The 57,671-nt window shown below is 61.5% G+C and carries 49 protein-coding genes (1 of these 49 cut by a window edge); 23 read left to right on the forward strand and 26 right to left on the reverse strand.

All coding sequences use genetic code 11. The features are described 5' to 3' along the window. Positions 1-638 carry the final stretch of a dihydrolipoyl dehydrogenase gene (gene lpdA / locus CKW29_RS02125; RefSeq protein WP_095147833.1) on the forward strand. The gene continues 745 nt to the left of window position 1, outside the view, so only the last 638 of its 1,383 coding nucleotides appear in the window; its start codon lies beyond the left edge, outside the window; it ends in the stop codon at positions 636-638. Positions 639-854: 216 nt separating this feature from the next. Beyond that, positions 855-1,874: a branched-chain amino acid aminotransferase gene (locus CKW29_RS02130; protein WP_095144426.1), complete on the forward strand. Its 1,020-nt coding sequence runs from the start codon at positions 855-857 to the stop codon at positions 1,872-1,874. A 71-nt stretch (positions 1,875-1,945) separates the two neighbouring features. Here CKW29_RS02130 and CKW29_RS02135 read toward each other — a convergent pair whose 3' ends face one another. Then, positions 1,946-2,833: a LysR substrate-binding domain-containing protein gene (locus CKW29_RS02135; RefSeq protein WP_095144427.1), complete on the reverse strand. Its 888-nt coding sequence runs from the start codon at positions 2,831-2,833 to the stop codon at positions 1,946-1,948. Between the two features lie 105 nt (positions 2,834-2,938). Between CKW29_RS02135 and CKW29_RS02140 the strand changes: the two genes are divergently transcribed. Further along, positions 2,939-3,547 (forward strand): LysE family translocator, encoded by a 609-nt coding sequence (locus CKW29_RS02140; RefSeq protein ID WP_095144428.1) that lies wholly within the window; start codon positions 2,939-2,941, stop codon positions 3,545-3,547. On the opposite strand, the gene CKW29_RS02145 is transcribed toward CKW29_RS02140, so the two are convergent. Then, a complete protein-coding gene (locus tag CKW29_RS02145; RefSeq protein ID WP_095144429.1) occupies positions 3,544-4,317 on the reverse strand; it encodes a helix-turn-helix transcriptional regulator in 774 nt (257 codons plus the stop codon). The two genes, CKW29_RS02140 and CKW29_RS02145, sit on opposite strands and share 4 nt — an antisense overlap. 80 nt (positions 4,318-4,397) lie before the next feature. Here CKW29_RS02145 and CKW29_RS02150 point away from each other — a divergent pair, with 80 nt between their 5' ends. After that, on the forward strand, positions 4,398-5,516 hold the full coding sequence (locus CKW29_RS02150; protein ID WP_095144430.1) for a cytochrome P450: 1,119 nt from the start codon (positions 4,398-4,400) through the stop codon (positions 5,514-5,516). A 21-nt stretch (positions 5,517-5,537) separates the two neighbouring features. Here CKW29_RS02150 and CKW29_RS02155 read toward each other — a convergent pair whose 3' ends face one another. Continuing rightward, complete coding sequence (locus CKW29_RS02155; protein ID WP_095144431.1) at positions 5,538-5,876, reverse strand: FKBP-type peptidyl-prolyl cis-trans isomerase; 339 nt, start codon at positions 5,874-5,876, stop codon at positions 5,538-5,540. A gap of 122 nt (positions 5,877-5,998) precedes the next feature. Continuing rightward, positions 5,999-7,129 (reverse strand): sensor domain-containing diguanylate cyclase, encoded by a 1,131-nt coding sequence (locus tag CKW29_RS02160; RefSeq protein WP_095147834.1) that lies wholly within the window; start codon positions 7,127-7,129, stop codon positions 5,999-6,001. Between the two features lie 210 nt (positions 7,130-7,339). Between CKW29_RS02160 and CKW29_RS02165 the strand changes: the two genes are divergently transcribed. Both CKW29_RS02165 and CKW29_RS02170 read left to right on the forward strand, forming a co-directional pair. Next, a complete protein-coding gene (locus CKW29_RS02165) occupies positions 7,340-9,148 on the forward strand; it encodes a monovalent cation:proton antiporter-2 (CPA2) family protein (RefSeq protein WP_095147835.1) in 1,809 nt (602 codons plus the stop codon). Between the two features lie 18 nt (positions 9,149-9,166). Further along, entirely contained in the window at positions 9,167-10,261 is a 1,095-nt protein-coding gene (locus tag CKW29_RS02170; protein ID WP_095147836.1) for a DNA alkylation repair protein, read from the forward strand. A 34-nt stretch (positions 10,262-10,295) separates the two neighbouring features. Here CKW29_RS02170 and CKW29_RS02175 read toward each other — a convergent pair whose 3' ends face one another. Beyond that, a complete protein-coding gene (locus CKW29_RS02175) occupies positions 10,296-11,192 on the reverse strand; it encodes a LysR family transcriptional regulator (protein ID WP_095147837.1) in 897 nt (298 codons plus the stop codon). A 134-nt stretch (positions 11,193-11,326) separates the two neighbouring features. Here CKW29_RS02175 and CKW29_RS02180 point away from each other — a divergent pair, with 134 nt between their 5' ends. Together CKW29_RS02180 and CKW29_RS02185 are read left to right on the forward strand one after the other, a co-directional pair. Next, entirely contained in the window at positions 11,327-12,973 is a 1,647-nt protein-coding gene (locus tag CKW29_RS02180) for a GMC family oxidoreductase (protein WP_095144436.1), read from the forward strand. 97 nt (positions 12,974-13,070) lie between these two features. After that, positions 13,071-14,693, forward strand: coding sequence for an MFS transporter (locus CKW29_RS02185; RefSeq protein ID WP_095147838.1), 1,623 nt, complete (start codon positions 13,071-13,073; stop codon positions 14,691-14,693). Between the two features lie 85 nt (positions 14,694-14,778). On the opposite strand, the gene CKW29_RS02190 is transcribed toward CKW29_RS02185, so the two are convergent. Continuing rightward, positions 14,779-16,218 (reverse strand): serralysin family metalloprotease, encoded by a 1,440-nt coding sequence (locus tag CKW29_RS02190; protein ID WP_095144438.1) that lies wholly within the window; start codon positions 16,216-16,218, stop codon positions 14,779-14,781. 265 nt (positions 16,219-16,483) lie between these two features. On the opposite strand from CKW29_RS02190, the gene CKW29_RS02195 reads away from it, so the two are divergent. The 5 genes from CKW29_RS02195 (at position 16,484) to CKW29_RS02215 (ending at position 21,722) form a co-directional block, all read left to right on the forward strand. Beyond that, positions 16,484-16,702 (forward strand): DUF4287 domain-containing protein, encoded by a 219-nt coding sequence (locus CKW29_RS02195; protein ID WP_095079128.1) that lies wholly within the window; start codon positions 16,484-16,486, stop codon positions 16,700-16,702. Positions 16,703-17,112: 410 nt separating this feature from the next. Next, entirely contained in the window at positions 17,113-17,403 is a 291-nt protein-coding gene (locus CKW29_RS02200; protein WP_095144439.1) for a hypothetical protein, read from the forward strand. 285 nt (positions 17,404-17,688) lie between these two features. Next, a complete protein-coding gene (mgtA, locus tag CKW29_RS02205) occupies positions 17,689-20,409 on the forward strand; it encodes a magnesium-translocating P-type ATPase (RefSeq protein ID WP_095144440.1) in 2,721 nt (906 codons plus the stop codon). Positions 20,410-20,506: 97 nt separating this feature from the next. Continuing rightward, positions 20,507-20,860 carry a DUF2493 domain-containing protein gene (locus CKW29_RS02210; protein WP_095144441.1) on the forward strand — a complete coding sequence of 118 codons (354 nt, stop codon included), beginning with the start codon at positions 20,507-20,509 and terminating at the stop codon, positions 20,858-20,860. Positions 20,861-20,942: 82 nt separating this feature from the next. Further along, positions 20,943-21,722, forward strand: a complete 780-nt coding sequence (locus tag CKW29_RS02215) for a hypothetical protein (RefSeq protein ID WP_095147926.1) — start codon at positions 20,943-20,945, stop codon at positions 21,720-21,722. Between the two features lie 16 nt (positions 21,723-21,738). Here the strand turns inward: CKW29_RS02215 and CKW29_RS02220 are convergent, their stop codons facing one another. The 3 genes from CKW29_RS02220 to CKW29_RS02230 are packed head-to-tail and all read right to left on the reverse strand — an operon-like array spanning position 21,739 to position 27,723. Beyond that, positions 21,739-22,779 (reverse strand): MBL fold metallo-hydrolase, encoded by a 1,041-nt coding sequence (locus CKW29_RS02220; protein ID WP_095147839.1) that lies wholly within the window; start codon positions 22,777-22,779, stop codon positions 21,739-21,741. A gap of 19 nt (positions 22,780-22,798) precedes the next feature. Further along, on the reverse strand, positions 22,799-24,301 hold the full coding sequence (locus tag CKW29_RS02225) for a DUF2235 domain-containing protein (protein ID WP_095147840.1): 1,503 nt from the start codon (positions 24,299-24,301) through the stop codon (positions 22,799-22,801). 41 nt (positions 24,302-24,342) lie between these two features. After that, a complete protein-coding gene (locus CKW29_RS02230; protein WP_371850782.1) occupies positions 24,343-27,723 on the reverse strand; it encodes a hypothetical protein in 3,381 nt (1,126 codons plus the stop codon). A 902-nt stretch (positions 27,724-28,625) separates the two neighbouring features. Between CKW29_RS02230 and CKW29_RS02235 the strand changes: the two genes are divergently transcribed. Both CKW29_RS02235 and CKW29_RS02240 read left to right on the forward strand, forming a co-directional pair. Next, positions 28,626-28,823: a hypothetical protein gene (locus CKW29_RS02235; protein ID WP_095144445.1), complete on the forward strand. Its 198-nt coding sequence runs from the start codon at positions 28,626-28,628 to the stop codon at positions 28,821-28,823. 24 nt (positions 28,824-28,847) lie between these two features. Next, the gene (locus CKW29_RS02240; protein WP_095144446.1) at positions 28,848-29,267 is read left to right on the forward strand and encodes a hypothetical protein; all 420 of its coding nucleotides are present in this window, start codon (positions 28,848-28,850) and stop codon (positions 29,265-29,267) included. Positions 29,268-29,272: 5 nt separating this feature from the next. Here CKW29_RS02240 and CKW29_RS02245 read toward each other — a convergent pair whose 3' ends face one another. Genes CKW29_RS02245 through CKW29_RS25385 form a run of 3 tightly spaced genes read right to left on the reverse strand, consistent with a single transcriptional unit; the run spans position 29,273 to position 31,680 of the window. After that, the gene (locus CKW29_RS02245; protein ID WP_095144447.1) at positions 29,273-30,682 is read right to left on the reverse strand and encodes a heavy metal sensor histidine kinase; all 1,410 of its coding nucleotides are present in this window, start codon (positions 30,680-30,682) and stop codon (positions 29,273-29,275) included. Beyond that, positions 30,679-31,353, reverse strand: coding sequence for a heavy metal response regulator transcription factor (locus CKW29_RS02250; RefSeq protein ID WP_095144448.1), 675 nt, complete (start codon positions 31,351-31,353; stop codon positions 30,679-30,681). Before CKW29_RS02250 ends, CKW29_RS02245 begins: the two co-directional genes overlap by 4 nt. A 45-nt stretch (positions 31,354-31,398) precedes the next feature. Further along, positions 31,399-31,680, reverse strand: coding sequence for a hypothetical protein (locus CKW29_RS25385; protein ID WP_141234439.1), 282 nt, complete (start codon positions 31,678-31,680; stop codon positions 31,399-31,401). A gap of 228 nt (positions 31,681-31,908) precedes the next feature. Between CKW29_RS25385 and CKW29_RS02255 the strand changes: the two genes are divergently transcribed. The 4 genes from CKW29_RS02255 (at position 31,909) to CKW29_RS02270 (ending at position 38,058) form a co-directional block, all read left to right on the forward strand. Then, positions 31,909-33,105, forward strand: coding sequence for a TolC family protein (locus CKW29_RS02255; RefSeq protein ID WP_141234441.1), 1,197 nt, complete (start codon positions 31,909-31,911; stop codon positions 33,103-33,105). A 77-nt stretch (positions 33,106-33,182) separates the two neighbouring features. Next, positions 33,183-34,379, forward strand: coding sequence for an efflux RND transporter periplasmic adaptor subunit (locus CKW29_RS02260; RefSeq protein WP_095144449.1), 1,197 nt, complete (start codon positions 33,183-33,185; stop codon positions 34,377-34,379). A gap of 26 nt (positions 34,380-34,405) precedes the next feature. Continuing rightward, the gene (locus CKW29_RS02265) at positions 34,406-37,576 is read left to right on the forward strand and encodes a CusA/CzcA family heavy metal efflux RND transporter (protein ID WP_095147842.1); all 3,171 of its coding nucleotides are present in this window, start codon (positions 34,406-34,408) and stop codon (positions 37,574-37,576) included. Positions 37,577-37,725: 149 nt separating this feature from the next. Further along, on the forward strand, positions 37,726-38,058 hold the full coding sequence (locus CKW29_RS02270) for a DUF2790 domain-containing protein (RefSeq protein ID WP_095144451.1): 333 nt from the start codon (positions 37,726-37,728) through the stop codon (positions 38,056-38,058). A gap of 263 nt (positions 38,059-38,321) precedes the next feature. Here the strand turns inward: CKW29_RS02270 and CKW29_RS02275 are convergent, their stop codons facing one another. Both CKW29_RS02275 and CKW29_RS02280 read right to left on the reverse strand, forming a co-directional pair. Next, on the reverse strand, positions 38,322-38,537 hold the full coding sequence (locus CKW29_RS02275) for a hypothetical protein (RefSeq protein ID WP_095144452.1): 216 nt from the start codon (positions 38,535-38,537) through the stop codon (positions 38,322-38,324). 148 nt (positions 38,538-38,685) lie between these two features. Further along, positions 38,686-40,011 carry an OprD family porin gene (locus CKW29_RS02280; RefSeq protein ID WP_095144453.1) on the reverse strand — a complete coding sequence of 442 codons (1,326 nt, stop codon included), beginning with the start codon at positions 40,009-40,011 and terminating at the stop codon, positions 38,686-38,688. Between the two features lie 280 nt (positions 40,012-40,291). Between CKW29_RS02280 and CKW29_RS02285 the strand changes: the two genes are divergently transcribed. Beyond that, positions 40,292-42,238, forward strand: a complete 1,947-nt coding sequence (locus CKW29_RS02285) for a DNA topoisomerase III (protein ID WP_095147843.1) — start codon at positions 40,292-40,294, stop codon at positions 42,236-42,238. 57 nt (positions 42,239-42,295) lie between these two features. Here the strand turns inward: CKW29_RS02285 and pepN are convergent, their stop codons facing one another. Genes pepN through CKW29_RS02315 form a run of 6 tightly spaced genes read right to left on the reverse strand, consistent with a single transcriptional unit; the run spans position 42,296 to position 48,840 of the window. Further along, on the reverse strand, positions 42,296-44,965 hold the full coding sequence (gene pepN / locus CKW29_RS02290) for an aminopeptidase N (RefSeq protein WP_095144455.1): 2,670 nt from the start codon (positions 44,963-44,965) through the stop codon (positions 42,296-42,298). 26 nt (positions 44,966-44,991) lie between these two features. Then, on the reverse strand, positions 44,992-45,822 hold the full coding sequence (locus CKW29_RS02295) for a DUF2797 domain-containing protein (protein ID WP_095144456.1): 831 nt from the start codon (positions 45,820-45,822) through the stop codon (positions 44,992-44,994). Next, positions 45,819-46,079, reverse strand: coding sequence for a YeaC family protein (locus CKW29_RS02300; RefSeq protein ID WP_095147844.1), 261 nt, complete (start codon positions 46,077-46,079; stop codon positions 45,819-45,821). Before CKW29_RS02300 ends, CKW29_RS02295 begins: the two co-directional genes overlap by 4 nt. 33 nt (positions 46,080-46,112) lie before the next feature. After that, entirely contained in the window at positions 46,113-46,982 is an 870-nt protein-coding gene (locus CKW29_RS02305; protein ID WP_095147845.1) for a rhomboid family intramembrane serine protease, read from the reverse strand. Next, complete coding sequence (locus CKW29_RS02310; protein ID WP_095147846.1) at positions 46,979-47,950, reverse strand: metallophosphoesterase; 972 nt, start codon at positions 47,948-47,950, stop codon at positions 46,979-46,981. Before CKW29_RS02310 ends, CKW29_RS02305 begins: the two co-directional genes overlap by 4 nt. After that, positions 47,950-48,840 (reverse strand): NAD(+) kinase, encoded by an 891-nt coding sequence (locus CKW29_RS02315; protein ID WP_095144459.1) that lies wholly within the window; start codon positions 48,838-48,840, stop codon positions 47,950-47,952. The genes CKW29_RS02310 and CKW29_RS02315 overlap by 1 nt, the downstream gene beginning before the upstream one ends. Before the next feature lie 113 nt (positions 48,841-48,953). Here CKW29_RS02315 and CKW29_RS02320 point away from each other — a divergent pair, with 113 nt between their 5' ends. After that, entirely contained in the window at positions 48,954-49,904 is a 951-nt protein-coding gene (locus CKW29_RS02320) for a DUF1853 family protein (protein WP_095147847.1), read from the forward strand. Positions 49,905-49,920: 16 nt separating this feature from the next. Here CKW29_RS02320 and CKW29_RS02325 read toward each other — a convergent pair whose 3' ends face one another. From CKW29_RS02325 to CKW29_RS02335, 3 genes are all read right to left on the reverse strand, one after another. Beyond that, the gene (locus CKW29_RS02325) at positions 49,921-51,204 is read right to left on the reverse strand and encodes an arsenic transporter (protein WP_095147848.1); all 1,284 of its coding nucleotides are present in this window, start codon (positions 51,202-51,204) and stop codon (positions 49,921-49,923) included. Positions 51,205-51,249: 45 nt separating this feature from the next. Then, positions 51,250-51,597 (reverse strand): metalloregulator ArsR/SmtB family transcription factor, encoded by a 348-nt coding sequence (locus CKW29_RS02330; protein ID WP_095144462.1) that lies wholly within the window; start codon positions 51,595-51,597, stop codon positions 51,250-51,252. 125 nt (positions 51,598-51,722) lie between these two features. Next, on the reverse strand, positions 51,723-52,280 hold the full coding sequence (locus CKW29_RS02335; RefSeq protein WP_095077126.1) for an NADPH-dependent FMN reductase: 558 nt from the start codon (positions 52,278-52,280) through the stop codon (positions 51,723-51,725). Positions 52,281-52,464: 184 nt separating this feature from the next. Here CKW29_RS02335 and CKW29_RS02340 point away from each other — a divergent pair, with 184 nt between their 5' ends. Continuing rightward, entirely contained in the window at positions 52,465-52,701 is a 237-nt protein-coding gene (locus CKW29_RS02340; RefSeq protein ID WP_095077127.1) for a hypothetical protein, read from the forward strand. Between the two features lie 88 nt (positions 52,702-52,789). Then, the gene (locus CKW29_RS02345; protein ID WP_095147849.1) at positions 52,790-53,683 is read left to right on the forward strand and encodes a LysR substrate-binding domain-containing protein; all 894 of its coding nucleotides are present in this window, start codon (positions 52,790-52,792) and stop codon (positions 53,681-53,683) included. Here CKW29_RS02345 and CKW29_RS02350 read toward each other — a convergent pair. From CKW29_RS02350 to dnaQ, 3 genes are all read right to left on the reverse strand, one after another. Next, positions 53,649-54,263 carry a GNAT family N-acetyltransferase gene (locus CKW29_RS02350; RefSeq protein ID WP_095144464.1) on the reverse strand — a complete coding sequence of 205 codons (615 nt, stop codon included), beginning with the start codon at positions 54,261-54,263 and terminating at the stop codon, positions 53,649-53,651. The two genes, CKW29_RS02345 and CKW29_RS02350, sit on opposite strands and share 35 nt — an antisense overlap. A 14-nt stretch (positions 54,264-54,277) precedes the next feature. Beyond that, on the reverse strand, positions 54,278-56,533 hold the full coding sequence (locus CKW29_RS02355) for an Orn/Lys/Arg decarboxylase N-terminal domain-containing protein (RefSeq protein ID WP_095147850.1): 2,256 nt from the start codon (positions 56,531-56,533) through the stop codon (positions 54,278-54,280). Positions 56,534-56,813: 280 nt separating this feature from the next. Beyond that, complete coding sequence (gene dnaQ, locus CKW29_RS02360; protein ID WP_095147851.1) at positions 56,814-57,572, reverse strand: DNA polymerase III subunit epsilon; 759 nt, start codon at positions 57,570-57,572, stop codon at positions 56,814-56,816. Between the last annotated feature and the right edge of the window lie 99 nt (positions 57,573-57,671).

A 57,671-nucleotide genomic window follows, 5' to 3' on the forward strand; every position in this document is an offset into this window, starting at 1 on the left:
ACCCGAATGGCGACACCCTGAGCCTGGAAACCGATCAGGTGCTGGTGGCCGTGGGCCGTAAACCGAATACTCAGGGTTGGAACCTTGAAGCGCTGAACCTGGACATGAATGGTTCGTCGATCAAGATCGACAACCGCTGCCAGACCAGCATGCGCAACGTCTACGCCATCGGCGACCTGAGCGGCGAGCCGATGCTGGCCCACCGTGCCATGGCGCAAGGTGAAATGGTCGCCGAACTGATTTCGGGCAAACAGCGCGAGTTCAACCCTGCCGCCATCGCCGCCGTGTGCTTTACCGACCCGGAACTGGTGGTGGTCGGCAAGACCCCGGACGAAGCCAAGGCCTCAGGCCTGGACTGCATCGTGTCGAACTTCCCGTTCGCGGCCAACGGCCGAGCGATGACCCTGGAATCGAAAAGCGGCTTCGTGCGGGTGGTGGCGCGACGTGACAATCATCTGATTGTTGGCTGGCAAGCCGTGGGCGTCGGCGTGTCCGAGCTGTCCACCGCATTCGGCCAGTCCCTGGAAATGGGCGCGCGCCTGGAAGACATCGCCGGCACCATCCACGCGCATCCGACCCTGGGTGAAGCGGTGCAGGAAGCGGCGCTGCGTGCCTTGGGGCATGCGCTGCACCTGTAACCGTGCATCCCCTGTGGCGAGGGAGCTTGCTCCCTCGCCACAAAGGGGTAAAAAGAGCGATATCGGCAGGGATTGAGTGAGCAAGCGACGACTTTTGCCAATCCCTCCATCGTCCGGGCTGCGAAACCACCCCGGAATGAAGTATTGTTGTGCCCATCCAGTAAAACGCCAGAAGCCTTGAACCGTTCAGGCGATTGTTAAGTGATAGAGGGTGTCATGGGTAACGAGAGCATCAATTGGGACAAGCTGGGCTTTGACTACATCAAGACAGACAAGCGTTATCTGTCGCACTGGCGTAATGGCGAGTGGGACGCAGGCACCCTGACCGAAGATAACGTGCTGCACATCAGCGAAGGCTCGACCGCCCTGCACTACGGTCAGCAATGCTTCGAAGGCCTGAAGGCCTATCGCTGCAAGGACGGCTCGATCAACCTGTTCCGTCCGGACCAGAATGCCCTGCGCATGCAGCGCAGCTGCGCCCGCCTGCTGATGCCACAGGTAGACACCGAGCAGTTCGTCGAGGCCTGCAAGGCCGTGGTCCGCGCCAACGAGCGCTTCATTCCGCCGTACGGCACCGGCGGCGCGCTGTACCTGCGTCCGTTCGTGATCGGCGTGGGTGACAACATCGGCGTGCGCACCGCCCCCGAGTTCATCTTCTCGATCTTCTGCATCCCGGTCGGCGCCTACTTCAAGGGTGGCCTGACCCCGCATAACTTCCTGATCTCCAGCTATGACCGTGCTGCCCCACAGGGCACCGGCGCGGCCAAGGTCGGTGGCAACTACGCCGCCAGCCTGATGCCTGGCTCCCAGGCCAAGAAGGCGCACTACGCCGACTGCATCTACCTGGACCCGATGACTCACTCGAAAATCGAAGAAGTCGGCTCCGCCAACTTCTTTGGTATCACCCACGACGACACCTTCGTCACGCCGAAATCCCCATCGGTGCTGCCGGGTATCACCCGTCTGTCGCTGATCGAGCTGGCCAAGACCCGCCTGGGCCTGGAAGTGGTCGAAGGCGACGTGTTCATCGACAAGCTGTCGGACTTCAAGGAAGCCGGTGCCTGCGGTACTGCTGCCGTGATCACGCCAATCGGCGGGATCAGCTACAACGACCACCTGCACGTGTTCCACAGCGAAACCGAAGTCGGCCCGATCACCCAGAAGCTCTACAAAGAGCTGACCGGCGTGCAAACCGGCGACATCGAAGCGCCAGCGGGCTGGATCGTCAAGGTCTGATCAACGCCCCCCGGCACTGAAAAGCCCACCCTTCGCGAAAGCGTCGGGTGGGTTTTTTTATGCAGCGGCACCTACAGTGCCATGCCGCCCTGGGCCAGCAACCACTCCACAAAGACCCGCGTGTGCGCGCTGGCGTGCGGCGCAACCCCGTAGTAATAACGCGGCAACGGCATGCGCAGCCCGGGCAGCGGGCAGACCAGGCGTCCGCTCGACAGGTGGGTGCCCAGCAGGGACGTCGGGCACAAGGCAATGCCCTGCCCCGCCACGACGGCGTCAAGCACCAGGTGCATGTGATCGAACTGCCGGGTCAACTGGGTGGCTGCCGGTGGCTGACCAACATGCAGGGCCCAATGGTGCCAGTCTTCGCGGCGCGCCTTGGCGATCAGCAGCGTGTGCCGACCCAAGGCGTCGAGGTCATCCAGCGCCAGGCGCGCCAGCAGCGAGGGCGCGGCAACCAGCACCAACTCATCGGCAAACAGGCTGTGCGCCTCGATACTCGGCGCCCAGTCATCACGACCGCGACGAATGACAATGTCGAACCCGTCGCGCGCAGGGTCAGGTGCCTGGGTCTGGGTCATGACCTGCAGTGTGATCTGCGGATGTTGCGCGGTGAAATCCGCAAGCCGGGGTGCCAGCCACAGCATGGCGAAGGACGGACGGACGTTGATCTTCACCGTCGGCTGCGCGGCCTGCTGTTTCAGCGTGGCGGCGGCCTCGGCAATCTGCACCAGCCCGGCGCTGACCTGCTCATAGAAGCGCTGGCCGGCCGGGGTCAGCAGCGATTGGCGGATACGCCGCTCGAACAGCAGCACGCCCAGGTGCTCTTCAAGCCGTTTGATATGCCGGCTGACAGCGCTGTGGCTGACATGCAGTTCCTCGGCAGCCAGGCTGAAACTCTGGTGGCGAGCCGCAACGACAAAGGCGCGGACAGCGTTCAGGGGAGGGAGTGAATTTATCATGGGTCTAATTTTGTCACATATGCGCTGCATTTAAAGCGTTTGTCATGCCCTCGTCACCACGCCAATCTGCCGGCACACAGCCAGCGCCCCCCGTCGGAGCAAGACATGAACAGCTACGGACTCTTTTTACTTTTCGCCACCCTGACCATTTTGAGCCCCGGGCCTGGTGTGATCCTGACGCTGTCCAACGCCCTGCGCCACGGCTGGGCCGGCGCACTGCCCGGGATTCTGGGGATCGCCTCGGGGGCGTTTGTGGTCGCGGCCATCAGTGCCACCAGCGTCGGCCTGATACTCGCCACCTCGGCTCACGCCTTCACCGCATTGAAATACGCAGGCGCCGCCTACCTGCTGTACCTGGGCTACAAAAGCTGGCGCTCGGACCGTTTCAGCGCACTGTTGGAAACACCCGCCGCAAGCCCCGGCTATCGCTTCATCGAAGCGGCCTCGATCCAGTTGTTGAACCCCAAGGCGGTGTTTTTCTTCCTGGCGGTGTTTCCGCAGTTCATCGACACCTCCGCGCACTTCTACACCCAGTTCTTCAAGCTGGTCAGCTCCTACGCAGTGCTGGTGATCCTGGTCCATGGCAGCTATGCGCTGCTCGCCAATGCCGCCAAGGGCTGGTTGTCGAGCCCGAAGGGTTCCTGGCTGGCGGCAAAAGTCTCGGGCGTGACCTTTGCCGGCTTCGGCGTACTGATGGCCTCGGCCAGCCGTTAAGGCGCAGGGCTGGCGATCGTTCGGCGTCTGGTGTGGGAGGACGTGTGGGGGGCTGTCGGTAACTGGACCGGCAGTTTGATCGCGAACCGGCGGCTGATTTCCTTGCGCCCCGTCGCTGTCAACGCCAGCGCCCGGCTGTCCAGGTCCTGAGTGACCCATTTGCGCTTGATCGCGATCGTCAGCAAGGCCGCCCCCAATGCGCCGCCCAGATGGGGGCGACGCATGCTCCAGTCCAGGCACGGACAGGCAAAACGCCGGCGCAATGTGCTCAAGTCCTTGACCTCGGCCCCCAGCCCTTCAAACAACGCCTCGCCGCTGTCGCTCAACCGATACGCCTGCTGATCGGTCACCAACAACCACCCGGCCTCGAACATCCGGTCGTGCAGCAAGACCGCCAGCGTACCCGCCATGTGGTCGTAGCAGGTCCGGGCGAATTGCAGGCGATCCGGGGTGCGCGGGGTGAAGGTTGGCGTTGCGTTCTGGCCGATCACCATCAGCGCTTCCAGTGCCTGGGCGACGCGCTGGTCCGCAAGACTGTAGTAACGATGGCGACCCTGGACGTGCAGACGCACCAACGCCAGTTCCTTGAGCCTGGTCAGGTGGGCGCTGGCCGTGGACGCGCTGACCTGGGCAATGCTCGCCAGCTCAGTGCTGGTGCGGGCGTGGCCGTCCATCAACGAGCACAGGATTTTTGTCCTGGCAGGCTCGGCAATCGCGGCGGCGACCTGCGAGACGCCGACGTCATGTTGCTCTGTGTTCGATACGCTCATATTTCGCTCCCGGACGAATCGTCGCCCTGTCGAACCGCAGAGAATAGCAACACTTTCCACGACGAATAAGGCAGCGCTTCATGGACCCGATCACCGCCGCGACCCACGCCGCCCCCTACCCTTACTACGCCAGCCTTCGGGCTGCCGGCGGCTTGTCCTTCGATCCAGGCCTGCGCCTGTGGGTGGCCAGCAGCGCCGAGGCCGTCGCGGCCGTACTGGCCCATCCCGATTGCAGGGTTCGTCCGGCCCACGAACCGGTGCCCAATGCCATCGCACAGGGCGCGGCGGGTAAAGTGTTCGGCCTGTTGATGCGGATGAACGACGGTGAACGCCAGCGTTGCCCTCGATCCGCCATTGCACCGGGGCTGGAGATCATCGACAGCGCCCGCGTCCGTGATCTGCTCCGCACCCGTTCGATCACTCCAACCGCTGACGGGCTGCACGAGGCCATGTTCACGGGCCCGGTGTGGGTGGTTGCCGCATTGCTCGGCTTCACGGCAAGCGAAGGCCGGATACTCAGCCAACTGACCGCCGATTTCGTCGCCTGCCTGTCGCCCCTGAGCACACCCGAACAACTGGACACGGCCCACCGGGCCGCCGAACACTTGAGCGATTACTTCAGCACACGCCTGAACGCCGATGACGGCCAAAGCCCTTTGCTGGAAGGTATTGCCCTGCGCCTGAGCGAGCGCGACACCCTGCTCGCCAACCTCATCGGCCTGTTCTCTCAAACCTATGAGGCCAGCGCCGGGTTGATCGGCAACGCGGTGCTGGCGCTGATTCGCAACCCGGCGCTTGAGCGTGAAATGCGGCGCGACCCCGGGCGAATCGACGATCTGTTGACGGAAGTCCAGCGCTTTGACCCGCCCGTACAGAACACTCGACGTTTTGTCGCAGCCCCGTGCGAGATCGAGGGCGTGAGCCTCAACCCCGGCGATACCCTTCTGGTGCTGCTGGCCTCGGCCAATCGCGACCCGCAACTCAACGACCAGCCGGACACCTTGATCCTTGAGCGCCCGCAGCGGCGCAGCTTCACCTTTGGCGCCGGCCACCACCAATGCCCGGGCCAACAATTGGCCTTGCACATCGCCAGCAGCACCGTCGGTGAGCTCCTGCGGCAGGATATTGCTCGGGACCGATTGACCTGGTCCTACCGCCCTTCACTGAACGGGCGTATCCCGTTGTTCAGTGAGCGCTAGCCGGCCCACTGATGACGGCCGTCAATCGTCGCGGGTCAACACTTCCAGCAACTCAATCTCGAACACCAGGTTCGAGTTGGCCGGGATGGCGCCCATCGTCCGTTCGCCATAGGCCAGGTGCGCCGGCACCAACAGTTTGCGCTTGCCGCCGACCTGCATGCCGATGATGCCCTGGTCCCAGCCCTTGATCACCCGGCCGGTACCGATCACGCACTGGAACGGCTTGCCGCGAGACCAGGAGGAATCGAATTCACTGCCATCCTCCAGGCAGCCACGGTATTGGGTGGTGATCAGGGCGCCTTTTACCGCGGCTTTGCCGGTACCCACTTCAAGGTCGATGACTTGTAATTCGTCGTTCATTACCGCTCTCGTCTGTTCGCTGGCCCGACCGGGCGTTGAGGGGCAGGGTTTTCCCAGAAAACTGGCCGGTTGGCAACCTCATGTACCCTTGCCCATCCGCAGCCGGTTGCCAGTATCGGGTGCTATGACTGTGCCAGCTTCACGGCTATGCCACCGTCGGGCGCAGTTCCTGTGGGCCAGCTTGCCGACTGCCGCCCCAGTCGGTACTGATTGTTGCCACTGCGCTTGGCTTCATACATCGCCAGATCGGCGATGTGTAGCAGCGTGTCCATGCTCGAGGCATGGTCGGGGAACACCGCGACCCCGAGGCTGGTGCCAATCTGTCGATGCGCCTTGCCGACGTTGATCGACGGGGAAAGCTCGCTGAAGATTTTCTGGCAGATACTGCGGGCCTCTTCCTCCAGGCTCTTGCCTTGAGGCAAGCCTTCGAGGATGACCACGAATTCATCGCCGCCGATCCGCGCGACGGTGTCACTGGCCCGCATGATATTTTTCAGGCGACTGGCCGTGGTCGCCAGCACCTGGTCACCGGCCGCGTGTCCGAAAGCGTCGTTGATCGCCTTGAACCCATTGAGGTCGACAAATACCAGCATCACCCGCGTGGCATTCAGGCGCGCCTGCTCCAGCGCACTGGCCAGGCGTTGCTCCAGTACCAGGCGGTTGGGCAGCCCCGTCAACCGGTCGAAGTGCGCCAGGCGTTGCAACTGGCTGGCACTGGCTTTTTCGTCGGTGATGTCACGCACCACCCCCATCATTTTCACAATGGACTGCTCCGGCGTCTTGACCACATTGCCGGTTTCCCGTAGCCAGTGGACGCTGCCGTCCGGCCAGACCACCCGGTACTCTTCGTCATGGTTTTCCCCCGTTGCCAGGCACCGTAACTCGCCGGCGCGTACCCGCTCCCGATCATCGGGGTGCACGCAGGAACAGAACAATTGATAGCTGGGCACTACCTCACCCACCTTGAAGCCAAACATGCCGTAGATGGCATCGGACCAATAGAGTTTTTCGGTGTCGACATCCCAGTCCCAAGTGCCGATGCGGGCGAAGTACTGGCTGCGCTTGAAGCGTTCGACGTCGTCCAGCTCCGTGGGCGCGGGCTCCTCCACCATGACGGGTCGCACGGGCAACCCTTCAGGCATGGCGCGGTAGTGCGCCGTGAGTTGACGCCAGCGGCGCTCACGAACGATCAGAACGGCGATCAAGACAACGATCACCCCTACGGCGCAGAGACCAAGCCACATCGGGATCATTGATAAGTTGCCGTCATAGCGATTGCGATCCTGACCAGTAGTGGCGGTTGGTTATGTTAATCCAGCCTCTCCATGGCGGTACACTCTGATGTTTGCCGGGCACTGCGCCTTATCCACGGATGCACCCGATGCGCCACACCCTTACACTGCGCGTCGAACATGACGGCGCTAGCGCCGTGCATTCAAATGTCGAGAATCCAGGAGTGATCCATGCCACATGAAGGCAACCTGCTGCAGGCCGCAGTCGTTTTTTTATTCGCGGCCGTGCTCACCGTGCCTCTGGCCAAGCGCCTGCAACTGGGAGCCGTGCTGGGCTACCTGCTGGCCGGGGTACTCATCGGGCCTGCCGTGCTGGGGTTGATCGACAACCCGCAAAGCGTCATGCACATTTCCGAACTCGGCGTCGTGCTTCTGCTGTTCATCATCGGCCTGGAACTGTCGCCACGACGGCTGTGGGTGATGCGCAAATCGGTGTTCGGCGTCGGTCTGGCGCAAGTGCTGCTGACCGGTTCAGTGATCGGGGTGCTGGCGTACTACACCTTTGGCCAGCCGCTCAACAGTGCCGTCGTGCTCGGCCTGGGGCTGGCGTTGTCGTCCACCGCCTTCGGCCTGCAAAGCCTGGCCGAGCGCAAGGAGTTGACCAGCCCCCACGGGCGGCTGGCGTTTGCCATCCTGCTGTTCCAGGACATCGCGGCGATCCCGCTGATCGCCATGGTCCCGCTGCTGGCCGGCGTCGACCACAGCACCAGCACGGCCGAGAACCTCGATCATGGCCTGCGGGTACTGGGCAGCATCGCCGTGGTGGTGGTCGGTGGCCGTTACCTGTTGCGCCCGGTGTTTCGCATCGTCGCCAAGGCCAACCTGCCGGAAGTCTCCACGGCCACCGCCTTGCTGGTGGTGATGGGTACCGCGTGGCTGATGGACGAAGTCGGCGTGTCGATGGCCCTCGGTGCGTTCCTCGCCGGCCTGCTGCTGGCGGACTCCGAATACCGGCATGAACTGGAAGCCCAGATCGAACCCTTCAAGGGCCTGCTGCTGGGGTTGTTTTTCATGAGCGTCGGCATGGGCGCCAACATCAGCCTGCTTTTCAGCGCCCCGGCGACCGTGCTGGGCCTGACCCTGTTGTTGATCGCCCTCAAGCTGCCACTGTTGTACCTGGTCGGGCGCATGGCCGGTGGCCTGAATCGGCTGAGTGCCGTGCGCCTGGGCATTGTGCTGGCCGCTGGTGGTGAGTTTGCGTTCGTGGTGTTCAAGATCGGACGCGACCACGGCCTGTTCGACACCCGGCTGTACGACATGCAAGTGTTGACCATCACCCTGTCCATGGCGCTGACGCCGCTGTTGCTGCTGATGTGCGCGCGCCTGGTGAAAAACCGGGTCGAGCCGGTCGCCGTGCCGCCGCACCTGCGGGAAATCGACTCCGATACCCCGCGCGTGGTGATCGCCGGCATGGGCCGCATGGGGCAGATCGTGGCGCGGATCCTGCGGGCACAAAAGATCAGTTTCGTGGCCCTCGACACCTCGGTGGAAACCATCGAGCTGTCCCGTAGCTTTGGCGGCGTGCCGGTGTTTTACGGCGACCCGATGCGCCCGGAGATCCTCAGCGCGGCCAAGGTCGGCCAGGCGGAATTCTTCGTGATCGCCACCAATGACCCGGAGACCAATATCAAGACCGCCGCCTTGGTGCGCAAACTCTATCCCCACGTCAAGATCATCGCCCGGGCCCGTAACCGCCAGCACGTGCACCGCCTGATGGACCTCGGCACCGAGGCCGTACGGGAAACCTACTACTCCAGCCTGGAAATGAGCCGCCGCACCCTGATGGGCCTGGGGCTTAGCCAAAGCCAGGCCGATGCGCGCATCGAACGCTTCAAGCACCACGACGAGCAAGTGCTCGAGACCCAGCATGCGATCTACGATGACGCCGTCAAAGTCATGCAGACCGCGCAACAGGCTCGTGCCGACCTGGCACGCCTGTTCGACGCCGACCAGATTGAAGAACAATCGGGCAAGGGTTGAACCGAGGAGGACCACAGGATGAGTGACGCTGCCCCCGCGCTGAAGGAAATCTTCAACGCCGAACGCTTCGAACATATCGCCACGCAACTGTGCGCGGTGTACCCGGCATTCGACGCCAGGGCGTTCCTGGCAATGACCAACGACGGCCTGAACGAGCTGTCGGTGATGCAACGCATGGCCCGGGTGGGCGACTGCCTGCACGCGGTGTTGCCACTGAACTACGAGCAGACCCTGGACATCCTGCATCCACTGGCACCGCGCCTGAACAGCAGTTTTGTCAGCATGTGCCTGCCACAGTATGTCGCCACCTACGGGATGCACACCTACGAGCCGTCAATGGCCGCGCTGAAGTACTTCACCCGCTTCGGCTCCTCGGAGTTCGCGATCCGGCATTTTCTGCGCAGCGATTTCGAACGCTCCATGGCGCTGATGCACGACTGGTCGCTGGATGCCAACGAACACGTACGCCGCCTGGCCAGCGAGGGTAGCCGCCCGCGCCTGCCCTGGTCGTTTCGCCTGGAACGGGTGCAGGCCGACCCGAGCCTGGCGGCGACGATCCTCGACAACCTCAAGGCCGACAGCAGCCTCTACGTCCGCAAATCGGTGGCCAATCACCTCAACGACATCACCAAGGACCATCCCGAGTGGGTGCTGGGCCTGATCGAAGGCTGGTCGCTGGAGGACCCGCGCACGGCATGGATCGCCAAACATGCCCTGCGCAGCCTGATCAAACAGGGCAACCGGCGGGCATTGGCGATCATCGGTGCCGGTGGCAGGCCTGAAGTGCGGATCATCGACCTGAAGGTCAACCCGTCGGTGATTGCCCTGGGGCAAACCATCACCCTGTCCTTTGCCATCACATCCACGACCGAGAGCAGCCAGCGCCTGGTGATCGACTACGCCATCGATTACGTCAAGGCCAATGGCAGCACCTCGACAAAGGTATTCAAGCTCAAGGTCCTGACGCTTCCCGGCAAGGCCACCGAGACCATCGCCCGTGCCCAGTCCATCAAGGCACTGACCACCCGGAAGCATTACCCGGGCCTGCATGCGGTGCATGTGCTGGTGAATGGCGAACGGCTGGCCAGCAGCGCGTTCGAACTGCTCCCTTGAAACACCCCGCCCTGCAGGCGCGAACATGCCGCGCCTACAGGGCGACGGGGCCCAGCAACAGCGCCTGCTCGCTGTCGCACAACTGCACCACGTAATCCCATAACACCCGCAACCGTACCGACTTGTGCAGCTCGCGGCGGGTGCTGATCCAGTAACTGCGCTGCAGACTTTCGGCGGGCAGCAGCGGCACCAGGCCCGGGTCGTTGCTGGCCATGTAGCACGGCAGGACCGCGATCCCCAGCCCCGCTCGCGCCGCCTGTTGCTGGGCAATCACGCTGGTGCTGTGGAACACCACCTGCGGACTGCGGCAGAAATTGTTGAGGAACATCAGTTCCTGGCTGAATAGCAGGTCGTCGACATAGCCGATCCAGGCATGCCGCGCCAGGTCTTCGCGACTGCGTAACGGTGGTGAGCGGTCCAGGTAGTCCTGGCTGGCGTACAGCGCCAGGCGGTAATCGGTCAGCTTGCGGGTCACCAGCATGTCGGCGGCCGGGCGCTCCAGGTGAATGCTGATCTCGGCCTCGCGGTTGAGGATGCTGACAAACCGTGGCACCGCCACCAGTTCCACCTCCAGCCCCGGATAACGATCGAACAGCCCTTTCATGCGGCTGGCGAGGAACATGATGCCCAGGCCCTCGGTCACACCGACGCGGATCTTGCCCAACGGCGCGGTGGACTGGGTGATCTCCTCCTGCGCCAGCAAGGCGACGTTCTCCATGGCCTCGGCGTGCTTGAGCAACGCTTCGCCGGCCGGGGTCAGCTCATAACCCTGGGCCTGCTGGACGAACAGCGCCGTCCCCAGGCTCTTTTCAATCGCCTCGATATGCCGGGCCACGGTGGCGTGGGTGGTTTTCAGGCGCCGCGCGGCGGTCAGCAACCGCCCGCTGCGTTGCAATTCGAGAAAAAACCGCAAGTCATTCCAGTCGAACATCTGCCATCCCTGAATCCATGCCTGTGGATCGCTGTTTAAAAACGCACAGCGGCTGAGCAAAAACTAACATTCTTTTACCGAAAACTAACAACTAGGATGGATCCCAATAAGAACAACACGCTGCGAGGTCATGGATGCAACCTGCCGTTGATGCATACGATTACATCGTGGTCGGCGCCGGGCCGGCCGGTTGCCTGCTGGCCAATCGCCTGAGCGCCAACCCGCAGCACCGGGTGTTGCTGCTCGAAGCGGGTGGGCGCGACAACTATCCGTGGATTCACATTCCCGTGGGTTACCTGTTCTGCATCGGCAACCCGCGTACCGACTGGTGCTACAAGACGCAAGCACAAGCCGGCCTGCAGGACCGCAGCCTGAGCTACCCGCGGGGCAAGGTGCTGGGGGGCAGTTCCTCGATCAACGGCATGATCTACATGCGTGGCCAGGCCACCGATTACGATGGCTGGGCCGCCGACGGCAACCCCGGCTGGAGCTGGAGCGACGTACTGCCGCTGTTCAAGCGCAGCGAAAACCACTTTGCCGGCGACTCGGACTTTCATGGCGCCGCCGGGGAATGGCGGGTCGAACGCCAGCGCCTGTCATGGCCGATTCTCGATGCCTTCCGCACGGCCGCCGAACAAAGCGGCATCGCCAACATCGATGACTTCAACCAGGGCGACAACGAAGGCTGCGGCTACTTTCAGGTCAACCAGAAAGCCGGGGTCCGCTGGAACGCGGCCAAGGCCTTTCTCAAACCCGTTGCCCAGCGCGCGAACCTCACTGTGCTGACCGGCGTCGAGGTCGACCGCGTGCTGCTGGAGAACGGCCGGGCCAGCACCGTCATGGCCCGCTGGCAGGGCCAGGCCACCTCATTCAGCGCCCGTCGGGAAATCATTCTCAGCGCCGGCTCCGTCGGCTCGCCGAGCATCCTGCAACGCTCCGGTATCGGCCCTGCCAGCTTGCTCAAGCGCCTGGGGATCGGCGTCGTTCATGAACTCAACGGCGTCGGCGGCAACCTGCAGGATCACTTGCAGCTGCGGTTGATCTACACACTGGAAAACGCCCGCACCCTGAACCAGATCGCCGGCAGTGTGTGGGGCAAAATGGGCATGGGCCTGCGCTACCTGTACAACCGCAGTGGTCCGCTGTCGATGGCCCCCAGCCAACTGGGCGCCTTTGCCCGCTCCGGGCCGGAGCAGACTTCGGCAAACCTCCAATACCACGTCCAGCCGTTGTCGCTGGAACGTTTCGGCGAGCCCTTGCACCCCTTCCCGGCATTCACCGCGTCGGTCTGCGACCTGCACCCGCACAGCCGTGGCCGAGTGGAGATCAGCTCTGCCGACCCGCAACACGCGCCCTTGATCCAGCCCAACTACCTGAGCCACCCCGAAGACTTGCGAGTGGCCGCCGATGCCATTCGCCTGACCCGGCGCATTGTCGCCGCACCGGCCCTGCAGCCATTCAAGCCGGTGGAATACCTGCCGGGCGCGGCCTTGCAGACAGAAGAGCAATTGCACGAAGCCGCCGCGCGGATCGGCACCACCATCTTCCACCCGGTCGGCACCTGCCGCATGGGCCACGACGCCGAAGCCGTGGTGGACGCCCAACTACGGGTGCACGGCATTCCCGGCCTGCGTATCGCCGATGCCTCGATCATGCCGCGCATCACCTCCGGCAATACCTGTTCACCCACGCTGATGATCGCCGAGAAAGCGGCGCAGCTGATTCTCGCCGCATCGACAAGGAGCACCGCACCGGACAAACACCTGACCGCACTGTCTTGAAACACCTGCTCGCTCGCCAATGGAATAGCGGCGCCCGCCCACAAGGCCGGCGCTGACAGTGGAACAACAATAAATAAACACTGTGAGGGAAACCGATATGTCAGAACAGGCTCAAGCTGTCGCCGGAACGCTCAGCGCCGGCACCAGCAAGGATACGCAGAAAGTCATTTTCGCCTCGTCCCTGGGGACGGTCTTCGAGTGGTACGACTTCTTCCTCTACGGCGCCCTCGCGGCGGTGATCAGCAAACAGTTCTTTGCCGGGGTCAACGACACCACGGCCTTTATCTTCGCCCTGATGGCCTTCGCCGCCGGTTTCATCGTGCGCCCCTTCGGCGCCCTGGTGTTCGGCCGCCTGGGAGACATGATCGGGCGCAAGTACACCTTCCTGGCGACCATCGTCCTGATGGGGATGGCGACCTTCTGCGTCGGCCTGCTGCCCAACTACGCCAGCATCGGGATTGCCGCGCCGATCATCCTGGTGGTGCTGCGCATGCTCCAGGGCCTGGCGCTGGGTGGCGAATACGGCGGGGCCGCGACCTACGTCGCCGAGCACGCGCCCATGGGCAAGCGCGGTTTCCACACCAGCTGGATTCAGTCCACCGCCACCCTCGGACTGCTGCTGTCGCTGCTGGTAGTACTCGGCTGCCGTTACTTCACCGGTGACCAGTTCGAAGTCTGGGGCTGGCGCATTCCGTTCCTGCTGTCGATCGTGCTGCTGGGTATTTCCACCTGGATCCGCCTGAGCCTGCACGAGTCGCCGGCGTTCCTGAAAATGAAGGAGGAAGGCAAGTCCTGCAAGGCACCGATCCGCGAATCCTTCGGCAACTGGGAAAACCTCAAGGTCGTCCTGATCGCCCTGTTCAGCATCAACGCCGGGCAAGCGGTGACCTTCTATGCCGCCCAGTTCTACGTGCTGTTCTTCCTCACCCAGTTCCTGAAAATGGACCCTGCCCTGGCCAATACCTTGCTGATCGTCAGCGTGGTGATCGGCGCGCCGTTCTTCGTGTTCTTCGGCTGGTTATCGGATCGGGTCGGCCGTAAGCCGATCCTGATGCTCGGCCTGCTACTGGCCACCGTGCTGTACTTCCCGATCTTCAAGACCCTGGCCCACTACGCCAACCCGGCGATCGACCGCGCCAGCCAGCAGGCACCGATCACCGTGCTGGCCGACCCGGCAACCTGCACCTTCCAGTTCGACCCGGTGGGCAAGGCACGCTTTGACAGCCCCTGCGACAAGGTCAAGACCTTTCTGGTCAAACAGGGCCTGCCCTACAACAGCGAAGCCGCACCGGCCGGCAGCAACGTGCAGGTGAGCATCGGCGAAGTGAAAATCGACGGTTACGACGAAGCCGCCCTGCGCGGTGCCGTGACCCTGGCCGGCTATCCACAGACGGCCGACACCCAGCTGATCAACAAACCGATGATCGTCGCCCTGATCGTGGCCCTGATCATCATCTCGGCCATGTGCTACGGGCCGCTGGCGGCGCTGATGGTCGAACTGTTCCCAACCCGCATCCGCTACACCTCGATGTCCCTGCCCTATCACATCGGCAATGGCTGGTTCGGCGGCTTCCTGCCGACCGTGTCGTTCGCACTGGTGGTGTACACCGGGGATATTTTCTACGGGCTGTGGTACCCGGTGCTGATTACCGGGGTCAGCCTGGTGGTGGGTCTGTTGTGCCTGCGTGAAACCAAGGATGTGGATCTGAACAAGAACTGACCCAATAAAAAAGGTCCGTCCACGTTGGCCATGGACGGACCTTCCTTTCAAGAGAGCGACGTCAGTCGCTCTCTTGCATTGAGGCTTACGCCACGATGTCCGTCATCGCGGCCTGGCCCACCGTACCCACGGCAAAGCCCGCCACACCCATGCCGTCAAGGTCGACATACAGACTCGTCTGGTTGGTTTCAGCGAAGTAAGTCAGGACCGCATCACCGGCATGGCCGGTGAAGCCGCTGACGAAGTTCAGCATTGCACCACCTGATGCGAACGGCGCGAGGCCCGACAGGTCGATCTTGTCCTGGCCGCTGGTGAAGTCCATGATCCAGTCCGGTGCACTGTAGTGAGTATCGCTGGCAGCACCAAACACAAAGGTGTCCGCCCCCGCGCCCCCCCACAAGGTATCGCCACCACCACCGCCGTAGAGAATGTCGTTACCGGCACCGCCTTCCAGCAGGTTGGCCACCGCGTTGCCGATCAACAGATCATTTCCTGAACCACCGATAGCGGCTTCCACTGTCACGCCATGGGCGATCGAAACGTTGCCCACCAGGCCACCAACATCGGAGAACGAGCCCTGGTTGAGGTTGATCTTCTGATTCTGGGTGAACCCGGAGAAGTCCAGTGTGTCGTTGCCACCGCCATCCCACACCGAGAACACCACTTTGGAGGCCGCCGACGTAGCGCTGTAGAAGTCGCGATCGGCGTTGGAATTAAAACCATACACGGTGTTATCGGCACGGGTATCCAGGTTGGCCCCGTAGAGCTTTTGCACGGCGACGATGTCATCCATCAACGGCGCCGAGGCATAGGCACCGCTGCCGTCCTTGCTGAAGTCCTGGTTGGTGTTGCTCTCGCTCCAGTAACTCATCAGGCTGTAGCCGCGTGTGTCTTGCGCGTAAGTGGCGTCGTTATAGGTCGGGTTACCGTTACCCGCGTTGTAGACGCCTGGATGGGACAGGCCCAGGCTGTGGCCGATTTCATGGGTCAGGGTCTGCCGGCCATAGTTGCCATGGTCCGGGGTTTTGTTGACCTGATACCGATCATTGATCAGGTACCACGACTGACCGTCGTAACTGCTGCCCGAAGGGAGATACGCGAAGGCAGCGCCACCCGTGCTGACGTTGTAGTTGCCGAAACTCAGGTGACCATCACCACTCGCTACACCTTGCGTGAACGTCACGTTGGCCACGTCCGACCAGGATTGCAGTGCGAGTACTGCCTGGGCTTTCTGCTGAGCGCTGAACTCGCTGAAATCCCCCAATCTCGAGTCGTAATTGGACGGCGCGGAGGTCATGAAACTGAAGCTCAGTTCGACCTTGCCATTACCGTCCTTGTCGTGCCAGGACATGTTTTTGCGCAGGATCGAATCGGCCGCCTGGTCGGCAGTGAACGACGGTTTCCCGTTGATCAGTTCCGAGCCGCCACGATCATACAAATGGCTGAAGGCATCGACCTGGCTGTAGGCCGAACTGACCTGGCCCGAGGTGGCCATCACTTTTTCTTTTGCTTTTGCCTGTGACATTGTTCACATCCTTGTTTCAAATAATCGATTCCGATAGACCACGGCGAGCCCTTCGCGAGATCGTCCTATCACTCGCCCTGCACTGCAGAAGGCGCAACAAAACTGACACAAATTGAAGCCGCATAGTATTGAATTTTTAGATAGCTCCTCAGATAGCGCCCTGGCGACTTGAGAGACGGATACAACCCGCTAACCTTTCCCGAGCGCCAGAGCCGTAGAACGCGTCCACGACTACCTCCATCGTGCAACCAGGAGCTGCCACGTCATGTCCTTCCAAGCCTATCTGGACAACATCCAGGCCAAGACCGGCAAATCGCCGGCCGACCTCAAACAATTGGCAAACGAAAAGGGCTTCGCCGAAGACGGCAAATTGAAAGCCGGTGTCAAGGCCGGCCAGATCATTGAATGGCTCAAATCCGACTTCGACCTGGGCCATGGACACTCCATGGCCATTTACGCGCTGCTCAAGGGTAAAGAGTCCTGACTGCCTAGGCAGACTGACAGAAGAAGCCACCCGAGCCCATGATAGTCCGCGATACTTTCATGGGCACCGGCTGGAACAACATCGTTATATATCGACTGTTCTTAATACCCCCCACTTGCACCTATCCAACTCTCACCTGTCTGACACCTGAATAATATGACTTCCAAGGTTGACTTCATTAAGTCGCCTGCGTAAATTGCGCGGGCCGGTTAATCCGGCCTTTTTTCAACTCACAAAAGAATCCAATGGACACAGTATCTAGATGCTGCCTGGCTGATGCGAATGCACAGAGCCGGGCACTTAACCCAAATATTGACGGGACTCGACACCTCGGTCGGGTAAGCTGCGCTAGAGCTTGATGCTCCGCCGTAACTTGCCTCCCCGGCGCCAGTCCGGTCGCGAGGCATGTTATGAACTTCACATCCACGGTAATGCCCGGTGTCCGCGCCTTCGCCAACGCGACGCGCGCCAAGCGCTGCCACGCGCAAGCAACCATGACCCGCGCCACCTTGTCCTCCCCTCCTTCGCGCATGCAGCATCATCTGCGTGCCCATTGGCGCGTCTGCCCCCTGAGCGGGCAACTCCAGCAACGCTGGCGCCTGGACGAAAGCCAGGAACCACCGAACCGGTGCTTCGCGCACCTGTTGCAGCAGATCGGCCTCGTACTCGGCCTGAACTTCGGCGTGCGCACTTTCAGTTGACCTGAAAGTTCTCTCGACTCTTTAACCGGCGTTTTCCTTATTCAGGAATTCGGCAACTTTCTGTTGCCTGCTTAAACATAAAAAACAGTGGACACCAGCATGGACGAAGCCAGTAGACGGTTCGCTGCATACCCGTTGTTGTTCGGTATGCAGCGAACGTTAAAGCACAAGAAACATAACTCCCTGAATCGATCGCTTATGGGCGGCTCGACATACTTTCGCTCGTCTTTCATTAGTTGAGTTGTCGGTGTGTCGTGCCGCAAGCCTGCGGCAGGAGCACACGCTATGACCACCGTAAAAACCCCGAAAAAAACCACCCAGGGCGCCACCGCCGACGACACCCGGCTGTCGATGCGCGCTGCCCGTGAAGCACAGAACGGCCTGGCGGTGACCTTCGCCAACGTCAAGACCACCCCCGCCGGCCTGACCGAACTCGACGCCGAAGGCCGGCTGCAACGCGAAGGCTTCAACGAGGTCGCCCACGACAAGCCGCCCCACGCCCTGGTGCAAGTGCTCAAGGCCTTCAACAACCCCTTCATCTACGTACTGATGACACTGACCCTCATCAGTTTCATCACCGACTTCTGGCTGCCCCTGCAGGAAGGCGAGGAAACCGACCTCACCGGGGTCATCATCGTCCTGGTCATGGTCCTGGCCAGCGGCCTGATGCGCTTCTGGCAGGAGTACCGCTCCGGCAAGTCCGCCGAGGCCCTCAAATCCATGGTGCGCACCACCGCCACCGTGCTGCGCCGCGAGCAGGTGGGCAGCAAGTCGGTGCTGCGCGAAGTGCCGATGCGTGAATTGGTAGCGGGCGACATCATCCAGTTGTCTGCCGGCGACATGATCCCAGCCGATGTCCGGCTGATCGAATCCCGGGACCTGTTCATCAGCCAGGCGGTCCTGACCGGTGAAGCCTTGCCGGTTGAAAAGTACGACACCCTGGGCAACGTCGCCCAGAAATCCGCTTCCGCCACCGCGGCCGCGGCCGACCAGGCCAACCTGCTGGACTTGCCCAACATCTGCTTCATGGGCACCAACGTGGTCAGCGGCACCGCCCGGGCGGTAGTCGTCGCCACGGGCCCGCGCACCTACTTCGGTTCGCTGGCCAAGGCCATCGTCGGCTCGCGGGTGCAAACCGCCTTCGACCGGGGGGTGAACAGCGTCAGCTGGCTGCTGATCCGCTTCATGCTGGTGATGGTGCCGGTGGTGCTGTTGATCAATGGCTTCACCAAGGGCGACTGGAGCGAAGCCTTCATGTTCGCCCTGGCGGTCGCCGTCGGACTGACCCCGGAAATGCTGCCAATGATCGTCAGCGCCAACCTGGCCAAGGGTGCGGTGGCGATGGCCAAGCGCAAGGTGGTGGTCAAGCGCCTCAATGCGATCCAGAACTTCGGTTCGATGGACGTACTGTGCACCGACAAGACCGGCACCCTGACCCAGGACAAGATCATCCTCGAGCATCACATCAACGTCGACGGACAGCGTGATGACTCGATCCTCGAACTGGCCTGGCTCAACAGCCATCACCAGAGCGGCATGAAAAACCTGATGGACCAGGCGGTGGTGCAGTTCGCCGAACGCAACCCGAAGTTCCAGCCGCCGTTCGCCTACAGCAAGGTCGATGAACTGCCGTTCGACTTCATTCGCCGGCGCCTGTCGATCATCGTCAAGGACAGCCGCGACGATCACCTGTTGATCTGCAAGGGCGCGGTCGAGGAGATGCTGAACATCGCCAGCCACATCCAGGAGGACGGCGTGGTCGTTCACCTGGACCCACAGCGACGCGTCGAGTTGCTGAACAAGGCTTGCGAATACAACGAAGACGGTTTCCGCGTACTGCTGCTGGCCACCCGCAAGATCCCCAAGGCCCAGAGTAAACACCAGTACACCACCAGCGATGAGCGGGAGTTGGTGATCCGTGGCTTCCTGACCTTCCTCGATCCGCCGAAGGAAACCGCCGGGCCGGCGATTGCCGCACTGCGTGACATGGGCGTAACCGTCAAGGTGCTGACCGGCGACAACGCCGTGGTGACCTGCAAGATCTGCCGCGAAGTCGGGCTGGAGCCCGGCACGCCCCTGCTTGGGCAGGACATCGAACGCATGGACGAAGCGACCCTCAAGCGCCGGGTCGAAGAGCGCACGGTATTCGCCAAACTCACGCCGTTGCAGAAATCCCGGGTGCTCAAGGCCTTGCAATCGAACGGTCACACCGTCGGTTTTCTCGGCGACGGGATCAACGACGCCCCGGCCCTGCGGGACGCCGACGTGGGGATCTCGGTCGACAGCGGCACCGACATCGCCAAGGAGTCGGCGGACATCATCCTGCTGGAAAAGAGCCTGATGGTGCTCGAAGAAGGCGTCCTCAAAGGCCGCGAGACCTTCGGCAACATCATGAAGTACCTGAACATGACCGCCAGCTCGAACTTCGGCAACGTGTTTTCGGTGCTGGTGGCCAGTGCCTTCATTCCGTTCCTGCCGATGCTGGCGATCCACCTGCTGCTGCAAAACCTGATGTACGACATCTCTCAGCTGGCACTGCCCTGGGACAAGATGGACAAGGAGTACCTGAGCAAACCGCGCAAGTGGGACGCCAAGAACATCGGGCGCTTCATGCTGTGGATCGGGCCGACCTCGTCGATCTTCGACATCACCACCTTTGCCCTGATGTGGTACGTGTTCGCCGCCAACAGCGTGGAAATGCAGACCCTGTTCCAGTCTGGCTGGTTCATCGAAGGGTTGCTCTCGCAAACCCTGGTGGTGCACATGCTGCGCACGCAAAAGATTCCGTTCTTCCAGAGCACCGCCGCGTTGCCGGTGATCCTGATGACCGGATTGGTGATGGTGCTGGGCATCTACATTCCGTTCTCGCCGCTGGGCACGCTGGTCGGCCTGCAACCGCTGCCATGGTCGTACTTCCCGTGGCTGGTGGGCACCCTGCTCAGCTACTGCGTGGTCGCGCAGTTGATGAAGACCCTGTACATCCGCCGCTTCAAGCAATGGTACTGAGTGCCTGAACCCCGCCACCGATACGTCATGGGCCGCCTCGCGGCCCATGACCCAGGGCACTTTCATGGAGCAACCACATGAAACAGGATCAAGCGCCATGCGTGTACTGATGTGCGCCGGGCGTCACTACGCCGATCGCCAAACCTGCCGCCAGGTCCTCAACGCCTTCCAGCGCCTGCACAAGATCAGCGTGCTGGTTCACGGTGGCCATCCGCTGCTGGGCGGCGAGGTCGAAGACTGGGCCCGGGAACAGGGCGTCGACATCGTGCGCTATCCCCCCAACTGGCAGTTGCACGGCAAGCAGGCCGAACGCCTGCGCAACACCTTCATGCTCAACGACAGCCGACCGGACACCGTCATCGCCCTACCCGGCGGTGAAGACACCCAGGCATTGCTGGCCCAGGCCAACGCAGCCGGCATTAAGACCCTGTCGATCAACGAACGGAGCTGACCCCGTTCACTCCCTGAATCAAGGAGGCACCCGCGCGCCCGCGCACTGCCTCCCTCCTCGAATGCATCACGCAGAGGTCAACATGCCAAAGCACCCTTCCCATCGCCGTACTCACTCATTCACCCACGATCTGCCGCCTGCCAAGCGCCGCATGCTGCGGCGCAATCTGATGTTCGTCGGTATGACCCTGACAGCCATTGCCGGCCTGTCACTGATTTCCAAAGCCAACGCCGCCGGCGGTGCCTACGTGGTCGACGACGGTGCCATCAATGCTCCCGGCGAATGCAACGTCGACCTGTGGAACCAAAGCGGCCGACACAACCATTCCACCCACAATCTGGTGCTGTCTCAGGCCTGCACCTTCAAGGGACTTCCCGGGATTCAACTGGGCGCCGCCATCGAGCACGGCCGTGACGATGGGGATGGCGAAACCCAAGTCAGCCCGCAACTCAAGGCGCAACTGCTCGACCGCGAAGACCTCGGACTGCAACTGGCCTTGGCCGCCAACGCCCACGTCGCCATCAACCGGGGGCACGCCTTCGACGGCGCCGACCTGAGCCTGCCCCTGACCTACACGCCGATCCAGACCCTGCGCCTGAACCTCAACGCCGGCTGGGCCCATGCCTATGACGAAGGTGAGCAGAACCACCGCTGGACCTGGGGCACAGGTGTGGAATACGACCTGGCCGACGCCCTGACCCTGATCGCCGAGCGCTTCGGCCAGAGGGGCGGCCAACAGGCGTGGCAGGCGGGGCCGCGGTTGCACATTGGCGAACGCCTGGATCTGGATTTAGTGGTCGGACGCGACCTGACCCAGGACCGCGATCAGTGGCTGACGACCGGGGTGACACTGAGGTTCTAGGCGCTCCTCCTTGCTTTTATTGCGCGGGAGGCAACGCAATAAAAGCAAAGGGGGCGGGCAGCAATACCGGCACGTCGGGGCCAACCGTCAATCGCACTATCCGCTCCATCGGCTTGCCGTTGAGCAACGGAATCATTGTCTGCCGCCGGCTGGCCGGGTCATTACCAAAGAAGTTCTCCCAGTGACCAAGCAGCACCATTCGAGGTTGGGTCAACTGCAACAGTCGCAACGGGTAACCATCCACTTCACTCCACGACCCCACGCAAAGAATCTCGACATCTATGCCCTTGCCGTCTGCTAACGCGGGTGGAAACCCGTAAGGCGCAGGGGCTGCAGAGTCTTGGTAGTGAAGGCGATAAACCGGTTTGCCGTGTTCGTCCAGCAGGTCGATCAACCAGGCCATCGACTGCCCCAGTCTCCAGTTCAACATAAAGGACGGGGTGCTGGTCAGGTCGTAGTCATAGCTGCCGGGGGCCACCAGATGACCGGCGACTTGTGGGGCGTGCCGATTCTCGATAGGCATGACCCGGATGTTTTTACCCAACGATGTGATCCACTCACCGGGGCGTGAAGACGCTCGCGGACCTTGAGCCGGATCGACCCTGGCCATCGCCCACTCGGCGCTGACCACCCTGGAGGCTGGCACCATCGCCCGCAACATATGCGCCACCGACCTCGACCCGTACACCTGAGCGTTGGGTGTGTAGTTTTGCATGACCCACGGCACATCCAGCAAATGGTCATAGTGCCCGTGCCCCACCAACACCATGCTGACGTTCTTGGCGGCTGGCATCAGGTGATCAATCCGCGCTTTGTCCGCCTCGACCCAGAGCGGCGGAATACCAGGTATCCCCAACCATGCAGGATTGCTGAAGGACGGCGCCATCAGCACCCCCTCCCCGCGCCAGTGCAACAACCAGCCACCGACGCCGAGAAACTGGATCTTCGGCTCGCTGATATCCGGCCCGCGCCAAACGGCAAGCCCCTGCTCTTGCGGGGTTTGGGTACAGGAACCGACTGTCACCAGCAACGCGAGCAACAGCAGCCCAGGTTTCATGACACACGCCTGACGACAATCACTGAACCGCACTCACCGGGAGCTTCTTCCCGGACTCGTCAGCACCGGCCGTCCTGAAGACATTCAAAGGCTCATGACCGATATTCACGGGTTGATAACGGCCACCAGGCTCACGCGCTTGATGGGGATCCTCCAGTTTGCCGATGTCCATCCGCTGGTAGACGCTGATATGAACACGATCCATTTCTACTGGCTTGCGACGAAATAACCCGGCATTTTTGTAGAGCCAGGAAAGTGCCGATGGGGCATCGAAGTACTCGTCATGCAGATGCGCGCCAATACACGCGGGAGGCCAGGGATCGTCAGGAAACAACTGCTCGCTCTTGAGCTTTTCCAGCATCCAGCGCAGAGGAATACTCTCAAGCCCGACGGCCCCTTCAGGGTTCTCGCCGTAGGGACTCTTTCCACAGCCCGCAAGGTTTTGCTTGTTCAGGTAACCGCCCCCGACATCCGCATGCACCCCGGCAAACCACACCTCCTCCAGTGTCTGACCCTGGGTTTGCGGGACGCCGAACCTGAGCAAGCGGAAGGCCTCTCGTTGCTCATCGAGGGACATGGCCTGATAACCGGCATCTGCATAAAGCTCCAGACGATGACCATCGGGATCTTCGTCCAACCCCCATCCCACCGCTGGCACCGTGTCGAATACTCCGATGACCTTCACCACCACTTGCTTTCCGGGAATTTCATTGCCGTCGGCGTCAATACCATAGGCATCAATACCGTGGGATTTACGATACGCGTGGAGCCTGGCTCTCAGATCCTGGTAGAACCTTGGGTTCCCAGTGTTCTTGACGTGATAGAGGTCATACATGTCCTTGACCACGTTGTGCATATGCCCAGCCCAGCCAAACAGTGGCGTAGCGTCCAACCCGTTTGCCTTGAGGGTATCGAACTTCGCCAGGCCGGCGAATTCAATAAAGCCGTTGAGCGAGCGAGCGGTAAACGCCCCTCGGCTGAAACCGAAGAGATAGATCTGATCCCCGGGCTGATAAGCCTCCACCAGGAATCGATAGGCTTGCCGAATGTTGATACTGACTCCATTGCCAAACGCCGCACCGCTGATGGGTGTCACAGGGCTGGTTCCCACCCCTTTGTCATAGTAGGCAATGACCGGTTCGCCGCCCTGCCCGGTATCGGCCAGTGAGCGAATCAGTGCCATGTTGTACATCTGCCAGATGTTGGTGCTGTCATCCTTGTCATTGGCCGTACCGTCGAGCAGCACCACCAGTTTTCTTGGTTTTCCATTGCTGTGGATGCAGTTGAGCAGGCTCCAGCGCGCTTGCACCTTGAAATAGCCATCATTCGCTGCATTGGGGTCGAGTTGGTCGATGCCTTGGCAATTCGCAGCCCAGGCCTTGCCAATCAGTATGTCGTCAAGCGAAGTTTTGGTGGCACTCACTCTCACCTTCTCGGTTCCCAGACCGCGATCACTCAAATACTGAGGTGGCGATGAACAAGCGGTGAGCAGTCCCATTATCAACAGCAGTGCGATACGCATTGTGAGCTCCTTTCAACCGTGAACCGACTGTGTGGATTCCGCTAAAACGCCTTATCAAGGGGGACCTTGGTCGAGGGCGGCAGCCAGACCTCGATGACACCTTTCTGGCCCTTCAGACCATCAGCCAAGGGCGCGATACCCCAGGATTTTGCTGCTTCGATGGAGATGAGTTTTTCGGCACAGCCCTTTGACGCTGCATTGTGGTAGATCACGATAGGGCTCGGGTAAGGGGTCGGCGCGCGCCGGTTTGCCCGTCGTGCGCTGTCCACCACATCCTCCACCGGTGGCACCGACGCACCGAAGCTTCGCCAAGGCCCACGCAGCGTCCTGGCGAAATCCCGAAGCTCAGGGCCATGGATTTGCAGGTAGACCGTCTGGCCCTTGCAAATATCTGTGGTGTCCTCGACCGGAGTGGCTTCAACCGATGCAGTATTGTGCTCCTGAATCGTGACCTCATCAGGCGCTGACGATTCCAGTTCCGGCATCGGTGCAGGTGCAGGTGCAGATGACGCCAGTTCAAATTCACCCTGATCAACATAGTCACGCGCAGGCGCCCAACAGTTCGCTGATATCAAGGTTGCAGACGAATAATCACGAATCCAGTACTGCGGCTCGCACTTGCCCCTTGGCTCATCTTGCAAGCACGCCGATAGCGAGAAGTCATCCAGCAGCACTGCGCAGGAGGGATGCGCAGATACTGACTGCCTGCACGCCTCCTTGGTTCGACTAACCATCAGTTTCATCAATGCAGAGTGCCGAAACGCGTCGAGGTTGTAGGCTGTACACGCCTTGTCACCAACGCGTAACAAGGCCGTCGCCATTTCTCCTAGCGGATCATTGCTCGAAGGGGCCGATTGCCTGCCGAGCGGCGGTAGCTTGCCAAAAATATCGGTAAGTTCCTTGAGTGCACCAGGCTCAATCTTCTGCTGGTCCACTCGGTGAGTGAGCTCGGAGTTGATCGCCTGCCAGCCAGCCAATCCGATAGAGGTAATGGCCCCCAGGCTGATGGATGCCGACACGGCACCTGTAGAAGCTATCCGCGATGAGAGTCGTTTTGAGGAAAAACGCAGCACCATGGCGCCGTCGCTTTCCTTGATCAGGATGGCGCCGTCGTCATTGACGAAATAGTTCTTGGCAAAGGCTCGCATATCCTGCAATTGCTCCAGATCGAGATTGCGTCCCAGGGTTTGCCCGAGCTGGAAATAACTCTCCCATTGCGCCTCACTGAAGGACTGATCCGTGGTCGGTTCTTGGGGGAACAGCGGGTTGTCGGATTTGAAGTTGACCAGATCAACCGGTGCACCGTTACTCATGTTTGGCTTGACGATAATCATGTAGCCGGAGCGCCCGGAGCGGCGATAATCGACTCGTGCCAAAGCCAGGCACGCCTCACTGTCCGGCGATGCCAGCTCATTGAGCGAGCCAAATACCGCAGGCAAATCCCGATCCGGCTGCCGGGGACGCAAAAAAGTTATCTCGGCCTGTAAATCGATACGCGCCTTGCGCACTAGATTTTCCAGATCACCGAAGGCGTAACGTGGATCGGCACCACAGTCAGCCACCACGATGACTTCGCATTCTTCACGTAACAACGCATAAGCCGCCGTGTTCTCGAAGTGCCCACCGTCACTGAGAAACCAGTCCTGACGACGATCACCATCGAAACGTCCACGCAACTCGCTCAACAGCTGGCCATACTTGCCAATTCGCTTTGCCGAAGGCTGGCCACCCATGCCATGACTGTCCCACCAGTAACCCAAACGGATGCCGGACATCATCAACAAGGCCGCGATACCGGAACGGGTCGACTTGCCGAGCCCGGGAGCAACGGCAGCACCGGAAATCGCTACCCACGCCCCCAGGCTCAAGGACTGTGCCTGGCTCCCTGGATGCCAGGTATCACTACCGTGTAACAGACAACCACCAGGGCCAACGGTCAGTAGCGAGCCTTTTCTGTCCTGATTGAACAGTCCCCCCATCGGGTCTTCGGTCTGGTTGACGCACACATTGATCAGGTGCACCGGTCCGCCGCCTTTATGGGGCTGATAGGCAACCATGGTCAAGTCATCGCCATCATCCACCTGCGTGACCCGCAACGGCAGTGTCTGGCTATTGGCAGGTGCGACACAGGACATGGGCGAAGGCGTTGCCGCTTGAAATCTGTTGGGGTTGGCGGCACCCAGATAGCTGCGGATCAAACGGGCACGATAAAATGAATAGAGTGAAGAGCGGTTGAGAAAGTCGCGGTTGGCTGCCGAAACCAACACCATCAACAGCGGGGGAATGGTCAGCCAGGCCAGGTATTGCCACGCAAACGAAAAATGCAACGCCCCCAGGGAAGAGTCAAACAGCACACTGGTGGTTGCCCGGTGCAATACGCTGATCCAGAACACCAGCAATGCACCTGCCAGGGCAACCCCCAACACATTGATCACCTCCATGACCACACGCCGGGTGCCCGGGACCAGACTTTTTGGCAGATCGGCAATCATCGGCATGGCGGCCCGCAACGCGATGGCGATCAGGGCGAGCATGCCTCCTAACTGGCCTTGCGATGTGGTGTTCGAGTTGGTCAGCGACCAGGCCAGATAATCGACCATGCCGAGCACAACGAATGCCAGGGCGACCTTCAATGCAACAGCCAGCGCTTGAGTCAGGCCATTGCGGGTGCGGTCCGGGTCTTTCTCGGACTTGATGCTCAGGCACATCGCAATGAGGATGCCCAGCACCCAGGCGACCATCAGTGCCAACGCCAAAACGACCAACCCACCGGGAAGCTCCAGAGTGCCCGTCCAAAGTGGTATGACGTTGCTCAGAAAATCCGTGGAATGACGCAGTAAAATCACGATACCCGCACTGGCCATCAGCGCCGTCAGCAAGCGCTGCGCACCTAAGCGCTGTCCTTTGCGAGTGGGCAGCGCCCAATACGTACAAGAAAGAATCGCACCGATCCAGGCGACGGGAACCAACCCTAGCCAAATTGTCGGCCAGTCGGAAAAAAAACCGATCAAACCCATGTCCAGCCATGGCATGGGAGCGCAACCGCCACCGGGTGCCAGGCAATCAACCCACTGCCAGACCGCCAGATCCAGGCTGACAAGAAAGCCGCCAAGGATGAAGGCAAGAAACGCAAGTTCAACATGCACGCCCAACAGATTTCGACCGAAGTTTGCAGCGGCGAACAGAATATCCTTCAGGCCTCTGGGGATCAGGTAGCGTCCGTTGGCACGCAGCCAAACCGCGAACCAGCGCGTCTGAGCCTGACCCAGCTCTCGCTCCAGCCTCATAGGGTCCGGAGCGCCGGACTGCCCTTCGTTGTGAAAAAGCTTGCCGATGGTCGAACCGATGTAGCCACCACCGGAGACGGTCGACATCAAGTCGAAACGATGCAGCAACTCCTTCTCCGCCAGCGCCTTGATCAATCCAAAACAGAAGGTAGCGCTACGGATTCCGCCGCCTGACAACGCCAGGCCCCAGGGTCGTGCCGACAAGGTCTTTTGAACGTCCTCGGGGAGTTTTTCGCGCCGGGTTTGATACAGGGCCTGGAGATCCACTTCACCGATTTTGCTCTGCGCGGACGTATCGTCAGTCGTCATATTCTCGTTCCTTGAAGACGTGGATGAGCGAAAGCCATTCCAGGAACAATGGACGAGCACTCAACATTAGACTCCCGGCGCGCGCCTCAAGATTGAACGCCGCTCAAACATCACGTGCGTAAGCCCAACTAAAATCCAGGAAGTATTTAAGCACCTCGCTTGACCCAGTAAATACCTGCACTCAATGCACCCATCAACAAAACACCCTACATGCACACTGCAAACATCTGTCTAAGCGCTCGACGTAGACTCCCGAACAATCGTTAACAACTTGAACTGACAATAGCTCAAGCACTCGCAAAGGTATAAATCCATTAAAAATCTTATCGAATAATAAAAATAGCTGAAGGCTATAACCGCATACCTACTTGACCACTATGAAACAACGGTCAATCGACAGTTATGATTCACCTGTTTAGAAGTCAAACTTCCCAACATTTACATGACAGATACATTCCTGCCGCCTCACTCACGCAACATCAACCAGCGGATTTAACACATCCCGGCCACCGCCTTCATCAGTGCCTCTTGCAACACACATGAAAGCGTACTTTTAGTTTGCGGCGGCCATTGTGAATTCGCGCGTAGACATGAAATTTTCTCCACGACGTCATGTCCGGCCGGCGTGCCCGGCGATCCGATGTCGTCTACGATTGTTGCATCCGTAGAGGCCCTTGCGTCGTCGTAAGCGTTCGGGGCGTGGGGTTCGCTATTCAGTGCGCCCACCCATGAGACGGATCGCAAAGACCTTGCACATCGTCAACGATCCGAAAATGGACGACAGCTCAGGTGCGACCAGGAAGCCCGACACCTCCCACGGCGGCTTCGACAACAACATCAACCTCATGACCCGGGTTGTGTCGATCATCCTCGACCTGGCACCCGACGTGAAGTTGCCGCGACCAGTGATCAACCTCGATTACTGAATCCACCAGCCAAGGAGAGAGACCATGCCAGACACAATCATTGCCCCCTTGGGCGCACAAGAATGCCTCTATCGCGGCCCCGTGCCAGCAGGCGATCCATGGTTCAAACCTTCTGTGCAACTGCACGCGGGAGAACGCTATTTCTTCCGTGCATCCGGGCAGTGGTTCGACTGGCACACCCCCCACAGCGCCAGCGGCGAAGACGCCCCATCGCTCGCCTTCGCCCACCCCATGCTGCGTTGCAAATCCGAGGGGGCGACCTGGTTCACCCTCATAGGCTCGATTGAAAAAGACACCGACAGCTTTTTTGTCATCGGCGACGGCCTGCGTTGGCCGACGGGGTGGGTCGCCCCGGCATCGGGGCAGTTGTACTGCTTTGCCAACGACGTAAGGATCATGTACTTCAACAACTCACAAGCGATCCAGCTTGAAGTGTGGCAGTGAAGCCCTCAGGTGCTGATGTCACCATTGGGAAACACCAGGCGAAACACCGTCACACTCCCCGGCAGGCTCTGCACCTGGGCCAGGCCCTGGTGCAGGCTCATGATCGAGCGCACGATCGCCAGCCCCAGGCCAGTGCCGCCTTCAGTACGCGAGCGGCTGTGTTCGACCCGGTAGAAGCGCTCGAACAGGTGCGGCAAATGCTGCGCTGCAATGCCGGCGCCGGGGTTGCCCACCAGCACCGAGACCTGCTCGGCATGGGACTCGATGACGATGGACACCTCGTTGCCCGCCGGGCAGTGGCGGATAGCATTGGACAACAGGTTGGACATCGCGCGCTGGATCATCAGCCGATCTCCCAGGGTATGCCCGGCGCCCGACACACGCAGGCTGATGCGTTTTTCTTCGGCCATCAGGGAGAACAGGTCCACGACCTTCAGCGCTTCGTCTTCCAGGGTAATCCGTTCAAACGGCACCAGGGCCGCCGGATGGCTGACCTGGGCCAGGAATAGCATGTCGGAGACGATCCGGTTGACCCGCCCCAACTCCTCCGTACACGACTCCAGTACCGCCTTGTACTCGCTGCTCGGCCGCTCCCGCGACAACGTCACCTGGGCCTTGCCCATCAGGTTGGTGATCGGCGTGCGCAGTTCGTGGGCCAGGTCATCGGAGAACTGCGACAACTGCTGCACGCCGCTGTCGAGCCGGTGCAGCATGAAATTGATGCCATGGGCCAGTTCGCTGAGCTCCTGTGGCATGTTGACTTCTGACAGGCGATGGCTCAAGTCCTGGGCAGATACCATCGCCGCCACCTTGCGAAACTCGCGCAGGGGCGCAAGCCCCCGCTGGACAATCGCCCACGCACTGAGGCCGATCAGGATCAGCAGCAATGGCAAGGCAATCAGGGTCGAACTGAGGTAGGCGCTGAGCAGCGCTTCGTCATTGGAGCGATCGATTGACAACAGCACCGGCACCGAGTCGCCATTCTTCAACGCCATCAGTTGGGTCGCGGTGAGGAAGTGCCGGCCCTCGCCGTCCGAGCGACTGAAATACGAGACCCGGTCCAGGCTCGCGGTGGCGGCTTTGCGCCGGGCGAGCGCCGGGGTTGGCGGTTCGCTGCCGACACTGAGCAGCGGCGTGGTCGGGTTGTTCTTGTCGAGGATCGTCAGGTTCAGGTTGTCATGGCCCATCACCTGGTCCAGCAGCGAGTGCGGCTTGAGCGCGATATCGCTGGCGGTCATGCCCATCGCCAGACTGTGCTCGAGTTGCTGCATCTTTTTCTCGAGGCTGTTTTTCGCCATCGAGTCGAGTTCATGGGTCAGCGCCACAAACGCCAGCACCGCCAGCAACACCACCAGCACCGCACCCAGGACGCTCACCGTCAGCCCCAACCGCATCGACAGGCTGGCCGGCTTCATTCCCTGGCCTCCAGCACATAGCCGACGCCGCGCAAGGTGTGAATCAGCTTGCTGTCGAACGGGTCGTCGATTTTTGCCCGCAAGCGCCGGATCGAGACTTCGACCACGTTGGTGTCGCAATCAAAGTTCATGTCCCACACCAGGGAAATGATCTGGGTGCGCGACAGCACCTCGCCGGACTGGCGCATCAACAGGTGCAGCAACGCGAACTCCTTGGTGGTCAGGTCGATGCGTTGTTCGCCGCGATAGGCCCGGTGCCGACCTTGATCCAGTTCGAGGTCCGCTACTTTCAGTACCTGTGGCACCGGCATCTGCTCGCTGCGGCGCAACAAGGTACGCACCCGAGCCAGCAACTCGGGAAACTCGAATGGCTTGACCAGATAGTCATCCGCCCCCAGGTCCAGCCCCCTGACCTTGTCGGCCAGACGTCCCCTGGCGGTCAACATCATCACCCGGGTGTTGCCACTCTTGCGGATCAGTTCCAGCACGCCCCAGCCATCGATCTCAGGCAAATTCACGTCCAGTATCACCAGGTCATAGGCCTGTTGCCGGGCCAGGTGAAGTCCATCCGGACCGGTCGAGGCACAATCCACGACATAACCACTTTCACTCAGACCTTGATGCAAGTACTCGGCGGTTTTTAGTTCATCCTCGACCACAAGGATTCGCATAAATATTTACCCTTAAACAAGTAACGATTGGATAACTTCAGAAAATTAAAGCACGTTAATTATTGAACTTCCTGATCGAATAACAGCGATTTGCACGACGACATAGAGGGTGGTTTTCCTACGCAACAGGCCTGCCACGGTAAAGCCTGAAGTGACTTCAGGGTCAACGAAAAGCCCCGTGCCAGAAGGCCAGAAAGCAATTTTGCGACGAAATGCCGCAGCCGATTGCTGAAATGGACCGGTTTCCGCATGAATAAAACAAACTAGCAAGGGCACTTCAGCGGATAACCTTGGAGTTTTTGTTTCGTCATGTTGCACATCCTTCAAGCGCCACCGCCTGACACTTCATATCCTAATGCAAAAAATGACCGACAACCCGCGGATAACGTATTTGTAATTATCCAGTCACCTTGCTGATAAGTGCCGACTACTACATTCACGCCAATCAATTTTCGCTTTGAAGGAAAGACTAAAGTGCATGGGTACAGTGCGGTCATCCACCCCCCCAGGGTCAGCAAATTAATATCCCTTCCCGGTGTTCTGCTCATCACCGCGATGCTCCTTGGTACTTCGTTGCCTGCCGTCGCGCAAGGACCGACGCTGACCCTGGATCAGGCACTCGACAGTGCCTTCGCCAACAACCCAGAGCTGGCGGCCGCGCAGTGGGCCGTGGGTATCGCCCAGGGTGAACGCCAACAGGCCGGGCTGATCCCCAACCCGGAACTGTCCTGGGAAGCCGAGGACACCCGGCGCGAATCCCGCACCACCACCATGATGCTCAGCCAGCCCCTGGAACTGGGCGGCAAACGCGGTGCCCGAATCGAAGTCGCCAGCCGCGCGCAGGATGCGGTCAATGTGGACCTTGAGCGCAAACGCAACGGCTTGCGAGCCGATGTGATCGCCGCCTTCTATGGCTCGTTCACCGCACAGCAACGCCTGCAACTGACGCAACAATCCCTGCAATTGGCCGAGCGTGGCTTGAGTGTTGCCCAAGGGCAAATCAACGCGGGAAAATCGTCGCCCGTCGAAGCGACCCGCGCGCAGGTGCAATTGTCAGAGGTGCGCCTTGAACTGCGGCGTGCCGAACGGGACCAGGCCAACGCCTTTCAACAACTGGCGCAAGTCACGGGGGCGCCACAGGCCGGTTTTTCCCGCGTCGAGGCCCCGGCCACCCCGCCGCCTGCCATCCCGCCTTCCCCGCTGTTGCTGGGCCGCCTCGCCGAGACCGCCGAGATGCGTCTGGCGCGGTTGCAAATCACTGAGAAAGAAGCCGCGTTGGACCTCGAAAGAGCCCGGCGCATTCCCGACCTGACGGTGAGTGTCGGTAGCCAGTACAGCGAAACCGACCGCGAGCGGGTCAATGTCGTCGGCCTGTCCATGCCCATTCCCTTGTTCGACCGCAATCAGGGCAACGTCCTGGCCGCCGCCCGACGGGCCGACCAGGCGCAGGACCTGCGCAACGCCGCCGAGCTGCGCCTGCGTAGCGAAATCCAGTCCAGCCTTGACCAATGGGCCACCGCCAGCACCGAAGTGAAGGCCTTCAACCAGGTGATCCTGCCGGCCGCGCAAAGTGCCGTCGACACCGCCACCCGTGGCTTTGAAATGGGCAAGTTCAACTTCCTCGATGTACTCGACGCCCAGCGCACGCTGATCAGTGCGCGTAGCCAGTACATCCAGGCCATGGCCGACTCCACCGACGCCTGGGTACGCATCGAACGCATCTACGGCGATACCCGCGCCCTCACCCCCTGAATCCTTTTCAACCGACGTTTTTTCTCACCCGCGCAGTCGAGCCATGCCCGCTTGACGCCAGGGTGCAAGGAGTTTGCATGGACAAAAAAATTTTCCTGGCCATCGCGTTGACCCTGATGGCCGGCGTCGGCCTGGGTTCATTGCTGGCGGGCAAGGCTCAGCCCCCCGCCACCAACGAGCAGGCCCAGGCCGACCAGGGCGCTGCAGAGCCCACCGGTGCCCACGATGAAGAAGAGCCCGAGGGCGAAGGTCACCTGGCGCTCAGCGATGAACAGATCAAGGCCGCCGGCATCCAGTTGGCCGAAGCCCGGGCGCAGGCCATCGGCCTGGCATTGCCTTTCCCCGGTGAAGTCCGTTTCGACGAAGACCGCACCGCACACGTGGTGCCCCGTGCCACCGGCGTGGTCGAGCAAGTACTGGTCAACCTCGGGCAGTCGGTGAAAAAAGGTCAGCTGCTGGCGGTGATTGCCAGCCAACAGGTCTCCGAGCAACGCAGCGAACAGGCCGCGGCCCAGCGTCGAGTGGAACTGGCGCGTACCACCTATGAGCGTGAACGCCAGCTGTGGCAGGACAGGATCTCCGCCGAGCAGGACGTCCTGCTGGCGCGTCAGGCCCTGCAGGAAGCCGAAATCGCCCTGAACAACGCCCGGCAGAAAATCAGCGCCCTGAGCGGCAGTACCACCGCCCAGGGCGGTAACCGTTATGAGCTGCGGGCGCCGTTCGATGGCGTAGTAGTGGAAAAACACCTGACTCTGGGCGAAGTGGTCAACGACACCACCAGCGTGTTGACCCTCTCCGACCTGTCGCGGGTCTGGGTGACCTTTGGCGTGTCGCCCAAGGATTTGAACAGCGTGCTAGTGGGCAAGTCGGTCACGGTCAATGCCCCGGAACTCAAGGCCGAAGTGACCGGCACCGTGTCTTACGTCGGCAGCCTGCTGGGGGAGCAAACCCGCACCGCCACGGTCCGGGTCACCCTGGAAAACCCCCAGGGCGCCTGGCGGCCGGGCCTGTTCGTCAACGTCCGGGTGAGCACCGACACCCGCCAGGCCAGGGTCGCGGTACCGGAAGCCGCGATCCAGACCGTGGAGGACAAACCCACGGTGTTCGTGCGCACCGAAGACGGCTTCCAGGCACAACCGGTGGTGCTCGGCAGTCGCGCCGCCGGCCAGGTTGAAATCACCCAGGGACTGCAGGCCGGGGTGCTCGTCGCCACGACCGGCAGCTTCGTCCTCAAGTCAGAACTGGGCAAGGCTTCGGCCGAGCACGCTCACTGATCCGCCACTGGCACAAGAAGGTCTCTATGTTCGAACGCCTGATCCAATTCGCCATCGAGCAGCGCATTATCGTGCTGCTCGCGGTGCTGCTCATGGCTGGCCTGGGTATCGCCAGCTACCAGAAACTGCCGATCGACGCGGTACCGGACATCACCAACGTCCAGGTACAGATCAACACCACAGCCGCCGGCTTTTCACCGCTGGAAACCGAACAGCGCATCACCTTCCCCATCGAGACCGCGATGGCCGGCTTGCCGGCCCTGGAGCAGACGCGCTCGCTGTCACGCTCCGGGCTTTCGCAAGTCACGGTGATTTTCAAGGAGGGCACGGACCTGTTCTTCGCCCGGCAACTGGTCAACGAACGGCTGCAGGTGGCCAGGGAGCACCTGCCCGACGGCGCGGACCCGATGATGGGGCCGATCTCCACGGGCCTGGGGGAGATTTTCCTGTGGACGGTGGAAGCCGAGGACGGTGCGCTCAAGGAGGACGGCACCGCTTACACGCCCACCGACCTGCGGGTGATCCAGGACTGGATCATCAAGCCGCAACTGCGCAACGTCCCCGGGGTCGCCGAGATCAACACCATCGGCGGTTTCGCCAAGGAATACCAGATCGCGCCGGACCCCAAGCGCCTGGCCGCCTACAAGCTGACCCTCACCGACCTGGTGACCGCGCTGGAGCGTAACAACGCCAACGTCGGCGCCGGTTACATCGAGCGCAGTGGCGAGCAACTGCTGATTCGCGCGCCCGGCCAGGTGGCGAGCATCGAGGACATCGCCAATATCGTGATGGCCAACGTCGACGGCACGCCAATCCGCATCCGCAACGTCGCCAACGTCGACATCGGCCGCGAACTGCGCACCGGCGCCGCCACCGAGAACGGCCGTGAGGTGGTGCTAGGCACGGTGTTCATGCTGATCGGCGAAAACAGCCGCAGCGTCTCCCAGGCCGTGGCCGACAAACTGCAACAGATCAACCGCACGCTGCCCAAGGGCGTGGTCGCGGTCACCGTCTACGACCGTACTACGCTGGTGGACAAGGCCATCGCCACGGTGAAGAAAAACCTCATCGAGGGCGCGATCCTAGTGATCGCCGTGCTGTTCCTGTTCCTGGGCAACATCCGCGCGGCACTGATCACCGCCATGGTGATTCCACTGGCCATGCTCTTCACCTTCACCGGCATGTTCACCAACAAGGTCAGTGCCAACCTGATGAGCCTTGGCGCACTGGACTTCGGCATCATTGTCGACGGTGCCGTGGTAATCGTCGAAAACGCCATCCGCCGCCTGGCCCACGCCCAGCAACACCACGGCCGCATGCTCAGCCGCTCCGAGCGCATGCATGAGGTGTTCGCCGCGGCCAGGGAAGCCCGTCGACCGTTGATCTACGGCCAGTTGATCATCATGGTGGTGTACCTGCCGATCTTTGCCCTCACCGGGGTCGAGGGCAAAATGTTCCACCCGATGGCCTTCACCGTGGTGATCGCCCTGCTGGGCGCCATGCTGCTGTCGGTGACCTTCGTGCCGGCCGCTATCGCGATGTTCGTCACCGGCAAGGTCAAGGAAGAGGAAAACCTGGTGATGCGCGGTGCGCGGCGGGCCTATGCGCCGGCACTGGACTGGGTCATGCGCCACCGCGCGCTGGCGTTTGCCCTGGCCCTCGGGGTGATCGGTGTCTGCGGCGTGGTCGCCAGCCGCATGGGCAGCGAGTTTGTGCCCAGCCTCAGCGAAGGCGACTTCGCCCTGCAGGCCCTGCGAGTGCCGGGCACCAGCCTGACGCAATCAGTTGACATGCAGCAGCGCCTTGAGCAACGGGTCCTGGAAAAAGTCCCCGAGGTTCAACGCATGTTCGCCCGCACCGGCACAGCCGAGATTGCCTCGGACCCGATGCCGCCGAACATCTCCGACAGTTACGTGATGCTCAAGCCGAAAGACCAGTGGCCTGACCCGAGCAAGTCCCGCGAGGCGTTGATTGCCGATATCCAGCGGGTGATCGAGCAAGTGCCGGGAAGCAACTACGAGCTGTCTCAGCCAATCCAGTTGCGTTTCAACGAGCTGATTTCCGGGGTGCGCAGCGATGTGGCGGTGAAGGTCTTCGGCGACGACATGGCCGTGCTGAACAGCACCGCGGCGAAAATTGCGGCATCGATGCAGAAGGTCGAGGGTGCCTCCGAGGTCAAGGTGGAACAGACCACGGGCCTGCCGGTGCTGACCATCGACATCGACCGCGACAAGGCCGCACGCTACGGGCTGAACGTCGGCGATGTGCAGGACACCATCGCCGTCGCCGTGGGCGGACGGTCGGCCGGCACCCTGTATGAAGGTGACCGCCGTTTCGACATGGTGGTGCGTCTTTCCGACGCCATGCGCCAGGACGTCGAGGGCCTGTCGAAGTTGCTGATTCCGGTGCCGGCCTTGCCCAATGGCAGTGCCGACCAGATCGGTTTCATTGCCCTATCGGAAGTCGCCAGCCTCGACCTGGCGCCGGGGCCGAACCAGGTCAGTCGCGAAAACGGAAAACGCCTGGTGATCGTCAGCGCCAACGTGCGCGGGCGCGACATCGGCTCCTTTGTCCAGCAGGCCGGCGCGCAGATCGAGCAGGACGTGCCCATCCCCGCCGGCTACTGGATCAGTTGGGGTGGACAGTTCGAACAACTGCAATCGGCGGCCAAGCGCTTGCAGGTCGTGGTACCCGTGGCCTTGCTGCTGGTGTTCGCCCTGCTGTTCATGATGTTCAACAACCTCAAGGACGGCCTGCTGGTGTTCACCGGGATCCCGTTCGCCCTGACCGGCGGCGTGATGGCGCTGTGGTTGCGGGATATCCCGCTGTCGATCTCGGCCGGCGTCGGCTTCATTGCACTGTCGGGGGTGGCGGTGCTCAACGGGCTGGTGATGATCGCCTTCATCCGCAACCTGCGCGAGGAAGGACGTTCACTCAGCGTGGCAGTCAACGAAGGCGCCTTGACCCGCCTGCGGCCGGTGCTGATGACCGCCCTGGTCGCATCCCTGGGCTTCATCCCCATGGCACTGGCCACCGGCACCGGCGCTGAAGTGCAGCGACCGCTGGCGACCGTGGTGATCGGCGGCATCCTGTCTTCCACGGCCCTGACGTTGCTGATACTGCCAGCGCTGTATCACTGGGCCCACCGACGGGATGAAGAGGAACCCGGCAAACCCCTAACAGAGTCCGGCCACTAACCCAGCCGAAACAAACCACCCGCCCCGGTTATCGGTGGCGGGTTTTTTATTGACCCATTACGCGCATGACGAATCTGTAACCCTGGCGCCACCTCGACGAAAGGCTGTGGTTGATAGGCTTCAGGCTGTACTTACATGAGGGTTTAACCATGAAACCGATCAAGTTCCTGACCTTAACCGGCGCCCTGCTAGTGTCTGCGTCAGCCATGGCAGAAAGTGGTGGCGATAAAGCCTTTGAAAAGATGATGCAGAACAACCGCGTCGCCATGGAAAACTATGCCGCGAAACAAGGCAAGAACCCGCCGCAAGTCCGCGAGTATGCATACGGCATGCAACTGGATGTGGTGAACGTGGTGAGTGTCACGCCACCGATCAAGTCGTGCGGCGTCGTACCGGCGCAGATGACCTATGAAGACTCCAGTGGTGAGCTCAACACCCTGCGCTACAACGTCGCCGGGGAGTGTCGTACACGCGGTGGTTAATCCTGGCAGTCGCGTAAGGCTGTTCAGTAGGAGCGAGCCCGCTCGCGATGGACGTTAACGATTACGCGTATGTTCTGAGTAACTGCGTAGTTCTTGAGTTCATCGCGAGCGGGCTCGCGCCTACAGAGGTCGGCGTTCACGGGCAACGTTTCACCACAGATCAAAACAACAAAAAAAAGCGTCCCGAAGGACGCTAAAGATTCACCTCTTCCAAAGGAGCAAGGAGCTTCTAAAGGTGAATGGCCACACTGTAAAACCTTGGCTTATCCTTCCGACTTCGTGACCTGTTTTTGCAGGTCTTGCGAACCGGCTTCAGCTGTCGACTGGACATCCGCGCCGCTGGCACTGCCATGCACTTGTGCCTGGCTCAGTTTGAATTGCTTCAAGTATTCCTGAGAGCGTTCAGCGCCACCTTCGGCAAATACGCTGCTGCTGGTGATAGCCATTGCGGTCATAAACAGAACGTTCAGAAGTTTCATGGTGAGTTTCCTCTTACCTTCACGGGAAGACTTACGGGCCTGTTGGCCTTCAAGTCCTTGGGTTCCCGTGAATGATAAAAAAGCCAAGCTAACAGGAGCATGTTCGCGGCATTACATTCTTGACATGTTCAGGTTTTGAGCAGGTTTGTTACAGAATTGTCATCGGGTATTCGACAATCAACCGTACTTCGTCCAGATCCGACTCGAAGTCCGTGGCGCGGGTGGTGGCCTGGCGCACCCGGAACGACATGTCCTTGAGCTTGCCGGCCTGGACCACGTATTTGGCTTCGATATCGCGCTCCCAGCGCTTCTGGTCGGTCAACGGATTGCCCGCATCGTCACGGCGCACGTACACCGAGTTGGCGTTGCCATAGTCGGCGTCGCTGCCACGGCCATAACGGGTCATGAAGGACAACCCGGGCACACCATAGGTGGTCATGTCCAGGTCATAGCGCACCATCCAGGAACGCTCCTTGGGCGCGTTGAAATCGCTGTACTGGATCGAGTTGTCGAGGTAGATCGAGTCCGACTGGCGCAGGTAATCGAAGTCGTCATTGCCGTTGTTGCGCTGGTGGGACAACGCCACGCTGTGGGCACCGAACGCGACGCCCGCCCTGGCGCTCCAGATGTTGTTGTCGAACGCCCCCAGCAACTGCTTGCCCTCGTCCACCGCCTTGTAATAGTTGAAGCCGCCGAACAACGAGACCTCGTCGGACAGCGGATAACTCAGGGTCGTGCCCGCGTAGTACTGGTTCCAGGCGTCCTTGAGGCGGCTGGAGTACAGGCTGAAGCTGACATGGCTGTCGAGGTTGTAGTCGCCCCCGAAGTAGGCCATCCAGGGTGAATCCACGGGGCCGGCGTAAAAGGTCTCGAAGTTGTCGCGCATGTTGCTCGACGTCGGCTGGCTCATGGCATGCAGGCGCCCGCCCTGCACGGTCAGGCCATCAATACTGGTGTTGCTGGCGGTCACCCCGGTGAAGCTCTCCGGCAGCAACCGCGAGTCGCCGGCAGCCACCACGGGGGTGGCGGGAAACACATCGCCGACCTTGACCACCGTATCGAACGCCCGGACCTTGGCGGCGCCACCGACCTTGGTGTACTCGTCACTCGCCTCGCCGTCACTGTTGACCGGCAGCACATCGAATGAACTGCGGCCGCCGTTGCGACCATCGCCAGTGTCCAGTTTCAGCCCGATCATGGCAAAGGCATCGACCCCCACGCCCACGGTGCCCTGGGTGAATCCCGACTCGAAGTTACCGATGATGCCCTGGGCCCAGGCTTCGGAATATCCATTGCCAGTAGGACTGGACTGGCCCTTGCGGTTGTCACGGTTGAAGTAGTAGTTGCGGTTGAGCACCGTCAGGCTGCTGCCCTCGATAAAGCCTTCGGCCTTTTCCTCGGCCAGCGCCCACGATGGCGCGACACCGAGCAGGGCCGCCAGCGCCGCCACGGTGAAAGGTGTTGTGTTGTTCATCTGTTGCTCCTGTGAATGTTCGGCAGAACGGAAACCGTTCCCAGGCTTGGGTCTTGTTGTAGGCGGGGCCGGGTGCCCCGAAGCCGCCGAGGGGTATCGTGGCAAGCGCGAGATAACGTGGAGATGATTGGCCGATTACAATTTCGTCATCTGCCGGGCGTGGCGTGCGGGGCAATCCGCCGCAACGTCTTTTGCTGTACATCCATACAGATAAAGATTGATCCATACCGCCGTACCGCGCATGCTGTGCACCTTTCAAACCTGATGACTGATGGTGGTTATGCGGCTGTTTCTGTGTGAAAAACCTTCCCAGGCCAAAGACATTGCCGCCGTGCTCGGCGCCAGCCGGCGTGGTGACGGTTGCTGGCTGGGAAGCGGGATCACGGTCACCTGGTGCATCGGCCACTTGCTCGAAACCGCCCCGCCGGACGCCTACGACGCACGCTATAAGCGCTGGGTGCTGGAAGACCTGCCGATCGTTCCCGAGAAGTGGAAGATGCAGGTCAAGCCCAAGACCGCCAGCCAGTTCAAGGCGGTCAAGCGGCTGCTGGGCGAAGCTCAGGAGTTGGTGATCGCCACCGACGCCGACCGTGAAGGCGAGATGATCGCCCGTGAGCTGGTGGAGCATTGTCGTTATCGCGGGCCGATCCAGCGCCTGTGGCTTTCGGCGCTGGACGACGCCTCGATTCGCAAGGCCCTGGGCGCACTCAAGCCTGGCGCCGACACCTTCAGCCTGTATCACTCGGCGTTGGGTCGCTCGCGGGCGGACTGGCTGATCGGCATGAACATGAGTCGCTTGTTCACCCTGCTCGGGCGCCAGTCCGGCTACCAGGGCGTATTGCCGGTCGGCCGGGTGCAAACCCCGACCTTGCGCCTGGTGGTGGACCGCGACCGCAGCATTGCCGACTTCGTGCCGGTGCCGTACTGGGCGATTGACGTACAACTGCTGCACGCCGGTACGCCGTTCACCGCCCAGTGGCGTGCGCCCCCCCAGGTCTGCGATGAGCATGACCGCTGCCTTGACCCGGCGTTGGCCAGGGAAGCCGCCAGCGCCATGGGCAACGCCGCCAGTGCGCGGCTGGTCAAACTACGCACCGAACGGGTCCGCGAAGTCGCCCCGCTGCCGTTCGACCTGGGCACCCTGCAGGAGATCTGCTCGAAGAAACTCGGCCTCGGCGCCCAGGAAACCCTCGACGTCGCCCAGGCGTTATACGAAACCTACAAAGTCATCACCTACCCACGCAGTGACTGCGGCTACCTGCCGATCAGCCAGCACAGCGAGGCACCCGCCATTCTCGCGGCGCTCGGGCGTGCCGATCCAAGCCTTGGCGAACTGGCCAGGCACCTTGATCCGCAGCGCCGCTCCCGGGCCTGGAACGACGCCAAGGTCAGCGCTCACCACGGCATCATCCCGACCGCGGCGGCGCAAAACTTCGAACGCCTGACTGGCAAGCACCGGGCGGTCTACACCCTGATTCGCGCCCGGTATCTGGCGCAGTTCCTGCCCAACCACGAGTACGATCGCACCCAGGCCGACTTCGACTGTGCCGGCCAGGTCCTTCGAGCGGGCGGTAAACAGGTGGTGGAAGCCGGCTGGAAACGCGCCCTGCCCGAAGCCCTGGCCCCGGCCAAGGGACGCGAAGCACCGGCACCGCAGAACCTGCCGCCGTTGACCCAGGGCCAGGACTATCCGGTTGCCGGCGTAACCCTCAAGGACCTCTGGACCCAGCCACCCAAGCCCTTCACCGAGGGTGACCTGATCAAGGCCATGAAAAACGTCGCCCGACTGGTGGAAGATCCGCTGCTAAAACAGAAGCTCAAGGACACCACCGGCATCGGCACCGAAGCGACCCGCGCCGGAATCATTCAGGGCCTGCTGGATCGCGGCTACCTGGTCAAGCACGGCAAGGCCCTGGCCGCCACTCCCGCAGCCTTCAGCCTGATCGACGCCGTGCCCCGGGCCATCGCCGACCCCGGCACCACGGCCATCTGGGAACAGGCCCTGGACATGGTCCAGAGCGGTGAAATGAGCCTCGAGGAATTCGTCGCCAAGCAAGCCGCCTGGATGAGCAAGCAGGTCAGTCGCTGCGCCGGCCTGCGCCTGACCATCAGCGGCCCGGCCAGCCCCGCCGGCAAAGGCGCGGCCCCTTGGAAGAACAAGCGCAAGACCACCGGCAAGCGCAAAGCCGCACCGACCGCCAGACGCAAGGCCAAGCCTGCCCCGTAACGGCCATGCTCCGCTCGCACAGGGTTCGCGTGAACGCCTGTGCGAGCGCAACCGGCATCACGCCAGGCTTTTGCTGACCACTTCAAACACGTCGCTGGACAGCTCGCCCGAGGCGCGGATGCGCTCAAGTTCGCCCTTCATCAACGCCTGGCGAGCGCTGTCGTACTTGCGCCAGCGAGTCAAAGGCGCCAGTTGGCGCGACGCCATCTGCGGATTCAACGCGTTCAACTCAATGACCAGGTCCGCCAGGAAGCGATAACCCGAACCATCGGCCGCGTGGAAGTTGATCAGGTTCTGCCCGGCAAAGGCCCCCACCAGCGCGCGCACCTTGTTCGGGTTCTTGATGTTGAACGCCGGATGCTCCATCAACTGGCGAACCCGCTGCAAGCCACCCGGCAAACCACTGCCGGCCTGGACACTGAACCACTGGTCCATGACCAGCGGGTTGTCCTTGAAGTGCTCGGCAAAGCTCGCCAGCGCCTTGGCCTTCTCGGCTTCGAACGGCGAATTCACCAGTACCGCCAGCGCGGTCAGGCGCTCGGTCATGTTGTCACAGGCATCGAACTGCTCAAGGGTTGCCGCCAGCACTTCAGGCTTGCCGCTGAGCATCAGGTACGACAAGGCGATGTTCTGCAGGCTGCGTCGGGCGAAGTGTTCGGCTTCGGCCACGTACGAGGTGTTCTTCGACGTTTCGCGGTTGGCCTGGTAACGCGCCAACAGGCCGTCGAACAGGCTGTCGGCCAACTGCTTGCGCGCGAATTCGCGGGCCGCGTGAATGGCATCGACGTCAGCCACTTCGCTGATTTCGGTCAGGTAGGCCTCGCTGGGCAGCGAGAGCATTTCGGCGACCATGGCCTGGTCCAGGGACTCGTCCGCCAATACGCTGCGCAGCGCACTGATCAAGCGCGGGTCGAGCACCAAGGGCTGGCCTGCCTGATGCTGGGCAATCAGCTCCTGCAAGACTTGCACCGACAGTTGCTGACCCGCTTCCCAGCGGTTGAAACCATCGCTGTCGTGCTGCATCAGGAACATCAGTTGATCGCGGTTGTACGGGAAGCTCAGTTTCACCGGCGCCGAGAAGCCGCGCAGCAAGGAAGGCAATGGTTGTTCGGCGATGTCGACGAAGGTGAAGGTTTGCTCGGCCTGGGTCACCGACAGCACGCGGGAGGTACCCGTGGCAGCGGCCTCGCCTGCAAGACGCAAGGCAATACCAGCCCCCTGGCTGTCCAGCAGGCCGAGTTCGACCGGGATCACGAAGGGCAGTTTCTCGACCTTGTCCGGTGTCGCCGGGCAGCTTTGACGCAAGGTCAGGCTGTAGGTGTTCGCGGCGGCATCATAGGACTCACTGACCGCCAGGCGCGGTGTCCCTGCCTGGCTGTACCAGCGCTTGAACTGGGTCAGGTCAACGCCGTTGGCGTCTTCCATGGCCTTGATGAAGTCATCGCAGGTCACGGCCTGGCCATCGTGGCGCTCGAAATACAGGTCGCTGCCTTGGCGAAAACCCTCAGCGCCGAGCAAGGTGCGGATCATGCGCACCACTTCCGAACCCTTCTCGTACACCGTCAGGGTGTAAAAGTTGGAGATCTCGATGAAGCTGTCAGGGCGCACGGCGTGGGCCATGGGGCCGGCGTCTTCGGCGAACTGATGAGTGCGCAGGTACGCCACGTCTTCGATCCGCTTGACGGTGCGCGAGTGCATGTCGGCCGAGAACTCGGCATCTCGGAACACCGTGAACCCTTCCTTGAGCGACAGCTGGAACCAGTCGCGGCAGGTGACGCGGTTGCCCGACCAGTTGTGGAAGTATTCGTGGGCCACCACTGCCTCGACCCGCTGGTGTGCGGCATCGGTGGCGGTTTCGGCGCGGGCCAGCACGCAGCTGGAGTTGAAGATGTTGAGGCCCTTGTTCTCCATCGCACCCATGTTGAAGTCGTTGACCGCCACGATCATGAAGATGTCCAGGTCGTATTCGCGACCATAGACGTCTTCGTCCCAGCGCATGGACTTCTTCAGGCTGTTCATGGCGTGCTGGCACTTGTCGATGTTTTCCGGCTCGACATAAATGCGCAGCGCCACGGTGCGCTGGGTCATGGTGGTGAAGGTGTCTTCGACGCACCACAGGTCACCGGCCACCAGCGCGAACAGGTACGCCGGCTTCATGAACGGATCTTCCCAGGTGGCCCAGTGCCGACCGTCTTCGCCAGGACCGCTGGCAATCGGGTTGCCGTTGGACAGGAGCACCGGGTAACGGTGCTGCTCGGCGACCACGGTGGTGGTGAACTTGCTCATCACGTCCGGGCGGTCGAGGTAATAGGTGATCTTGCGGAAACCCTCGGCCTCGCACTGGGTGCAGAACATGCCGCTGGACTTGTACAGGCCTTCCAGTGCGGTGTTGGTTTCCGGGTGGATCCTGACACTGGTGTCGACCGTGAAGGTAGCGCTGGTCGGGTGCAGGGTCAGGTGGCTTTCCGTCAATTGATAGTCACCGGACGCAAGCTCGGCGTCGCCCAGGGCGACCGACAACAGCTCAAGCTGCTGGCCGTCGAGCACCAGCGGCGGCAGGCCCGCTGCACTGTTCAAAAGGCAGGCAGGGTTGCGGCGCATCACCAGTTGCGCATGGACCAGGCTGTGGTCCTCGAACAACTCGAAGGTCAGGTGCGTCTCGTCGATCAGGTACTCGGGCGCCTGATAGTCCTTCAGGTAAATCATCTTCGGTTGTTCGGTGCGCATGCTGGAATCCTTTTACTGGGGCACGCCTAGTGATGGACGGCGAGCTGATAAGCCGTGTATTTACGAATATTGATAACGCCGGTGTCGAAGATCAGGTACTGGCCCTTGATCCCCATCAGCGTGCCTTCGGCAATCGGGTTCTTGTCCAGATTGAAGCTGACGATCTTGGCCGGGTACTGCTCGACCGGGTAACGGATTTCAAGCGGCTCGATATCGCTCACCGGTTGAATCGCTTGCAGGCCGAAGCGCTCCTGCAGGCCCAGCAGGCCCTCGGCACAGCTGGCGAACAGCTGGTCACGTACCTGCTTGAGGTCAACAGCTGCCGCATCGCCCTTGAGCAAGGCACGCCAGTTGGTCTTGTCGGCCACCTGAGTGCGCAGCAGGTCTTCGACCAGGCCCGACTGCTGGCGGGTCGACACCCGCATGATCGGCAACGCCTGGCTCGCACCCTGGTCGAGCCAGCGGGTCGGCAACTGGGTGGCGCGCGTGATCCCGACCTTGACCCCCGACGAGTTGGCCAGGTACACCACGTGGTCGGTCATGCAGAACTGCTCGCCCCAGGAGGGCTCGCGGCAGGTGCCGGCGTCGTAGTGGCAGCGCTCCGGGCTCATGATGCAGACATCGCACTGGGCCAGCTTGGTCATGCAGGGGTAGCAGTAGCCCTGGCTGAAACTGGTCTTGGTTTTACGCCCACAATGGATGCAATGGATTGCCCCCAGGTACTCCAGGCGAACCGTGCTGCCAATCATCGGATTGACCGGCACCTCGGTATCGCCCAGGCGAAAAGCGTATTGCACCGTCGAGGCGTCAAGGCGCACCGACATCTTGCTGATTGCACCGCGGCCAATCTCGATCAATGGATGGCATCCGACTTGAACAGGATATTCGGCACTTCGATGGACTTGGAGCTGCATTCCTGCGGGCCCATGTAGCCGGTGCGCTGGTCTTCGGGCAGGTTCTGCATTTCCCAGGCAATCATCGCCTGCAGCGACAGTTCACGCTGTTCGGCGGTCAGTTTGCCACCGTCGGACCACTTGCCGATCTCCACCGCCAGCTTGAGGCTCTGGTAGATCTCGGGGGTGATGTTGCTGATCATTTCGTTAAAAGAGGACATCAGGGTCTCCGTGCTCTTTATTCACATAACAATTTAGAGGGCGAGTTTACGGCGACTGTACAAGCCACCCAACAAACCGGTGAGGCATCCGACGAGTAACCCGCCGACGTGCGCCGCATTGGCAATTTCGCCGAAACCGATCATCGAGATCAGCCCCGACATACACAGGGCCAGCCACACCAGCATCATCACCAACACCCCGCGAGGCAGGCGATACGCCGGGTTCGGCGACAGCAACTGGTAGATCCAGCAATGCCCAAGCAAGCCGTAGAGCACCCCGGACAGCCCGCCGAACAGGCTTGGGCCGCCGTAAAGATACTGGCCGTAGTTCGACACCAGACTGAACAGCAGCGTCAGCCCCAGCAGGTTGATACCGCCCTGGCGCGACTCGATGCGCCGCCCCAGCTCCCAGTACCACATGCCGTTCATGGCCAAGTGCAGGAAGCCGAAGTGAATCAACATGGGCGTGAACAGACGCCACCACTGCCCCGCCGCCAGGCTGTCAGCCAGCGGCGTGAAGTGGATGTACTCGCCCGCCACGCGGAACTCGAGGAAGGTGAACCAGTGCAGGGTATCGAGGTTGTCGCCCAGCAGCGTCACGACGCCCACCAGCGCACTCAACAGCAGGACCAGCGCGGTCATCGGGCTGTAGCGCAGTTGCTCGACGAACCCCGGGCGCCGGACCTTCGCCTGCGCCGGAATGTCCAGTTGCTGATCGGGGTCGCCCGCCGGAAAACGTTCGTACAAGGAACGTACATCCTCGCTGATGGCGTCCGATACCCAGAGCACCTGCTCCCCCGCCTCTTCACTGACGCGGTGAGGGACCTGCATGCGTTGCAGCAACTTCACAAAACCACTCAGGTCCACCGCCAACGGCAGACGTAAAACAGCAACAGCAGTCATTGCATGGCCTCCGGCCGTTCGACATCGACCCAGACGAACTTGCCCGGGTCGAGACGTGTTTCCTGATCCAGTCGATAGGCAACCAGTTTGCCGTAGAGCACTGCGCTGTAGTCCAGGCAGGCCAGGTTCTGACGAATCGGCGCCGGCTTGCCGCTGCGCCAGTAGTGCCCGACAAACAACAGCGGCTCGTCGATGCCGTAGCGCAGCAAGGTGTCCTTTTCCACCGCTGACAATGGCGTCTGCGCCACCGGCTCGGGCAAGGCATCGGGCTGGAACACGATATCGCCGTAGGTCTGCGGGTTGTCTTCCCAGAATTTGGTGCGGAAGAACGAGCGTATCAGGCCGTCGCCGCTGGTCATGGTCAGGCCGTGGGGCAGGCGCATGTCGGTGCCCCGCAGCAAACGGTCGAAGGCCATGCAGGCGAAGCTGCCGGAAATCGCAGCGGCCTGGACGAAGTGCTCGTCGACGCAGCCATCGGGATGCTGCTTGCGCAGCAGGTCGATCAAGGCACCATCCCAGCAGGCGTGAACCACCCGGAAACGGCCGGCGTCGACAAACAGCGGCATCTTGTAGAACCATTGCAGGAAATCGTGCCAGTCCCCCGGATGATGGGCGAACTGGCTCAGGGTTTCGTCGATCAGCCGGGCATGCCGCGGAGTGTGCTCACGCACGTACTGCTTGCCGCAGCCGGCCGGTGCCGGGGTGCTCCAACCCAGCGCGTTGAACTCGTGGTTGCCCATGATGCACAGCGCCTGGCCGGCCTCGACCATGTCGTGAACGATGTGCAACGCTTCGCGGATGCGCGGGCCACGGTCGATGATGTCACCGAGGAACACCGCCATGCGTGACGGGTGGCGCCAGACGCCCCCCTGCTTGTGGTACCCGAGTCGGTCCAGCAGATGCTCAAGGGTATGAGCGCAACCGTGCACGTCACCGATCAGGTCGTAGCTACGCGCGGGATCGAGCATCAGTCGCCTCCACCACCCAGACGGCTGCCCCAGCCAAGCTTGGTCCGGCAGACCTCGTAGTAGTTGTGATCCAGAGGGTGAATCAGACGCAGCTTCTGCGCCTTCTTGCTCACGGTGATGGTGTCACCGGGGGCGCAGGTGAAGTGGTTCTGCCCGTCACACGAAACTTGCGGGTAAATCTGCATATCCTTGGACACGACGATTTTCAGCTCGCTGTTGCCATCGACCACAATCGGCCTTCCGGACAAGGTATGGGGGTACATCGGCACAATAACAATGGCATCGAGCTTGGGATGCATGATCGGCCCGCCTGCCGACAACGCGTAGGCCGTCGAGCCGGTGGGTGTGGCGACGATCAGGCCGTCGGCCTTCTGGCTGCAGACGAACTGGCCATCGATGTACAGTTCGAACTCGATCATCCGGGTGGATTTGCCGGGGTGCAGCACCACGTCATTCAACGCATCGCCCTGGCCGATGGCCTCGGCGTGACGGCGAACCTCGGCCTGCAACAGGAAGCGGTTTTCCACCAGGTAATGGCCGTCGAGCACTTCGGCGACCTTGGTTTCCAGCTCGTCGGGACGGATGTCGGTGAGAAAGCCCAGGTTGCCGCGGTTGATCCCCAGCACCGGAATATTGTGCCGGGCCAATGCGCGGGCGGCCCCCAACAGGCTGCCATCGCCGCCCACGACGATGACCATGTCGCAGACTTCGCCGAGCATCTTGCGCGACGAGGTTTGCAGGCCGTGGCCAGGCAGGACTTCGCCAATGGTGTCTTCGAGAATCACGTGCAAGTGCCGGTCAAGCAGGAATCTTTTCAGTCGGCGAACGGTATCCAGCACCTGCGAACTGCCCAGGCGACCGATGATGCCGATATTGCGAAATTGCTCCATGGGGCTCCTGCGAGGGTCTGCGACGGCCAAAAGCACGATTATGGGCGAAACCGGGCCGTAGACAAAATCCTTTCAGCCACGGGGACTCCCCTATTTGAGTCTATGCTCGCAAGATGATCCTATTTCCCGATTTGCTCCAGTTGCCCCACCAATTGCACCACCCGCAAGTGCGCGATCTGGCGTGGGTCATCCTCGCACCGCCCATGCTCAGTGCGACGCCATGGCCGCAACGTCATCCGCTGGCCGGCAGCGACTGGGTACGCGCCCCGCAACAGCTGGAGCATTGGCTGCATCAGCTCGACCAGGACAGCCACGCACTGCAGTATTGGCTGGCCCAGGCCCGCACCCGGCGACTGGGGCTGTATTACGAACGCCTGTGGCAGTTTGCCGTGGGGCATGCCCCCGGGATCGAACTGCTGGCGGCCAACCTGCCGATCCGTCGCGAAGGGCACACATTGGGCGAGCTGGACATGCTGCTGCGTGACGGCGACGGCGTGCATCACCTGGAGCTGGCGATCAAGCTCTACCTCGGCCCCCAGGGAGGCAACGGCCATGACCCCGCGCTCTGGCTGGGGCCCGGTTGCCATGACCGACTGGATCGCAAACTGGAACACCTGAGCCAGCATCAGCTCCCCATCTCCGCCCGCCCCGAAAGCCGCGAAGCCCTGGCCGCGCTGGACATCCATCACGTCAGCGCACAGCTGTGGCTGGGGGGCTATCTGTTGTATCCGTGGCCGGGACTGTGCGAACCACCGCGTGGCGCCCATCCGCAACACCTGCGCGGCAGCTGGCTGCACCAGAAGGACTGGCTGGCGTTTGTCGCCCAGCGTCCCCACGGCCGTTGGCAGCACCTGCCCCGCCATGCCTGGCTGGCACCGGCGCACTACCCGGCCGACCAGACCTGGAGCGATGAACAGCTGCAGGCGTGGCTCAGCGCCCTGGAACCACTGGCCCCGGCGCAGTTGATGGTGCGCTTGACCGAAAACAGCCGTGGCGACTGGGAGGAAGCCGAGCGCTTGTTTGTGGTGTCCGATTTGTGGCCGAACGTACCAGGGCAGGCTTGATGCCCGGATTGGCGGTCTACAGCGACAACCGCAGGGCCAGTGCTGCCAGGGTCACCAGCAACACCGGCAACGTCAGCACGATCCCGACCTTGAAGTAATAACCCCAGCCAATCCGGATGCCCTTGCGCTGCAGCACATGCAGCCAGAGCAAGGTCGCCAGGCTGCCGATCGGGGTGATCTTCGGCCCCAGGTCGCTGCCAATCACGTTGGCGTAGATCATCGCCTCCTTCACCACCCCGGTGGCCTGGCTGGCATCGATCGACAACGCACCGATCAGCACCGTGGGCAGGTTGTTCATGATCGATGACAACAACGCAGTCAGCAGCCCGGTGCCCATGGCCGCGCCCCAGACGCCGTATTGGGCGAACACATCGAGCCAGCCGGCCAGTTGCGCGGTCAGCCCGGCGTTACGCAGTCCATAGACCACCAGGTACATGCCCAGGGAGAAGATCACGATGTGCCACGGCGCCCCCTTCATCACCTTGCGCGTGGAAATCCGGTGCCCACGGCCGGCGATCATCAGCAGCAACGCGGCACACAGCGCCGAGATCGCGCTGATGGGAATCCCCAGCGGCTCCAGGGCAAAGCACCCCAGCAACAGAATCGCCAACACCCCCCAACCGGCAAAGAACGTGGCCTTGTCATGGATCGCCGTTTTCGGCTCATCCAGCTGGTGCGGGTCGTAACGGGCCGGAATGTCGCGACGGAAGAACCACAGCAATACCGCCAGGGTCGCCGCGACCGCCACCAGGTTGACCGGCACCATCACCGCCGAATAACGGTTGAAACCGATGTGAAAGAAGTCCGCGGAGACAATGTTCACCAGGTTCGACACCACCAGCGGCAGGCTCGCGGTATCGGCAATGAAGCCGGCGCCCATGACAAACGCCAGGGTGGCCACCGGGGAAAACCGCAGGGCCAGCAGCATCGACATCACGATCGGCGTGAGGATCAACGCCGCGCCATCATTGGCGAACAGCGCCGAGACCAGCGCCCCGAGCAACACCATGTAAGCAAACAGCTTGCGCCCGCTGCCACGCCCCCAGCGCGCCACATGCAGGGCCGCCCAGGCAAAGAGCCCGGCTTCATCGAGCAGCAGGCTGATGATGATCAGCGCGACAAAAGTGCCGGTGGCGTTCCAGATGATTTCCCACACCAGCGGAATATCACTGACGTGGACCACCCCACTGAGCAGCGCCAGCACGGCGCCGAATACGGCGCTCCAGCCGACACCCAGGCCTTTGGGTTGCCAGATCACCAGGGTAATGGTCAGCAGGAAAATCAATGATGCGATCAGCATGCGCAACAGCCTTCAACACGAGGAGACAGGAATAATGAGGGGGGATCAGCAGCAGCGCACCGGACGGCCTGCCATCGCCTGCAGGCGCGCGATGTCGGCGGCGAGCCAATGCCCGTGGGCTGCCAGGGCACCTTGCAGGAGTGTGGTGACCCAGGGCGCCAGTTGCGGGTGCACGCGGTAGTACACCCACTGCCCCTGACGACGGTCGGCAAGCAAACCGCTGCTGCGCAATTGCGCCAGGTGACGGGAAATTTTCGGCTGGCTCAGGTCCAGTGCCGCCGTCAGCTCACAGACGCACAGTTCACCTTCGGCGCAGATCAGCAAGGCGATACGCGCGCGGGTGTCATCGGCCAGGGCCTTGAACACGTCGACGGGATTGGCGGTTTCGGACATGGACTATCAACGCCTGGACATAGGAGGCGCAAATATATGGAGTTTCGAATATAAGGTAAAGCGTCCGTTGCAGTGACCGCCGATTGGCCAGTGCCTGCCGACAGCACGCACTGGCACGACCAAAGTCAGGCCTTTTTATGTTGCTCGACCCACTCGCCGTAGGCATTGATGAAACTCTGCAAGAACGGCTGCAGTTTCTCCGACAGCTTGCCCGACTCGTCGAAGGCCGAACCGGCATTGCTCAGGTAGGCCTCCGGCTGCTGCATGCACGGCACGTTGAGAAACACCATGGACTGTCGCAGATGGTGATTGGCACCGAAACCGCCGATGGCGCCGGGCGACGCACTGATCACCGCACCCGGCTTGCCGCCCCAGGCGCTCTTGCCGTAAGGCCTGGAGCCGACGTCAATGGCATTCTTCAGCGGTGCCGGCACCGAGCGGTTGTACTCAGGGGTGACAAACAATACCGCATCGCAAGCACTGACTTGATCGCGGAAAGTACTGTAGGCTGCCGGCGGTGTAACGTCGATGTCTTCGTTGTAGAGCGGCAGATCGCCAATCTCGACGATCTTCATGTGAAGGTTTGCCGGCGCCAGTTCGATCAGCGCCTGGGCAACCTTGCGGTTGATCGACTGTTTTCTCAAGCTGCCCACCAGGACAGCAACCGTATAGACCTTGCTCATGGGAGACTCCCGACTATCTGGCTAAAGGAGCCTGTAGTTATAGATGATCCAGCCGCCCTGCAACGACTCCAGATCATGGAATCAGGGCAAAACATTATTTTTTTCCCACGGGAAAACTTACACCGCTTATCGACGGTCTATAGAGCCGCAAATTGAGTGACTTATCTCCAGAGGTTCTAAGCAGATGGCAGCAGTACTCGTCGGACAATTCCATGCAAGAGACGCGCAAGGCCGTGTCTATTCCGTGCATGAGTTCCAGGAATCCACCCCGTCGGCAGAGGGCATCGAAGGCGCTGCGCCCGTGACCACTTACAAGCTGGCCATTGGCGACCGGGTCAACAAGCTCGATGACAATGAATTCCTGCTGGTGCAGTCCAATGTCACCCTCATCCGTGAACCTGAGCCCCGCGTTGCGTCATAACCCGCCTTTATCCGCTGAAGTCACAGGCACGGACTTGGGTTAGGATTCAGCCAATGAATCCTTCACCTGCTGAACATGGACTTCACGCATGCGTTTACGTCATATCGAAGTGATCCAGGCGCTCCTGCAAACCGGCCACCTGGGCACCGCCGCCGAGATGCTGCAACTGCCGGTGGCCGAGGTCGAAGCCCTGTTGCGCGAGACCGAAGGGCAACTGGGTTTCATGCTGTTTGCCAGCGTGCGCGGACGTTTGCAGGCGACCCGCGAAGCCCGTGAGTTGCAGGTTCAGATCGCCCACGTCTATGAAGCACTGGAACCGGTGCAACGCCTGGCTGACAGCCTCAAGCAGTATCAGGCCCCTCCCCTGCGGGTCATTGGCACGCCGCCCCTGGCCCAGCAGTTGCTACCCCAAGGCATTGCAAGCTTGCGGCGGCGCTTCCCGGATGTGCCCTGCTCGCTGCTATGCCTGCCCACTCGCGAGATCGTCAAAAGCCTGCTGCTGCGTGAGAGCGATCTGGGGCTGAGCCTGCATGATCCGGAGCACGAGGACATTCAGTGCCAGGTCATTGCCCAGGGCAAGCTGCAACTCCTGGCGCCCCACGGCTGGCTGCAACCCCGGCAGAAATACATCGGTGTGCAAGACCTGGCCGGCCAGTCGATGGTCGGGCTGGAAGGCCACGACCCGCTCAGCGTGCTGTTCGAGAGCAAGTTGCAGGCATTGCGTCCGGCCCCGGTCGTCCATACCCGGGTGCAGACTCACCAGATGATGCGCAGCATGGTCGAGGCCGGCGAAGGCCTGGCCGTTGTCGACCCCTTTACCGCCATCGGCGCCAGGGCTGGCGGCCTGGACGTCTGCCCAGTGTCACCGGCCGTGCCGATCAATCTCTACGCCCTGACCCTGAACAACGTCGCGCCAACACCGACGGTCGAAGTCTTGCTCGACATCCTCAAGGCACAAGCACAGGCGATGTTGGCGACTTGACCGGGTGTTCCAGCGGGTTGTCAAAGACCCGGTACCAGAACAAGGCCACTTCGGCCGTTTGCGGGTCGATCCCGCGATAACGCAGGTGGTCGATACCGCCGATCACATAGCCGCAACGCTCATAGAGTCGACAGGCGCCCAGGTTGTTGTTCTGGGTTTCCAGCATGATGCCCGGCAGCTTCTTCTTGCGGCTCCAGAACTGCGCAACGTCCAGCAGTGCCTTGGCGACCCCATGGCGACGCGCCGGAGCATGCACCGCCAGCTCGTCGATGTGGGCAAAACCGTTCCAGTTGGTACTGACCACGATGTGCCCCACCGGAAAATCATCCAGGAAGGCCATGAAAATCGCGCTGTCCACCCCATCGCGGTAACTGGCGAACTCCTCGGGGTCGATGCCGTAGCATTTGCGATAAGGCGTAATGGGCTGCAACGGCCACTCGCTCACCGGCGTGTCGATCCGCGCGGCGGCATAGGCCTTGACTTCAAAGCTGAAGTCACTGCACCAGACATACTCGGCAAAACCTTCGTCGGCGACACGCACGGCCAGGCCCGGGTACTTGGGATTGATCACCGGCTGCATACTGGGAAACGTCCTCAAATCTTGATGCAATCGACGGTGTACTGCCGTCCATTGCCCTCGCCTTCATGTTGCAGGCCGTGCACATCGGCAACAAACCCCGGGAAACTGCTATCGAACGTGCGGGCAAATGCCAGGTAATCGATGATCGAGCGGGTCGCTTCGGTGAACCGCTCCCCGGGCATGATCAACGGGATGCCCGGCGGGTATGGCACCAGCATCACCGCCGCGATCCGGCCCTGCAAGTGATCGATGGACACCGCCTCGACCTCGCCACGCACCAGTTGATCATAGGCGTCGGCCGGTTTCAGGGCGATCTCGGGCAGCACGGTGTACATGCGCTTGAGGTGTTTGGCCGTGGCATTGCTGCGATAGCAGGCGTGCAGTTGGTCGCACAAATCCCGCAGGCCCATGCCCTGATACCGGGCCAGGTCGCGTTGCGCCACACAGGGCAGACAGGTGACCAGGCTGATGTTGGCGTCGTAACTGCGCTTGAACTCCAGCAGTTCGGTGAGCAAGGTACTCCATTTGCCCTTGGTGATGCCCATGGAAAACAGCACCAGGAACGAATACAGGCCGGTCTTCTCCACCACCAGCCCGCGCTCCCAGAGGAACTTGCTGACCACCGCTGCCGGTATCCCGCGCTCGCTCAGTGCCCCTCCCGCGGTCAGGCCCGGCATGACCAGGGTCACCTTGATCGGGTCCAGCAGCACGTAATCTTCGGCGATGTCGCCAAATCCGTGCCAGTCGGCTTCAGGCCCCAACAGCCAGTCGGCGGTGCTCACCTGGTCAATGCCTTCCACCAGCGGTGGCTGCCAGATCGAGAACCACCAGTCGTCGGCGGCGATGTGCTGCCGCAGATTGGCCAGGGCACGGCGAAAACTCAGGGCTTCGTCGAACATTTCCTGCAGCAGCGAACGCCCCGCCGGGCCTTCCATCATCGCCGACGCCACGTCCAGCGAGGCGATGATGCTGTACTGCGGCGAGGTCGAGATGTGCATCATGAAGGCTTCATTGAAGCGGTCGCGGTCCAGTTGCCGCGCCCCACCGTCCTGCACATGAATCATCGACGCCTGGCTGAAGGCCGCCAGCAGCTTGTGGGTGGAATGGGTGGTGAACACCAGCGGGCTGTCGGCCGAGCGCGAGGTGCCCATGCCATAACGCCCGGCGAAGAACTCGTGAAAGGCCGCATAGGCGTACCAGGCTTCGTCGAAGTGCAGGACCTCGACACTGTTGCCCAGGGTTTGCTTGATCAGTTCGGCGTTGTAGCAGAGGCCGTCGTAAGTCGAGTTGGTGACCACCGCCAGTTTCACTTTGGCGGGACGACCCTGGGTCAGCGGGCTGGCATCGATCTTGGCCTGGATCGACTCGGGACTGAACTCACTCAAGGGGATCGGCCCGATGATCCCCAGTTCATTGCGTTCCGGGCACAGGTACAGGGGAATCGCCCCGGTCATGATGATCGAATGCAGCACGGACTTGTGGCAGTTGCGGTCCACCAACACCAGGTCGTCCCGGGCCACCATCGCCTGCCAGACGATCTTGTTGGCGGTCGAGGTGCCATTGATCACGAAAAATGTATGGTCGGCGCCGAAATTGCGCGCCGCACGGGCTTCCGCTTCCGCCAGCGGCCCGGTGTGGTCCAGCAGTGAACCGAGCTCGGGCACCGACACCGACAAGTCCGAGCGCAAGGTGTTCTCGCCAAAGAACTGGTGAAACGCCTGCCCCACCGGGCTCTTGTGATAGGCCACGCCGCCACCGTGCCCTGGAGTGTGCCAGGAATAGTTGGAGTCGGCGGTGTGTTGCACCAGCGCCTTGAAAAATGGCGGCAACAGGCCATCGAGGTAGTTGCGCGCCGCCCGCGCCACCTGGCGCGCGAGAAACGGCACGGTGTCTTCGAACAGGTAGAGAATGCCGCGCAACTGGTTCAGTTCGCTCATGGCATCGGCCGGGGCGTTTTCCAGCGTGACCTGCTCGCCCAGGGCAAAGATCGGCAGATGGGGCGCGCGCAGGCGGGCCAGGCGAATCAGCTCGACCATGTTCTGCAGCAGGTGGGTATTTTCCCCGGCCCCTTCGGCGGCGATCAGCATGCACGCCAGGCCATGGTGGGTGGAGGCAACCAGGCGCCCTTCGGCGTAATCGACGGCCGAGAAGATACTGAAACCTTCCTGTTCCAGCTCCCTGGCGATGCCGCGCACGCGGTCACCGGCAACCGTATCGGCCTTGATGTCGCGGTGGACAATCAGGATGGGAAACTTCAAGTCTTTATACATGGGGGCTCAGCGTCCTGAGACGGCAGACCTGGGCTGCCAATACACTCAGGGTAGAGGGTGGAGGCTGATGTGGCGAGTGAATGCTCCGAAACAGGGCAACCACCCCACTGTGGCGAGGGCGCTTGCTCCCGCGGGGGTGCGAAGCGCCCCTGAAATCAGCTACCGCGGGGGCTCGGACGGAACGCAATTGCCGGATTACGACCGCTTCGCCCGAGCGCGGACCGGCCGGCGGGAGCAAGCTCCCTCACCACAACAACCCGCTCGATTCACCATCTGCTGGTTAGCCTTGCGCCTTGGCCTCGGCCAACTGGGTCCATAGTGCGGGTGCACCGGCGGACTTGGCGATGATTGCCAGCCGTGCCTCGTGCGCGGCCAGTTCCGCTTCGCTGGCGCGAATGATCCGCGCCGGCGTGCGATCGGCCGGCAGGCGACGGATTTCACTGGCCTGGCTGCCCGAACCCTCACCGGAACCATTGCCGTCAGACGCGTTACCGGCCAGGGACAGGCTGGTCTGGCCGCCGGTCATGGTCAGGTAAACGTCGGCGAGGATCTCGGAGTCGAGCAAGGCGCCGTGCAGTTCACGACCGGAGTTGTCGACGCCATAGCGTTTGCACAAGGCGTCGAGGCTGTTGCGCTGCCCCGGGTGACGCTCACGGGCCATCATCAGGGTGTCGAGGATCGAGCAGTGCTGGGTGATGTCCGCCCGGTCCTGCTGGCCCATCAGCGCGAATTCGTTGTTGATGAAGCCAACGTCGAACGCCGCGTTATGGATGATCAGCTGCGCGCCCTTGATGAACTCGAAGAATTCATCGGCCACTTCAGCGAAACGCGGCTTGCCCACCAGGAACTCGTTGGTGATGCCGTGGACGCCAATCGCGCCCTCGTCACTTTCCCGGTCGGGCTGCAAGTAAACGTGGAAATGCCGGCCCGTCAGGCGTCGACCGATCAACTCGACGCAACCGATCTCGATGATCCGGTGGCCGTCGGTCACCGGCATGCCGGTGGTTTCGGTGTCGAGCACCACCATCCTCTGAGCCATCTTCGTTCAACCCCTCTTCGTGCCGTTTTGCATAGGGGCGCGATCTTAACACAGAGCTTGAAAGGCACGCCGATAGCCGTAATGCCGGTCTGTCCAGGA

Source organism: Pseudomonas sp. Irchel s3a18 (assembly GCF_900187535.1).
Taxonomy (GTDB): Bacteria; Pseudomonadota; Gammaproteobacteria; order Pseudomonadales; family Pseudomonadaceae; genus Aquipseudomonas.

Excerpts from the sequence above, each read along its gene's own strand:
- CKW29_RS02130 (WP_095144426.1), top strand. The coding sequence starts at position 855 with ATGGGTAACGAGAGCATCAATTGGGACAAGCTGGGCTTTGACTACATC.
- CKW29_RS02135 (WP_095144427.1), bottom strand. The coding sequence starts at position 2,833 with ATGATAAATTCACTCCCTCCCCTGAACGCTGTCCGCGCCTTTGTCGTT.
- CKW29_RS02140 (WP_095144428.1), top strand. The coding sequence starts at position 2,939 with ATGAACAGCTACGGACTCTTTTTACTTTTCGCCACCCTGACCATTTTG.
- CKW29_RS02145 (WP_095144429.1), bottom strand. The coding sequence starts at position 4,317 with ATGAGCGTATCGAACACAGAGCAACATGACGTCGGCGTCTCGCAGGTC.
- CKW29_RS02150 (WP_095144430.1), top strand. The coding sequence starts at position 4,398 with ATGGACCCGATCACCGCCGCGACCCACGCCGCCCCCTACCCTTACTAC.
- CKW29_RS02155 (WP_095144431.1), bottom strand. The coding sequence starts at position 5,876 with ATGAACGACGAATTACAAGTCATCGACCTTGAAGTGGGTACCGGCAAA.
- CKW29_RS02160 (WP_095147834.1), bottom strand. The coding sequence starts at position 7,129 with ATGATCCCGATGTGGCTTGGTCTCTGCGCCGTAGGGGTGATCGTTGTC.
- CKW29_RS02165 (WP_095147835.1), top strand. The coding sequence starts at position 7,340 with ATGCCACATGAAGGCAACCTGCTGCAGGCCGCAGTCGTTTTTTTATTC.
- CKW29_RS02170 (WP_095147836.1), top strand. The coding sequence starts at position 9,167 with ATGAGTGACGCTGCCCCCGCGCTGAAGGAAATCTTCAACGCCGAACGC.
- CKW29_RS02175 (WP_095147837.1), bottom strand. The coding sequence starts at position 11,192 with ATGTTCGACTGGAATGACTTGCGGTTTTTTCTCGAATTGCAACGCAGC.
- CKW29_RS02180 (WP_095144436.1), top strand. The coding sequence starts at position 11,327 with ATGCAACCTGCCGTTGATGCATACGATTACATCGTGGTCGGCGCCGGG.
- CKW29_RS02185 (WP_095147838.1), top strand. The coding sequence starts at position 13,071 with ATGTCAGAACAGGCTCAAGCTGTCGCCGGAACGCTCAGCGCCGGCACC.
- CKW29_RS02190 (WP_095144438.1), bottom strand. The coding sequence starts at position 16,218 with ATGTCACAGGCAAAAGCAAAAGAAAAAGTGATGGCCACCTCGGGCCAG.
- CKW29_RS02195 (WP_095079128.1), top strand. The coding sequence starts at position 16,484 with ATGTCCTTCCAAGCCTATCTGGACAACATCCAGGCCAAGACCGGCAAA.
- CKW29_RS02200 (WP_095144439.1), top strand. The coding sequence starts at position 17,113 with ATGAACTTCACATCCACGGTAATGCCCGGTGTCCGCGCCTTCGCCAAC.
- mgtA (WP_095144440.1), top strand. The coding sequence starts at position 17,689 with ATGACCACCGTAAAAACCCCGAAAAAAACCACCCAGGGCGCCACCGCC.
- CKW29_RS02210 (WP_095144441.1), top strand. The coding sequence starts at position 20,507 with ATGCGTGTACTGATGTGCGCCGGGCGTCACTACGCCGATCGCCAAACC.
- CKW29_RS02215 (WP_095147926.1), top strand. The coding sequence starts at position 20,943 with ATGCCAAAGCACCCTTCCCATCGCCGTACTCACTCATTCACCCACGAT.
- CKW29_RS02220 (WP_095147839.1), bottom strand. The coding sequence starts at position 22,779 with ATGAAACCTGGGCTGCTGTTGCTCGCGTTGCTGGTGACAGTCGGTTCC.
- CKW29_RS02225 (WP_095147840.1), bottom strand. The coding sequence starts at position 24,301 with ATGCGTATCGCACTGCTGTTGATAATGGGACTGCTCACCGCTTGTTCA.
- CKW29_RS02235 (WP_095144445.1), top strand. The coding sequence starts at position 28,626 with ATGAGACGGATCGCAAAGACCTTGCACATCGTCAACGATCCGAAAATG.
- CKW29_RS02240 (WP_095144446.1), top strand. The coding sequence starts at position 28,848 with ATGCCAGACACAATCATTGCCCCCTTGGGCGCACAAGAATGCCTCTAT.
- CKW29_RS02245 (WP_095144447.1), bottom strand. The coding sequence starts at position 30,682 with ATGAAGCCGGCCAGCCTGTCGATGCGGTTGGGGCTGACGGTGAGCGTC.
- CKW29_RS02250 (WP_095144448.1), bottom strand. The coding sequence starts at position 31,353 with ATGCGAATCCTTGTGGTCGAGGATGAACTAAAAACCGCCGAGTACTTG.
- CKW29_RS02255 (WP_141234441.1), top strand. The coding sequence starts at position 31,909 with ATGCTCCTTGGTACTTCGTTGCCTGCCGTCGCGCAAGGACCGACGCTG.
- CKW29_RS02260 (WP_095144449.1), top strand. The coding sequence starts at position 33,183 with ATGGACAAAAAAATTTTCCTGGCCATCGCGTTGACCCTGATGGCCGGC.
- CKW29_RS02265 (WP_095147842.1), top strand. The coding sequence starts at position 34,406 with ATGTTCGAACGCCTGATCCAATTCGCCATCGAGCAGCGCATTATCGTG.
- CKW29_RS02270 (WP_095144451.1), top strand. The coding sequence starts at position 37,726 with ATGAAACCGATCAAGTTCCTGACCTTAACCGGCGCCCTGCTAGTGTCT.
- CKW29_RS02275 (WP_095144452.1), bottom strand. The coding sequence starts at position 38,537 with ATGAAACTTCTGAACGTTCTGTTTATGACCGCAATGGCTATCACCAGC.
- CKW29_RS02280 (WP_095144453.1), bottom strand. The coding sequence starts at position 40,011 with ATGAACAACACAACACCTTTCACCGTGGCGGCGCTGGCGGCCCTGCTC.
- CKW29_RS02285 (WP_095147843.1), top strand. The coding sequence starts at position 40,292 with ATGCGGCTGTTTCTGTGTGAAAAACCTTCCCAGGCCAAAGACATTGCC.
- pepN (WP_095144455.1), bottom strand. The coding sequence starts at position 44,965 with ATGCGCACCGAACAACCGAAGATGATTTACCTGAAGGACTATCAGGCG.
- CKW29_RS02300 (WP_095147844.1), bottom strand. The coding sequence starts at position 46,079 with ATGTCCTCTTTTAACGAAATGATCAGCAACATCACCCCCGAGATCTAC.
- CKW29_RS02305 (WP_095147845.1), bottom strand. The coding sequence starts at position 46,982 with ATGACTGCTGTTGCTGTTTTACGTCTGCCGTTGGCGGTGGACCTGAGT.
- CKW29_RS02310 (WP_095147846.1), bottom strand. The coding sequence starts at position 47,950 with ATGCTCGATCCCGCGCGTAGCTACGACCTGATCGGTGACGTGCACGGT.
- CKW29_RS02315 (WP_095144459.1), bottom strand. The coding sequence starts at position 48,840 with ATGGAGCAATTTCGCAATATCGGCATCATCGGTCGCCTGGGCAGTTCG.
- CKW29_RS02320 (WP_095147847.1), top strand. The coding sequence starts at position 48,954 with ATGATCCTATTTCCCGATTTGCTCCAGTTGCCCCACCAATTGCACCAC.
- CKW29_RS02325 (WP_095147848.1), bottom strand. The coding sequence starts at position 51,204 with ATGCTGATCGCATCATTGATTTTCCTGCTGACCATTACCCTGGTGATC.
- CKW29_RS02330 (WP_095144462.1), bottom strand. The coding sequence starts at position 51,597 with ATGTCCGAAACCGCCAATCCCGTCGACGTGTTCAAGGCCCTGGCCGAT.
- CKW29_RS02335 (WP_095077126.1), bottom strand. The coding sequence starts at position 52,280 with ATGAGCAAGGTCTATACGGTTGCTGTCCTGGTGGGCAGCTTGAGAAAA.
- CKW29_RS02340 (WP_095077127.1), top strand. The coding sequence starts at position 52,465 with ATGGCAGCAGTACTCGTCGGACAATTCCATGCAAGAGACGCGCAAGGC.
- CKW29_RS02345 (WP_095147849.1), top strand. The coding sequence starts at position 52,790 with ATGCGTTTACGTCATATCGAAGTGATCCAGGCGCTCCTGCAAACCGGC.
- CKW29_RS02350 (WP_095144464.1), bottom strand. The coding sequence starts at position 54,263 with ATGCAGCCGGTGATCAATCCCAAGTACCCGGGCCTGGCCGTGCGTGTC.
- CKW29_RS02355 (WP_095147850.1), bottom strand. The coding sequence starts at position 56,533 with ATGTATAAAGACTTGAAGTTTCCCATCCTGATTGTCCACCGCGACATC.
- dnaQ (WP_095147851.1), bottom strand. The coding sequence starts at position 57,572 with ATGGCTCAGAGGATGGTGGTGCTCGACACCGAAACCACCGGCATGCCG.